This is a genomic window from Azospirillum sp. TSO35-2 (assembly GCF_003116095.1).
Taxonomy (GTDB): Bacteria; Pseudomonadota; Alphaproteobacteria; order Azospirillales; family Azospirillaceae; genus Azospirillum.
On record NZ_LGRA01000021.1, the window covers coordinates 1786987 to 1844657 of the forward strand.

Consider the following 57671-nt stretch of genomic DNA (forward strand, 5'->3'; position numbering starts at 1 on the left):
GATCGCGGCGACCATCGCCGCCGCGGTGGAGCAGCAGAGCGCCGCCACCCGCGAGATCGCCCGCAACATCGGCGAGGCGGCCGGCAGCACCCAGCATGTCCGCGGCAACATCGACAGCGTCGCCGAAGCGGCTCTGGAATCGGGGGATTCGGCCAACCGCGTGCTCTCCGCCTCCTCCATGGTGCAGGAGGAACTGCGGACGCTGGCCGGTCAGGTCGACACGCTGGTGGGCGAGATGCGCGCGGCCTGAGGATTCAGGGGTTGAACGGGTCAGGGAGGAAAATTCCTATAGCAGGATTAATCCCGTCATCCCCGTGAAGGCGGGGATGACGATTTTCCTAGTAACAGAATTTCGAACCTTCAAGCAGGTCACCCTGCCAGAAGGGTGCCGCCGCAGGACGGAACTACGGGCCGTCGGCCAGGGCGCGCAGGGCGTCGCGGTCGCAGCGGAAGCGGTTGGGCCGCAGTTCCTCCAGCAGGCCCTGGCGCTTCAGCTCGGCGACGACCCGGCTCGCCGTCTCGGTGGTGATGCCGAGCACGGCACCGACATCCTCGCGGCCGAAGAAATCGCACTCCCCCCGCTCGTCCACCAGGGTCAGGAACAGGCGGGCGACGCGGGCCCGGGCGCTGCCGGTGCCCAGTTCCACCAGGAAGGCATCGGCCCGCTCCACCGCGTGATGCCAGCGGCGCATCAGTTGCTGGTGCAGGTGCTGGGTCTGCTCGGACAGCCGCTGGATCACCGCGCGCGGGATGCGGCAGGTCAGCACCGGGTGGATGGCGATGGCGGTGTGGCGGTAGGGCGCCCCCAGCGCCGCCTCCAGCCCGGCGGTGTCGCCCGCCCGCAGCAGCCGGACGATGCGCTGGCCGCCGTTGGGCAGATACTGCACCAGCTTCACCAGCCCGCTGCGCACGGTGTAGAGCGCCGTGGGGTCGTCGCCGACATGGTAGAGCGCCGCCCCCGGCGCCACCGTCAGTTCATCGATCGGCAGATGGATCAGGTTGAAATCCGACTCCGTCAGGTCGGCGAACAGCGCCGATTCCCGGATGCCGCACCCCCGGCAATTGGCCAACCCCCGCCACGCCGCGTTGATGTCGGTCTTCTTCACGGTCATGTCCATGGTTGTGCGGCGCGCATCACGGATTGGGGCGGCAGGGGTTGAACACGAACGATCGTCGCGGCGGAGTGTGGCAGCTTTCCCGTTCACCGTCATCCCCGCCAAAGACCAGGATGGCGGGGAGGCCGGTCACGCCGCGCTCTCGGCCAGCGGCGGGGCGTCGTCGGGGAACTCCTCGCGCAGGGTGACGGCGCCGTTGGTGCGCTCCAGCACCAGCTTGCGGCCGTGGTGGGCGGCCAGCCCGGCGTGATGGCCGATGGTCAGCAACGTGGCGGACGGCAGTTCGGTTTCCACCAGGGTCAGCAACTCCTCCTCGGCGGCGGTGTCCAGGCTGTCGGTCGCGTCCTCCAGGAAGATCCAGTCCGGGCGGCGGATCAGCAGGCGGGCGAAGCCGAGCCGCTGGCGCTCCGGCACCGACAGCACCTCGTCCCAGCGGTCGGCGCTGTCGAGCCGGTCGACGAGGTTGGGCAGACCGACGCGCTCCAGCGCATCGGCCGCCTTGGCGTCGCCCACCGACGCCGCCGGCCCCGGATAGGCCAGGACGGCGCGCAGGCTGTCGTGCGGCAGGTAGGGCCGTTCCGGCATGAAGAAGACGCGGGTGTGGGCCGGCAGCGTGATGTGGCCGCGGCCCCAGGGCCAGGCACCGGCGACGGCACGGAACAGGCGGATGGTCGCCGCCGGGTCGCCGACGATCAGCACGCGGTCGCCCGGCCGGACCTCCAGGTCGAAGGGATGGAGCACCGGCCCACCGCTCGGCTCGTCGATGGCGACGCCGCGGAAGACCAGGCTGTGGTGTTCGTCCGACCGGTCGACCTGGATGTGCCCGTCCGGCACCTCGCAGACGTCGCGGTCCAGCCGCACCAGCGCCTCGTGCAGGTTCAGCACCCGTTCGACCGACGCCCGCCATTCGGCGGCGCGCGGCAGATTGTCGATCGGCCAGGACAGGGCGCCGACCGTCTGCTGGAAGGCCTGCGCCGTCTGCATCAGCACGCCCAGCGAGATGGCGCCGGCGATGTAGCGCGGGGCGGCGACCAGGATCGGGAAGGAGGCCGACATCACGGAATAGGTGGCGCTGAACACCATCATGTGGCTGAGCGCCCGGGTCTGGCCGTTCCAGCCGCGCATCACCCCGCCGAACAGGACGGCCAGATGGCCGCGTTCCGCCGATTCCCCGTGCAGCAGCGCGATGGTCTGCCCATTCTCGCGGATGCGGCCGAGCGCGAAGCGGAAGTCGGCCTCGAACCCCTGGCGGCGGTTGACGGCGTTGACCAGCGGCTGGCCGATCAGCATGGCGATGGTGGTGCCGACCGCGGCGTAGATCAGCGCCACGAACAGCAGATGGCCGGGCACCGACAGTTCCACGCCGAGCACGGTCAGTGTCAAATCGCCCGACAGCATCCACAGGATGTTGGTGAAGCTGACCAGCAGCAGCCCGCAATAGGTCAGCGAGTGGCCGAGGTCGATCGCCACCTCGGTCGTGATGCGGATGTCCTCGGCGATGCGGCCGTCGGGGTTGTCGTGCTCGCCTGGCAGATAGGCGATCTGGTGGTGGCGGCCGCGGCGCAGCCAGTCCTCCAGCAGCTTGCGGGTCAGCCAGTCGCGCCAGCCCATCTGCAGGCGCCGCTTCACCCGCAGATGCAGCACGACGATGACGATGTTGTAGAGGATGATCAGCCCGACCGCGCCGATCATGGTAACGAAACGGTCCATGGAGCGGTATTCGAGCGCGTCGAACAGACGCTCGCTCCACAGGTTGATCAGCACCGGGACGGACACCTGCCCGATCGTCAGCGCCACCAGTGCCACGGTCAGCAGCCAGACGGTCACCCGGTTCCGCCCGTGCCAGTAACCGCCGGCCAGTTGGAGGAAGCGGCGGGTGAAGCCCGGAGACCCCTGTCTGTCGCCCGCGTCCCCGCCGGCTTTCGCTCTGCTGTCGGTCATGCTGCTCATCACCGGACCTCCGCCCTCACCCCTGCCGTCCGTATGACGAACGAATAGAACGGTCTTTATCGAAAGTACAGGGTCGCGGGCGAAGGAATGGTTAAAGCTCCCCCGTTCTCACAACCTCGGCGAGGAAGCGGTAGCTGTCCTTGGGCGTGCGGACCAGCGTGTCGTAGTCGACCCGCACGATGCCGAAACGCTTCGACAGGCCATAGGCCCATTCGAAATTGTCGAGCAGGCTCCAGCACAGGTAGCCCTTGACGTTGCAGCCGTCGGCCAGCGCCTTGGCGACCGATTCCAGATGCTCGCGGAAATACAGCACCCGCTCGGCGTCGTGGATCTGGCCGTCCGGCGTCACCACGTCGTCATAGGCGCAGCCGTTCTCGGCGATGAAGACGGCGGGGTTGCCGTAGTCGGTGCGGAACTCGGTCAGCAGGTCATAGAGCCCCTCCGGCTGGACCGGCCAGGCCATGCCAGTCCAGCGCCGGCACTGCGCCTCGCCCCAGCCGACGTCGAAGGGCCGCCCCTCCTCGTGCTTCATCGTGTTGCGGGAGTAGTAGTTGATGCCCAGCAGGTCGATCGGGTAGCGGATCGCCTCCTCGTCACCGGGCTGCACGAATCCGGCCATCCTGTCGGCCAGCAGCGCCGGGATCTGCCCGCGCATCAGCCCGTCCAGCGCGACCCGGTTCCACACCGCGTCCCAGCGGGCGGCGGCGGCGACATCCTCCGGCCGGTCGCTGTCGGGAACGACGGGCTGCAGGTTCAGCACGGTGCCGAGCGTCAGGCCGGACCGCTCCGCCGCGATGGCGCGCAGCGCCGCCCCCTGCGCCAGGTTCTGGTGGTGCAGGGCGCGCAGGATGCCCTGTTCGCCCAGCTTGTGGCCGGGCGCGTGCTCGCCGACGCCATAGCCGAAGATGGCGACGACGTTCGGCTCGTTCAGCATCATCCAGCTCTTGACCCGGTCGGCCAGCCGGGCGGTGACGATGCGGGCGTAGTCGGCGAAGGGGCCGATGATCTCCCGCCCCTGCCAGCCGCCGGCATCCTCCAGCGGCTGCGGCAGGTCCCAATGGTAGAGGCAGGCCATCGGGGTGATCCCCGCCTCCAGCAGCGCATCGACCAGCCGGTCGTAGAAGTCCAGCCCGCGCGTCTCGACCGCCCCGGTCCCCGTCGGCAGGATGCGCGGCCAGGCGATGGAGAAGCGGTAGCTGTCGAAGCCCGCCGCCTTCATCAGCGCGATGTCTTCCGGATAGCGGTGGTAGTGGTCGCAGGTGACGGCGGCGCTGCTGCCGTCCTGGATCCGCCCCTGGGCGGTGAAGGTGTCCCAGACGCACGGCCCGCGCCCGTCGACGTCCAGCGCCCCCTCGATCTGGTAGGACGCGGTCGAGGCCCCCCAGCGGAAGTCGGGCGGGAAGGTCAGGGGCCGGCTGTCGTCCGGCAGGGACACGGGTTGGCTGAAGCTGTCCATCGGGGTTGTCCTCCCATGGGATGGTTCGTTTTCAACAGCATGCCGCAGCATCGGCCCGCGCGCCATGGGACAAGCGCAAGACCGGACACGGCGCGACGCGGTGGCGCAGCCCATGACACAGCCTTGCCGCAGCGCACACCCAGGGGCTGTTTGACCCCGGCCGAAAGGCGTAGCCTGTGGCGGCAAGACGGCGCACGGCCGCTCCACCCCAGCCGCTCGAAAAGACGCGCGGAGGAAACGCTCCATGGCGAACACGACAAAAATCGTCTTCATCGGCGCCGGCAGCGCCGCCTTCGGGCTCAGCCTGTTCCAGGACCTGTTCTCCACCACCGAGCTGGCCGGCAGCACGCTGACGCTGGTCGACACCAACCCGGACGCGCTGGCCCGCATGGCGGCGCTGGCCGGGGTGCTGAACCGCCGCGGCGACGCCGGCATCACCATCGAGACGACCACCGACCGCAAGGTGGCGCTGGACGGTGCCGGCTTCGTGCTGTGCGCCATCGCCATCGACCGCAACCGGCTGTGGAAGCTGGATTTCGAGGTGCCGAAGAAGCACGGCATCCGCCACACGCTGGGCGAGAACGGCGGCCCCGGCGGCCTGTTCTTCACCCTGCGCACCCTGCCGCTGATCGTCGACATCGTCCGCGACGTCGAGGCGATCTGCCCGGACGCGCTGTTCATCAACCTGTCCAACCCGGAAAGCCGCATCGTCCTCGGGCTGTCGCGCTGCACCAGCGTGCGGACGCTGGGGCTGTGCCACGGCATCTTCCTGGCGCGCTGGTTCATCTGCCAGATCCTGGGCATGGCCGAGAAGGAGGTCGATGTCTGGGGCGCCGGGCTGAACCATTTCCAGTGGCTGACCGCCATCCGCGAGAAGGCGACCGGCCGCGACCTCTACCCCCTCCTGCGCGAGCGGGAAGCGACGCACGACCCGTCCTTCACCCCGCTGGCCCGCCGGCTGTTCCACGCCTTCGGCCTGTGGGTCACCCCGAGCGACGACCACACCGGCGAGTTCCTGCCCTATGGCTGGGAGGCCGGCGAGCATGGCTTCGACTTCAAGCACGACGAGGAAGGGCGCGTCATCCTGCGCGACCTGATGGACGGGGTGATCGACGGCAGCAAGCCGATTCCCGACGACTGGACCCGGCCGTCCTGGGGCGAGCGGGCGGTGGCGGTGATCGCCGGCATGCTGCACAACCAGAAGCGCTTCATCGAATCCGGCATCGTCATCAACCGCGGCGTCATCCCCGGCCTGCCCGACGAGCTGGCGGTGGAGGTGCCGCTGGTGGCGGATGCCGCCGGCGTCCACCCGGTGTCGCTCGGCCGGCTGCCGGACGGCATCGTCAAGCTGCTGTCGGTGCAGGCCAGCGTGCAGCAACTGTCGGTGGAGGCGGCGCTGCGCGGGTCGAAGGAGCTGGCGTTGCAGGCGCTGCTGATCGACCCGGTGATCACCTCCAGCACGGCGGCCGTCGCCATCCTGGACGAGCTGTGGGAGGCGAACCGGCCCTACATCCGGCCGTGCTTGTAAGCCTCAGCGCCTGATCAGCCGGGCCGAGGCGAAGCCCAGCCCGGCGGTCAGGGCGCCGACGCCGAGGAACAGCGGGGCGAAGCCGGTGTGGTCGGCGATGAAGCCGTACAGCACCGGCCCGATCCCCTGCCCGATGAAGAAGGACGAGGCGAACAACGCCAGCGCCGAACCGCGGGCGGTCGGCGCCAGCTCCGTCGCCTGGGTCTGCATGGTGTTGTGCAGCATGTAGAAGCCGAAGCCGGCGACCAGGAAGGCGGCGCTGACCACCGGCCAGGGCACCGGCAAGGCGATGACCAGATAGGCCAGCCCCGCCGCCAGCCCGCCCGCCTTCATCATGCCCCATTGGCCGAGCGCCTTGATCAGCCGGCGCACCACCGCGCTGTAGGCGACGCCGCCGATGGCGAAGGCGGCGATGGTCAGCCCGGCCTGGAAGGCGCCGGCGGCGCCGTGCTCCATCAGCACCGGGGCGACGAAGGGGAAGACGCCGAAGATCAGCAGCCCCTCCGCCGCGACGGTGGCGAAGACGAACAGCGAGACCGGGTTGGTCAGCACGGTGGCGTAGCGCTGCTGCGCGTCGGCGACCGACAGGGGAGAGCGGGTCTCCCGCTCCCGCGCCAGCCCGACCAGGGCGGCCAGGCAGATCAGCGCGGTCAGCCCGGCCGACAACCCGAAGACGGTGCGCCAGCCGAACGCCTCCGCCAGCGCGCCCGACACGGCGGACCCCGACATCTGGCCCAGGATCACCGCCAGCAGGAAACGGCTGATGGCGATCTGCCGCTCCTCGTACGGCACCCGGTCGCCGATCAAGGCCATCGAGGCCGGGATGATGCCGCCGGCGAAGGCCCCGGCCAGGATGCGGCCGGCCATCACCGTGCCGTAGCTGGGGGCGATGGTCGACAGCGCCAGGCCGACGGTGAGCACGCTCAGGGCCAGCCGCACCAGCCGCGACTTGCCGATGGCGTCGCCAACCGGCCCCAGCACGATCTGCATCAGCGCGTAGGGCAGCGTGTAGGCCGAGGCCAGCAGCGCCGCCTGCCGCACCGTCACCCCGAGGTCGGCGGCGATCAGCGTCAGCATCGGGTCGGTGGTGCGCAGGGAGAAGGCGCTGGCGAAGCCGGCGAGGCCGAGCAGGAAAATCAGACGCATGGAAGGGCGGGATCCGAACAGCAACGGTGGCGGTTCAGGACCTTAACCGCTTCGCCGGCGCCGGACCCGCGCCACCTGCGCCGTGAGCGGGATGGCAGTCATGCGCCGGCCGCGGGGAGCCGGCGCCTGCCCCTCATCCCCGGTAATGCCCGCCGAAGCGGTTCGCCAGGAACGCCTCAAGCGGCACCTGCTCCTGCCGGATGAGGCCCGATTGTGGGATCGAGCCCTCGCGCAGCAGGTCGAGGATGGCGCAGATGCCGGCGGCGGTCGTCACCTGGATGGCGCTCCAGGTCCGGCCGGCGATCGCCTTGCTGTAGATCTTGGTCGCGAAGGTCTCCTGCCGCAACTCGCCGTCCTGCATGCCGGTGGCGGTGGCGACCACCAGCACGACGTCCTGCAGGGTCAGCGGCACCGCGGTTTCCAGCACGTCCTTCAGCAGGTGGCGCCGCTCGCCCAGCCGCAGATCGCGGATCAGCAGGCGGACGATGTCGCGGTGGCCGGGGTAGCGCACCGTCTTGTAGTCGAGGTTGCGCACCTTGCCGGCCAGGGATTCACACAGCGAGCCCAGCCCGCCGGAGGTATTGAACGCCTCGTAATCCACCCCGTCCAGGGCGAAGCGCTCGTCGCCTTCCAGCGGCATCACCTCGCGCGGGCGGCCGTCGACGATGGCCTCGCACGGGTTGCAGTATTCGTTGATCAGCCCGTCGGTGCTCCAGGTCAGGTTGTATTTCAGCGCGTTGGTCGGGTATTGCGGCAGGGCGCCGACCCGCAGATGCAGATTGTGCAGCTCGTCGAAGCGGCGGGCGAGGTCGTGGCCGACGATGGAGATGAAGCCGGGCGCCAGACCACATTGCGGGATCAGCGCGGTGTTGGCGGTCTCGGCCAACGCCTTGACCTTGCGGGTGGCGGCGACATCCTCGGTCAGGTCGAGGTAATGGGCACCGGCGGCCACCGCGGCGGCGGCGATGGTCGGGGTCAGGGTGAAGGGACAGGCGCTCAGCACCGCGTTCTGGCCGGCCAGCGCGACGCCCAGCGAGTGCGGATCCTCGACATCGACGCGCGTCACCCGCAGGCCGGCGCGTTCGGCGCGGAACAGCAGCGCCTCGTCGCGGTCGCCGATGGTGACGGCGAAATCGTCGCTCTGCGTCAGCAGCGTCGCGATCATCGAGCCGATCTTGCCGGCGCCCAGCACCAGAACCTTCATCGTTGCCATGCTTGTCCCTGCTCCCTGTTTGGCGAATTTGCTCGCATACAAAGGGTGTCGGGCGGAACGGCCGGGCAGAAGCGGGCAATGCGCCGGTCGTGCCGGAGTTTTCCGGCGGAATGACGGATATCCCGGCGAAACGACGGGCGCGCTTTATCCCTCGCGCCGGTCGGGGGGCGGAGCTATGGTCAGCGTCGGTTTCCACCCAGCCACGACCAATGACGATGACCGAACACCAGATCACCGCCCCGCACGCCGTTCTGCTGGTGGAGCCGCGCGACGGGTCCGAGCAGACCAGCGAGATGATCCGGGGCGAGCGGTTCCGGATTCTGGAGGAGCGCGCCGGCTGGCTGCGGGCGGAGAACGCCTTCGACGGCCATGTCGGCTGGCTGCCGCCCGGCACCCCGCACGCGGAGCCGGTGGCGCCGACCCACCGTGTCCGGGCGTTGCGCGCCGACCTGCACCCGGCGCCGACGCACCGGGCGCCGCCGGTCGGCACGCTGAGCTTCGGGTCGTGGGTGACGCTGGACGGCCGGGCCGAAAACGGCTGGGTCGGGGTGGCGGACGGGCTGTGGCTGTTCGCCGGCTGGCTGGAGCCGGTCGACGACGCCCCGGCGGCCGATCCTCTCGCCATCGCCTTGCGCTTCCTGGAGACGCCCTATGTCTGGGGCGGTCGCAGCGCCTTCGGCATCGATTGTTCGGGACTGGTGCTGACCGCGATGGCGGCGGCGGCCGGCGTCGTCTCCCACCACAGCAGCGGCATGCAGCGCAAGGACGAGCGGCTGGGGACGTGGCTGTCCGACGACGGCCGGGATGTCGCCTATGAACCCGGCGACATCGTGTTCTTCCCCGGCCATGTCGGGATGATGGTGGACGGGACGAACCTGCTGCACGCCACCGTCTTCACCATGTCAGTCGTGATCGAGCCGCTGGCCGAGGTCGCCAAACGCGCGGCGATCAACGGCGTCCGCCGCCCCGTCCTGCCGCGGGCGTAGCGCCTCGCCGATCAGCAGCAGGGTCGGCCCCTTGCCGGCGGCCACGCCCTGCGCCGCCATGGCGCCGAGCGTCGTCCGGTGGTGCCGCTCGTCGGGGCGGCAGCCGTTTTCCACCGCCAGCACCGGCGTGTCGGTGGGCAGGCCGGCGCCGGTCAGCCCCTGCCCGACCGCGCGGGCCTGCTCGCGGCCCATGTAGATCGCCAGCGTGCCCTGGGGATCGGCCAGCCGCGCCCAGTCGGGGTCGAAGCGCTCGCCGTCGCGGCCGTGCGCGGTAACGAAGGTGACGGCGCGCGAGACGCCGCGCCGGGTCAGCGACAGGCCGGTGGAGGCGGCGCAGCCCAGCGCCGCGGTGATGCCGGGGATGACGCGGACCGGAACGCCGAGGGCGTCGAGATGCTCGATCTCCTCCCCCGCCCGGCCGAACACCATCGGGTCGCCGCCCTTGAGACGGACGACGCGCTTGCCGCGCCGGGCGTGGAAAGCGATCAGCGCGTTGATCTCCTCCTGCGGCAGCGAATGGCGGCCGGAGCGCTTGCCGACGCAGATCCGCTCCGCCTTGGGGTGGGCGAGGTCGAGGATGCCGTCGCCGACCAGGGCGTCGTAGAGCACCACCTCGGCGGCGGCGAGCGCCTTGACCGCCGCGACGGTCAGCAGTTCGGGGTCGCCGGGGCCGGCGCCGACGAGGGTGACTTGCCCCCACCTATCCTCCCCCGCTGGGCGGGGGAGGGACTGCCGCAGCGTTCCCGGACAAGCACTTGTCCCCTCCCCCGCCCAGCGGGGGAGGGTCAGGGTGGGGGCAAGGCCGCCGATGCCTGCGAACTGCGGGAATGCGAGGCGCGCCAGCGCCGCAAAGCCATCACGCCACTTCGCGTTGGTGAGCATGACGCAGCACCTCCTTGAGTTCGGGGACGCAGGATCCGCAGTTGGTGCCGGCCTTCAGCGCGGCGCCGATCTCGGCCGGGCTGGTCAGGCGCTGGTCGCGGATCGCCGCCAGCAGGCGGGTGATGCCGACGCTGAAGCAGGCGCAGACGATCCGGCCCTCGTCGGCCTTCGCCCCCGGGGCCCGGCCGGCGAGCAGGCCGGCGCGGGTGATGTCGTCGAGATCGTCGGCCTCCAACAGCCCGGCGAGCCAACTGCGCGGCGGCAGGCGGCCGTCCGCGGTGACGAACAGGCAGGCTTCCAACCGGCCGCCATCCAACCACGCCTTGCGCAGGCTGCCGCGGGCCTCGTCGCGGAACTCCACCAGCGTGCCGGCGGGGTCGAGGCCGGACAGCCACGCGCCGTCCTCGACATCCGGGATCGCGCCGGTGCCGGCCATCTCGATCAGGTGGCCGCCCTTGACAGCGCGCCGCGCCCAATAGCCGCCATGGGCCGGCTCGACCGGGCGGCGGGCCAGCAGGAAGGCGGTCCAGTCGGGGCGGTAGGGGCAGACGGTCGCCGGCATCCGCTTCAGGTCGGGCTGGCCGGACTGCGGGTCGACCGCCTCGTCGTCGATCAGCCGGCCGATGACGCAGGCTTCGGTGAAGCGGTCGGTCCAGTGCATCGGCAGGAAGATGGTGCCTGCGCCCTGGGCGTCGGTGACGCGGACGCGGGCCAGCGCCTCGCCGGCGATGGTGGTGATGCGGGCGAGACCGCCGTCGGCAAGGCCGCGCGCCGCGGCGTCGGCCGGGTGGATGTCCAGGCAGGGTTCCGGCGCGTGGGCGGACAGCCGCGGCGACAGGCCGGTGCGGGTCATGGTGTGCCACTGGTCGCGCAGCCGGCCGGTGTTCAGCAGCAGGGCGCCGTCGGGAACCGTGCGTGGCAGCGGCTTGGTGGTGACCGGCAGCAGGCGGGCACGGCCGTCGTCGGTGAAGAAGCGGCCGTCGCCGAACAGGCGCTGCTGCGGCTCGGCCCCGCGGCGCCAGGGCCAGGGGAAGGGGGCCAGCGCTTCGTAGCCGGCCTCGTCCAGCTCGGACAGGGCGCCGATGTCGAAGGCGCGGGCGCCGTCATTCTCGAAGCCCGACAGGGCGGCGTGCTCGCGGAAGATCGCCGCGGCGCTGTCGTAGGGGAAGGCGTCGGCGAAGCCCATGCGGCGGGCGACCTGGGTGACGATCCACCAGTCGGGCCGCGCCTCGCCCTCCCCCGCCCGGATGGCGCGCTGGCGCGAGATGGTGCGGTCGGAGTTGGTGACGGTGCCGTCCTTCTCGCTCCAGCCCATCGCCGGCAGGCGGATGTGGGCGAAGCGGCCGGTGTCGGTGTCGCGGATGCAGTCGGAGACCACCACCGTCTCGCATTTCGCCAGCGCGCGGCGAACGCGGCCGGCGTCGGGCATGCTGACCGCCGGGTTGGTCGCCATGATCCACACCGCCTTGACGGTGCCGCGCTCGATGGCGCGGAACAGGTCGACCGCCTTCAGCCCCGGCCGGGCGGTGACGCCGGGCGCGTTCCAGAAGCGGCGGACGCGGTCGACCTCCGCCACCGTGAAGCCCATATGGGCGGCCAACTGGTTGGCGAGCCCGCCGACCTCGCGCCCACCCATGGCGTTCGGCTGCCCGGTGACGGAGAAGGGGCCGCGGCCCGGGCGGCCGATGCGGCCGGTCAGAAAATGGACGTTCAGGATGCTGTTGACGGTGTCGCTGCCCTGGGACGACTGGTTGACGCCCTGGGAATAGACGGTCACCACCCGCTCGGTCGCCGCGAACTCGGCGTAGAAGGCGGCGACCTCGCGCTCATCCAGGCCGCAGCGGCGGGCGACGGTGGCGACGTCGGGCGCCTCGGCGCGGGCGGCGGCCAGCGCCGGTTCGGCCCCGTCGGCGTGGGCGGCGACGAAGCCGGCGTCGGTGTGGCCACGGCTGTCAAGATAAGCCAGCAGCCCGTTGAACAACACCGAATCGGTGCCGGCCTTCAGCGCCAGATGGCGGTCGGCGGCATCGACGCTGTCGGTGCGGCGCGGGTCGACCACGACGATGCGGACACCGCGGGACGCCCGCGCCGCCAGCAGCCGCTGGTTCAGCACCGGGTGGCACCAGGCGAGGTTGGAGCCGACCAGAACCACCAGATCGGCGCACTCGAAATCCTCATAGGTGCCGGGCACCGCGTCGGCGCCCAGGCCGCGCTTGTGCCCGACCACCGACGACGCCATGCACAGGCGGGAGTTGGTGTCGATGTTGCCGGCGCCGATGAAGCCCTTCATCAGCTTGTTGGCGACGTAGTAATCCTCGGTCAGCAATTGGCCGGAGACGTAGAAGGCGACCGAGTCCGGCCCATGTTTGGCGACGGTGTCGGCAAAGCGCTGCGCCACCGCGTCCAGCGCCTCGTCCCAGCCGACGCGGCGGTCGCCGATCTCCGGATGGAGCAAGCGCCCATCGGCGACCAGCGTGTCGGCCAGCGCCGCCCCCTTGGAACAGAGCCGCCCCCAGTTGGCCGGGTGGTCGGTGTCGCCGCGCACGGTGACGCCGCCATCCGCCGCGACGGTGGCGATCACGCCGCACCCGACCCCGCAATAGGGGCAGGTGGTCCGAACCTCCCGTTCGCCGCCGGAGGCAGGCTCCGGCCCATCAAACATGGCCGCACGCCTTGCGGCAGCCGCCGCGCGACAGCTTGGCCTCGCCGAGGGCAAGCGCGACGCTGCGCCCCTCCACCCGCACCGGGACGTGGCCGGTGCGGCCCTCGTCCGGCGCCACCGCCTCGCCGGTCGCCAGCTCGATCACCCAGTTGTGCAGCGGGCAGGTGACGCGGTGGCCATGGACGATGCCCTGGGACAGCGGCCCATTCTTGTGCGGACAGCTGTCCTCCAACGCGAAGACCTCGTCGGCCGCCGTGCGGAACAGGGCGATGTCGCCTTGGGGCGTGCGGACGACGCGCGAGCCCAGAACGGGGATGTCGTCGACGCTGCCGACCAGGGTCCACACGGTCTCAAGAGCGGTGGCTTCGGTGATGATGCTGTCCATGATCCGTTACCCCACTTCGGCGAGCAGATTGAATTCGTGACGGTCGACGCCCTTGGCGGCGCGCTCCGCCCACGGGTCGTCCTGCGAGAAGGTCTGCGAGAACAGGAAGCGCGCGTTGAGATCCCGGCGCCGCTCCGGATCCTCGACCAGCGCCGCCTTGATGTGGTCGAGCCCGACACGCTCCACCCACGGCGCGGTGCGCTCCAGATAGCGGGCCTCCTCGCGGTAGAGCTGCATGAAGGCGCCGGTGTATTCCAGCACCTCCTCCTCCGTCGCGACGCGGACCAGCAGGTCGCAGGCCCGGACATGCAGGCCGCCGTTGCCGCCGACATGCAGCTCATAGCCGCTGTCGATGCAGACCACGCCGAGATCCTTGATCGTCGCCTCGGCGCAGTTGCGCGGGCAGCCCGACACCGCCAGCTTGACCTTGTGCGGGGTCCAGGTGCCCCAGGTCATCCGCTCCAGCTTGACGCCCAGCCCGGTCGAATCCTGCGTGCCGAAGCGGCACCATTCCGACCCGACGCAGGTCTTCACCGTGCGCAGCCCCTTGGCGTAGGCGTGGCCGGAGACCATGCCGGCGGCGTTGAGATCGGCCCACACCGCCGGCAGATCCTCCTTCTTCACGCCGAACAGGTCGATGCGCTGGCCGCCGGTGACCTTCACCGTCGGGATGGCGAACTTGTCGACCACGTCGGCGATGGCGCGCAGCTCCGACGCCGTCGTCAGGCCGCCCCACATGCGCGGCACCACCGAATAGGTGCCGTCCTTCTGGATGTTGGCGTGGACGCGCTCGTTGATGTAGCGCGACTGGTAGTCGTCGGTGTACTCGCCCGGCCAGGCGCACAGCAGGTAATAGTTCAGGGCCGGCCGGCAGGAGGCGCAGCCGTCGGGCGTCGTCCATTCCATCGCCTGGAAGACGTCCGCCATCGACTTCAGCCCGCGGTCGACGATGGCCGCCCGCACCGCGTCGTGGCTGTGGTGGGTGCATTTGCACATCGGCTTGACCGTCGGCGCGGCGGTGAAGCCGTCGCCCAGCGTCACCGCCAGCAACCGTTCGACCGTGCCGGCGCAGCCGCCGCAGGAGGCCGACGCCTTGGTGTGCGCCTTCACCTCGTCCAGGCTGGTCAGGCCCTTGTCGGTGATCGCCTTGACGATGGTGCCCTTGCAGACGCCGTTGCAGCCGCAGATCTCGGCGCTGTCGGGCAGGGCGGCGATGGCGGCGTTGGGGTCGCCGGCGTCGGCGCCGCCGAAGCCCTGGCCGAAGATCATCGTCTCGCGCTCGGCCGACACGTCGGCGCCGTCCTTCAGCAGCGAGAAGTACCAGGCGCCGTCCTTGGTGTCGCCGTACAGCACGGCGCCCAGCAGCTTGCCGTCCTTCAGCACCAGCCGCTTGTAGACGCCGCGGGCGGCGTCGCGGAACACGATGTCCTCGGTCCCCTCGCCGCCCGAGAAATCGCCGGCGGAGAAGACGTCGACGCCGGTGACCTTCAGCTTGGTCGAGGTGACGGAGCCGGTGTAGGCGCCCCCCTCCCCGCCCGCCAGCCGGTCGGCCAGCACCTTCGCCATCTCGAACAGCGGGGCGACGAGGCCCCAGGTGACGCCGCGATGCTCGACGCACTCGCCGACCGCGAAGATCGACGGGTCGCTGGTGCGCATCTGGTCGTCGACGCGGATGCCGCGGCCGCAGTCGAGCCCGGCCAGCTTGCCCAGCGCCATGTTCGGGCGGATGCCGACCGCCATGACGACGATGTCGGCCGGCAGCTCGCGCCCGTCCTTCAGCCGCACCGCGGTCACCCGCTCATCGCCCAGGATTTCGGCGGTGTCGGCGCCGGTCAGCACCTCGATGCCGCGGCGTTCCAGCTCGCGCTGGAGCAGCGTGCCGGCCGACGGGTCGAGCTGGCGTTCCATCAGCGTCGGCATCAGGTGGATGACGGTGACGTCCATCCCCTTGACCCGCAGGCCGTTGGCCGCCTCCAGCCCGAGCAGGCCGCCGCCGATCACCACGGCGCGGCCACCCCTGGCCGCCGCCTCCAGCATCGCGTCGACGTCGGCCAGATCGCGGAAGCCGATGACGCCCGGCAGGGTCGCCCCCGGCACCGGGATGATGAAGGGCATGGAACCGGTGGCGAGCAGCAGCCGGTCGTAGGACACCACCCGGCCCGACTGCGAGACGACGGTCTTGGCCGCGCGGTCGATGCCCTCCACCGGTTCGCCGGTCAGCAGCGTGATGCCGTTGGCGTCGTACCACTCGCGGCTGTTCAGCACGATCTGGTCGAAGGTCTTCTCGCCCGCCAGCACCGGCGACAGCATGATGCGGTTGTAGTTGGGGTGCGGCTCGGCGCCGAAGACGGTGATCTCGTAGCGGCCGGGCGCCTTGGCCAGCAGCTCCTCGACCGTCTTCATGCCGGCCATGCCGTTGCCGACCACCACCAGCCGCTCCTTGGCCGGGCCGGCGATGCGCTGTTCCGCCTCGTTCCGGTCAACGACGGGCCCGTTGTTCGATGAGAGATGCATGTCCATGGCGTCTGCCTCGTCTCCAGTCCGGCCTGCCGCAAAGTCAGGCACGGGGCCAAAAAGAAAGGCGTCCGAACGGGCCGTGGCTCACCCCCCGCGAGAGCCTCGCGAAGGCGGGAAGCCGACCTGTTCGGACGCCGTTGTCCGGGCGGTTCGTCGTCGAACCAGGGCCAAAGCCGCGCTGCGTCGCACGGATCCGGCCGATGGGCGGGCGGCGGCTGCGTTGCCGTCACCCGCGTTGTCTGGCCGATCCTTCGCAATCCGCGTGCCAATCGCGCCGGCGGCGGGCGACGCCGGCAAAACGCAAGGGTTTCCGCGGAGTCCGGCACCGGGAGCCACCCGATACCTAGGTGCCTGTTTTTAGATCAGCCTTAGGTATTGCCTATGGCTTGGTCAGACCGCCTTGTGTGCGCCGCAAAAAGCAGCAGCGGCCGTGGGGCCACCCTGCGAAGGCTGATACCTTCCGCTTGGCCCCGCCCAAGGGAATCAAGCGTCCTGGCCGATTTCGCGGCAAATCCCATCCTTTGGCATGAGGCTTGCGAAGGACGGGACCAGAGACGCGCCAACGACGGTGCGTGCATCCCAAGCGTCCAATGATGGGCCAGCCCCGGCAGTGTTGCCGACCCGGTATCGACGGGCCTTTCCCAAGGCTTTCCTACGGTCGATCCCGCTGGACGCGTTCGACGGACAGGGTGCCTCCGCCGCCATTGCCCGAAAAACAGCCAGTCCGGGGTTTGCCCAAGAAATCGACACCGGTGTCGCCACCCGCACCGCTGGCCCTGATTTCAGAGATGGAGCATCCGACGTGGCCAACACCGTCTTTTCCCTGCGCAGCCTTCTCGCCTCCGCCGCCGCCGTGGTCGCGCTGACGGCCGGCGTCTCTGCCGTCGCCGCCCCGCTCGCCGTCGAGAAGGAGCAACTGAAGCTCGGCTTCATCAAGCTGACCGACATGGCCCCGCTGGCGATCGCCGCCGAAAAGGGCTTCTTCGAGGATGAAGGGCTGTCGGTGACGCTGGAGCCGCAGGCGAACTGGAAGGTCCTGCTGGACCGCGTCATCTCCGGCGAATTGGACGGCGCCCACATGCTGGCCGGCCAGCCGCTGGGCGCCACCATCGGCTTCGGCACCAAGGCGCACATCGTCACCGCCTTCTCGATGGACCTGAACGGCAACGGCATCACGCTGTCGAACGAGGTCTGGAAGAAGATGAAGGCCAATGTGCCCAACGGCGCCGACGGCAAGCCGGTCCACCCGATCAAGGCCGACGCGCTGAAGCCGGTGATCGCCCAGTACAAGGCGGAGGGCAAGCCCTTCAACATGGGCATGGTCTTCCCGGTCTCGACCCACAATTACGAACTGCGCTACTGGCTGGCGTCGGGCGGCATCAACCCCGGCTTCTACAGCCCGACCGACGTGTCGGGCCAGATCGGCGCCGACGCGCTGCTGTCGGTCACCCCGCCGCCGCAGATGCCGGCGACGCTGGAGGCCGGCACCATCTACGGCTACAGCGTCGGCGAGCCGTGGAACCAGCAGGCGGTGGTCAAGGGCATCGGCGTGCCGGTCATCACCGACACCGAGATCTGGAAGAACAACCCCGAGAAGGTGTTCGGCGTCACCGACGACTGGGCGAAGAAGAATCCCAAGACCCATCTGGCGGTCGTCAAGGCGCTGATCCGCGCCGCCCAGTGGCTGGACGAGAACAACAACGCCAACCGCGCCGAAGCGGTGAAGATCCTCGCCAAGTCCGACTATGTCGGCGCCGACGCCAAGGTGATCGCCAATTCGATGACCGGCACCTTCGAGTATGAGAAGGGCGACAAGCGCGACGTTCCCGACTTCAACGTCTTCTTCCGCTACAACGCCACCTACCCCTTCTATTCCGACGCCGTCTGGTACCTGACCCAGATGCGCCGCTGGGGCCAGATCGCCGAGGCCAAGCCCGACGCCTGGTACGCCAAGACCGCCGCCGACGTCTACAAGCCGGAGATCTACCTCCAGGCCGCCAAGCTGCTGGTCGAGGAAGGCAAGGCCAAGGAGGCCGACTTCCCCTGGACCAGCGACGGCTACAAGCCGGTCGACAACGGCTTCATCGACGGCATCCCCTATGACGGCCACAAGCCGAACGACTACCTCAACAAGCAGCCCATCGGCCTGAAGGGCGAGCAGAAGGTCGAGGGCGGTCAGGTGGTGGGCGGGTAAGCGCCCTCCCCGCCTCCGTCAAACTCCCTCCCCCGCCCAGCGGGGGAGGATCGGGGTGGGGGGCCGCAGCGAGGATCTCTTCGGCTGCGCCGACCCCCCTCATCCCAACCTTCTCCCCAGGGGGGAGAAGGGATCTTTCCAAGGGGAAGACCAGATCATGACCAGCCTGACCGACACCGCCGCCGCCGACCTCGCCCGCGCCCAACGCAAGGCCCGGCGCGCCCAGACCCTCAACCGGATCGCCGGCACGCTCGGCGTGATCGGCCTCGGCTGGCTGGCGCCGCTGCTGCGGCTTGCCGCCGGCGAGAACCCGCGCCAGCAGGGGATCGAGCTGTGGCGCCAGATGGGCATCCCGCTGACCGCCATCCTGCTGTTCCTCGCCGCCTGGGGCTGGGCCGCCCCGCAGGTCCACACCAGCCTGGGCGCCATCCCCGGCCCGGCCCAGGTGTGGGAGCAGGCGACCAACCTCTACGCCGACCACAAGGCCGAACGCGCCAAGGAAGCCGCCTATTACGAGCGCCAGGCCAAGCGCAACGCCGACAAGCTGGCGGCCAACCCGGCGGCCGAGGTCAGGACCCTGCCCTACGCCGGCAAGCCGACCTACCTCGACCAGATCGTCACCAGCCTGAAGACGGTGTTCACCGGCTTCCTGCTCGGCGCGCTGGTGGCAGTGCCGCTGGGCGTCGCCTGCGGCCTGTCGAGCACCGTCAACGCCGCGATCAACCCGCTGATCCAGATCTTCAAGCCGGTGTCGCCGCTGGCGTGGCTGCCGCTGGTCACCATGGTGGTCAGCGCCACGGTGTCGAGCGACAATCCGCTGTTCGAAAAGTCGTTCCTGACCTCGGCCATCACCGTCACTTTGTGCTCGCTGTGGCCGACGCTGATCAACACCGCGGTCGGCGTGTCGTCGATCGACAAGGACCTGATGAACGTCGGCAAGGTGCTGCAGCTCTCCGGCTTCACCATGGTGCGCCGCCTCGTGCTGCCGTCGGCCCTGCCCTACATCTTCACCGGGCTGCGCCTGTCGCTGGGCGTGGGCTGGATGGTGCTGATCGCCGCGGAGATGCTGGCGCAGAACCCCGGCCTCGGCAAATTCGTCTGGGACGAGTTCCAGAACGGCTCCGCCAACTCGCTGGCCAAGATCATGGTCGCCGTCTTCACCATCGGCCTGATCGGCTTCCTGCTCGACCGCGTGATGCTGGCCTTCCAGTCCGCCGTCAGCCACAGCCCCGCCCGCTGAGCCCCGGCCCTTCCAAGGAGATGACGACCATGGCGATCCTGGACCTGAAGGGCGTGTCGAAGTCCTACGGCGCGACACCGGTGCTGCGCGACATCGACCTGTCGATCGAGGAGGGCGAGTTCGTCGCCATCGTCGGCTTCTCCGGCTCCGGCAAGTCGACGCTGATCAACCTGATCGCCGGACTGGCGATGCCGGACGCCGGCGCGGTGCTGTACCGCGGCAAGCCGGTCACCGGGCCGGGGCCGGAACGCGGGCTGGTCTTCCAGAGCTACTCGCTGATGCCCTGGCTGAGCGTGAAGGAGAATGTCGCGCTGGCGGTCGACGCCGTCCACAAAGGCAAGGGCGGGACGGAGCGCGGCGTGCTGACCCGCCGGGCGGTGGAGACGGTCGGCCTCGGCCACGCCACCGACCGCCGGCCGAAGGAGCTGTCGGGCGGCATGCGCCAACGCGTCGGCTTCGCCCGCGCGCTCGCCATGAGCCCGGAAATGCTGCTGCTGGACGAGCCGCTGTCGGCGCTCGACGCGCTGACCCGCGCCAAGCTGCAGGACGAGATTGAGGCGATCTGGCGCAAGGATCGCAAGACCGTCATCCTCATCACCAACGACGTCGACGAAGCCATCCTGCTGGCCGACCGCATCATCCCGCTGACGCCGGGGCCGGGCGCCACGCTGGGGCCGGCCTTCACCGTCGACCTGCCCCGCCCGCGCGACCGCACCGCCGTCAACCATGACGAGGACTTCAAGCGGCTGCGCGCCGAGGTCACCGCCTACCTGATGGAGGTCGGCGTCGCCCGCGGCGCCGGCGGCGACGACGCGCTGCCCCTGCCCGACCTGCAGCCGATCACCGCCGCGCCGCCGCCCAAGGCCTACATCGCGGCGATGGGTGGCGACGGCGGCGCCAGCCGCTACCTGGAATTCACCCGCCTGACCAAGACCTTCGCCACGCCGAAGGGGCCGCTGACCGTGGTCGACGGCTTCGACCTGAAGATGCGCAAGGGCGAGTTCGTGTCGCTGATCGGCCATTCCGGCTGCGGCAAGTCGACGGTGCTGTCGATGGTCGCCGGCCTTGCCGACATCACCAGCGGCGGCATCGTGCTGGACGGCAAGGAGATCGACGGCGCCGGCCCCGACCGCGCCGTGGTGTTCCAGGCCCCCAGCCTGTTCCCCTGGTTGACCGCCTACGAGAACGTCATGCTGGGCGTCGAGCGCGTCTTCCCCCACGCGAACAAGGGCGAGCGCGCCGACATCGTCCGCTACTACCTCGCCCGCGTCGGGCTGGGCGATGCCATGGACAAGAAAGCGGCGGAGCTGTCGAACGGCATGAAGCAGCGCGTCGGCATCGCCCGCGCCTTCGCCCTGTCGCCCAAGCTGCTGCTGCTGGACGAACCGTTCGGAATGCTCGACAGCCTGACCCGCTGGGAGCTGCAGGAGGTGCTGATGGAGGTGTGGGCGCGCACCAAGGTCACCGCCGTCTGCGTCACCCACGACGTCGACGAGGCGCTGTTGCTGGCCGACCGCGTGGTGATGATGACCAACGGGCCGAACGCCAAGATCGGCCACATCCTGACGGTCGACATCCCGCACCCGCGCACCCGCCAGGCCCTGCTGGAGCACCCGCGCTATTACGACTACCGCGAGGAGCTGCTGAACTTCCTGGAGGGCGGCCACGCCGGCGCGCCCAAGAAGGCGGCGTAACCGCCGCCATTCCCCGGAAAGCCACCGAAGAAGCATCGACAAGCTGGCCCCATGGGGCCAGCTTGTTGCTTTTGGAGCGGACCTCAAGGAGGGGAAGAGACATGAAGCGCGTGACCCTGCCGGACGGCACCAGCGTTCCGGCCCTGGGCCAGGGCACCTGGATGATGGCGGAGCGGGCGGGCCACCGCGCCGCCGAGATCGCCGCGATCCAGGCCGGCATCGACCGCGGCCTGACCCTGATCGACACCGCCGAGATGTACGGCGACGGCGCCTCGGAAGAGCTGGTGGGCGAGGCGATCGCCGGCCGCCGCGACGGGCTGTTCATCGTCACCAAGGTGCTGCCCAGCAACGCCTCGCGCGTCGGCACCGTCAAGGCGTGCGAACGCAGCCTGAAGCGGCTGGGCATCGACCGCATCGACCTCTATCTGCTGCACTGGCGCGGCGGCGTGCCGCTGGCGGAGACGGTGGAGGCGTTCGAGACCTTGCGGAACGCCGGCAAGATTGCCCGCTGGGGCGTGTCGAACTTCGACGTCGACGATCTGGAGGAGCTGGGCGACGTCACCGACCTGCACGGCTGCGCCGTCAACCAGGTGCTCTACAACCCCGAACAGCGCGGCATCGAATACGACCTGCTGCCCTTCCAGCACACCGCGCGCATGCCGCTGATGGCCTATTCGCCGATCGGCCAGGGCGGCGCCCTGCTCACCTCCCCGGCCCTGCGGACGGTCGCCCAGCGCCACGACGCCACCCCGGCGCAGGTGGCGCTGGCCTGGAGCCTGCGCGAGGGCGGCGTCATCGCCATTCCGAAGGCCGGCAGCGTCGCCCACGCGATCGAGAACGCCGACTCCACCCGCCTGACCCTGACCGCCGAGGACATCGCCGCCATCGACGCCGCCTACCCGCCGCCCCGGCGCAAACAGCCGCTGGCGATGATCTGAGGGAAGGCCGTCAGGTGCCCAGCCGTTCCCGCACCTCGGCGCCGATCTGGAACGAGCGCAGGCGGGCGGCGTGGTCGAAGATCTGGCCGGCCAGGATCAGTTCGTCCGCCTGGGTCGCCGCGATGATCTCCGACAGCCGCGCCGCCACCTGATCGGGGGTGCCGACCGCGGCGACGCTGCCCAGCGCGCGCTCGACCATCGCCTTCTCGCCCGGGTGCTGCCAATAGGTCTCGATGTCGTCGATCGGCGGCGGCAGCTTGCCGGGGGTGCCGCGGCGCAGGTTGGCGAACTGCTGCTGGGCGGAGGACTGGATGCGCCGCGCCTCGGCCTCGCTGTCGGCGGCGAACAGGTTGACGGCGACCATGGCGTGCGGCTTGGCCAGCGTCGCCGACGGTTCGAACCGGGCGCGATAGATCGCCAGGGCCTCCATCAGCATGTCCGGCGCGAAGTGCGAGGCGAAGGCGAAGGGCAGGCCGAGCATCGCCGCCAGCTGCGCGCTGAACAGGCTCGAACCGAGCAGCCACAGCGGCACCTTCAACCCGGCCCCCGGCACCGCGCGGATGCGCTGGTTCGGCTCCGCCTCCTCGAAATACATCTGGAGTTCGACGACGTCCTGCGGGAAGCGGTCGCTGCTGTCGGCCATGTCGCGGCGCAGCGCCCGCGCCGTCATCATGTCGGTGCCCGGCGCCCGGCCCAGCCCGAGATCGATGCGGCCGGGATAGAGCGATTCCAGCGTGCCGAACTGCTCGGCGATCACCAGCGGGGCGTGGTTGGGCAGCATCACCCCGCCCGACCCGACCCGGATGGTCGAGGTGCCGGCGGCGACATGGCCGATCACCACCGCCGTGGCGGCGCTGGCGATGCCCGGCATGTTGTGGTGTTCCGCCAGCCAGTAGCGCTTGTAGCCCCAGCGCTCCGCATGCCGGGCGAGGTCCAGCGTGTTGGCGAAGGACTGGGCGGCGGTTGCCCCCTGGATGATCGGAGCGAGGTCGAGCACGGAAAAGGGGATCATGGCGCGGTCCGTTCACAGCGGCCGGCGGTGCGGCCAGTCGTAGGGACCCAAGGTATGGTCGCCGGGCAGCGATATCCACGCCGCGATCCCGCGCGGCTGCCTTGCGCCGCGAGAACTGGTGCGATGTCGCACCGGGGATCGACCTTCCCCCCTGGGCCTCGGCCCGACAGGCGGCGGTGCGCCGGTTTCCGTAAGGCCGCCAGATTCGGAATGGTCGTTGGGCAGCCGCGGTCACCTCGGCAGGGGTTCCGATGTTGATGCAAACCAGGCACCATTGCGCCAACACGCCATCAACATCAATCATTCCGGCTACGCAATGGATAAGCCTTTAAAAGGGGTGTGCTGGTTGACGGATGTTGATGCAAAGAGGCCGGCTCCACCAAGACTTGACGCCGTGATCGACCGCCCCCTATGAGGAAGGATCGTCGGTTGTCGGAGGGGGGATCATGCGCGGCGAGGATATGAAGGCGTTCCGGGAACGGCGCGGATTGACGCAGCCGGATTTTGCGCTCTGGTTGAACGAGCGTCTGAAGCGTCGCTACGACCGCTCCAAGATCAGCCGCTGGGAGAGCAACAGCGAAAAAATCCCTGAGCAGGTCGCGCGCTTTCTCCTTCAGGAGGTGGCTGGCCCGGAAATCGAGCATGGCCCGGCGCTGACGCTTGTCTTCGCCAACCGAAAGGGCGGTGTGGGAAAAACGGTGTCGAGCGTCAACGTCGCAGCCGGTCTGGCGCAGCGCGGCTATTCGGTCTTGTTCGTCGACTCCGACCCGCAAGCGAACGCCACGATGCACTTCGGCCTCAACCCCATCCACCAGGACAAGATCAACCAGACGCTCTACACGCCGCTGCGCGCGGCGATGCTGGATACGCCAGGTGCGACCACGCTCGCCGAGAGCACGGTGCAAGTGGGCGAGGGCAGCCTTCACGTTGTTCCGTCGGGCATGCGCCTGGGCGACGCGGAAACCGAGTTGCTCGGCAAGCCGGGCAGCGACTTCACGCTGCGGGAAATCCTGACAGACGCGCGCCGGACTTACGACTTCATCGTCATCGACACCCCGCCCCATTTCGGCGCGCTCACCATCAACGCGCTCACCGCCGGCGACTGCATCGTCGTGCCTTGCCAGACGGAAGCTTTTTCGGTGACGGGCGTGGAGTTCCTGCTGAAGAACATCGACGCCATCCAGCGGCGTTCCAACCCACGCCTGTCCGTCGTCGGGCTCCTGCCGACGATGTACGATCACCGGCTCGTCCAGGACCGCGCCTCGCTTGAGGACATGCATCGGATCTTCGGCAAGATGCTGCGCATTTTCCCGCCCATGCCCCGGGCAACCATCTACGCCCAGGCCGCCGCCGCGGGACGCACCGTGGCCGAAGCCCTGCCGGACGCGCCGGGAATGACGGTGTACGAGGAGGTGGTTGCCGCCGTCGTGGAGAAGCGCAACCAGATGGTGGAGGCGACTCATGTCATCGCGTAAGTTCGGCCGTCAGGGGGTGACGGCGGTGCTCGCGTCCGCTGAAGAGGACCGTGTGGCGCAGACCTTCGGTCTCAACAGCCCGACGGACCGGCGCGTGGTGGAGGTGCCCCTCGACCGCATCATTCCCAATCCCAGCCAGCCGCGGCGGCATTTTGACGCCGAGGAACTGGAAGGTTTGGCCAATTCCATGCGCGAGAAGGGGCTGGTCCAGCCGGTCGGCATCAAGCCCCTTGATGACGGCCGCTTCCAGCTGGTCTACGGCGAGCGGCGCCTTCGCGCTGCCAAGATGATCGGGCTGGAGAAGATTCTGGCGGTCACCCTGACCGGTGACGACGACGAACTCGCTCTCCTGGAAAACGTCCAGCGCAGCGACCTCGACCCGTTCGAGGAGGCCGACGCCATCGAGCGCCTGCGGCGGAAGTTCGACTACTCCTACGCGGTCCTCGGCCGAATTCTTGGCAAGAGCAAGTCGGAGATTTCCCGCGCTCTCCTGCTGCTGAAGCTGCCGCGGGTCGTGCGCGACGAATACCACCTGCACAAGCCGACCAAAAAGCAGTTGTGGGCCATCGCGGAGATTGAAGACGTCGACGCGCAGATCAGGATGTGGGACGCGGCCAAGACGGCCATTGGCGGTCCGGCCTTGCTTCCGCCCCTTGCTCCGGTGAAGGGCAATGACGGGAACAACCTTGCCCCCACCACCCAGGGGGCGGTTCGGGGAGAAAATCCGGACGTTGCGCTCAGCGCTCTGCCGAAACGGCTCGCCCGACGCATTCAGCAGGCGCATGAGGTCCTGGGCGCCCTTCGCCTTGAGCCGAGACGGCTGTGGAACAGCGACTTGGAGATGCTCATACAAATGCGGGATGACCTCAACGCGGTGATCGAAAGCGCGAGCAAGAGTTAGCGTTCCACTGTGGAACGCGACCTTTCTTCCGTCGCGTTCCACGGCTGAGCCTGACGCTCTTGCGTCCTTCGGCAATGGCCGGCACCAGCGTCGGCGTGACTCTGCCGTTCCACAGTGGAACGGCGTCCGCTTCGTTCCAGAAGCGACACGGTCCGGTAGTCTGCCTTGTTGAAGACGAGGGCGGTCCGTTGAGCTCTTAGAGCCGGTTTCCAGAACCCTCACTCGATATCACCCCTCCGGAAACCTGCTGATCTGGCGTCGGTCCGGCCGGTGAGCGGCCGGCGCGGGGGAGGGGGCCTCGCCCACCGCCTTCATCGTGAGACCGGGCTTTGCCCGCTCCCGAAGCTTGGCTTGCAAGGCGCCGTCGCCAAGCTCCATCAGCACCGACACGTGGCTCGGCTGCGACTCCTCCTCCAGGAATGCCGCCGGGCAACCGCGGAATTCCGAGCAGCCGGGCCACGTACTCTTGCGATCTGCCGATGAGCACCGTCGCCTGCTGCTGTGCCAGCCCCTTCTCCTCGATCAGCCGATCCAGGGAGCGTGCAATGTCTATGGAGTGCAGGTCGACACGCCGGGCATTTTTGATCAGCACCAGTGCCTGGGTGTCATCGGTGTCGGGAACCATCGTTGGGATGGTGTCGCGGCCAAGCTGGCGGAATGCCCAAAAACCACCTTTTCCCGGCGATGATCATGAAGCGGCCGAGGGCGCGACGGCGGCCGTCTCGGCGTTGCGGCGCGGCTGCCATGCCGGCCGGGTCCCCGGTGTCGCGTACTCTTGCGATGAAGCCTCCCAAGAGTACGCAGGGTTGCCCTCATCGCAAGAGTGCGAACTGGCGCTCCGGCACCGGCGGGCGCGAGGGGTGCAGGACGAGGCCGACGTCGTCGACGCTGACCTTGGCATCCGGGTAGACGGCGAGGGCGGCTTTCAAGGCGTCCTGGAAGCGCGGCTTGAACTGGAAGACGTTCTTGTAGCCGGCGCCGAACTGGCCATGCAGCGCGGTCCAGGTCACCGGCGTCGGCGTGCCCAGCACGTGCAGGCGGTAGGCGAGCCAGATATAGATGTCGATCGCCATGGATTTGTTGGAGATCAGCTTGATCGCCGGCTCCCACACCGGCACCGGATGCTCGCGCAAGGCCTTGAAGAAGCTGTCGGACAGGCGAACCGTGTCCACCCACAGGCGCAGCTGCTGGTCATCGTCGGTGTCGTAGAGCTGGATGCCGCCTTTGACGATGGTGTCCTTGGCGAATTCCGCCTTCTTGCCCTGGCGTTCCCAGATGAAGGTCAGGTTGCAGGCGCTGATGCGGTTGGCCTGCTCCTTGACGTCGCGATAGGATTTGCCGCCGGTCGACACATTCATCCGGCTCATCCAGTCGCGCATGGAGCCGCCCAGTTCGACCTCCGGGCTGCCGGTCTGGATCGCGCGGGTTTGCAGGTAAAGCAGGATGAGCCGTGCCCGCGACCCGTAGGGGACGCCAAACAGCCGGGTCACGCCGTCATTGTCCGGCAGCCGCCCAGGCTCGATGATCAGCTTGACCTTATGGCCGGGGCGTTCCCAATGCTGCTCGTCGGGCAAGGCCTTGTGCGGCAGGCTGGTCAGGCAGAAGCCGGCATAGGTGATGCCCAGCGCCTTGCTCTCGGTGGCCAGGGCCTCCGCCGCCAGATCGACGAACGGACGCTCCTGTTCCGGGACGAGACGGCGGGCGTCATCGGCGCCATGTGTCCTGATCAGTTCGTGAAGCGTGCCCAAGGGTCGTCCCTCCTACCAGAGCTGTCGAGAGTGTGACCGGTCGGGAAGCTGGCCGCAACGCGTACTCTTGAGAGCATGCCTAGTAGGAAACCTATTTGAGACTCTATTAGTTGATTCATCGCAAGAGTACGGGGGAAAAACCGAGTCGGGCCGATTCGCCGATCGCAAGAGTGCGTATGGGCATCGCAACAATACGCGGGACAAGGGCGATGGCAGATCGCGCCACAGCCGGCCCGCATCGCAAGAGTACGCAGCCCGGCCGCGAATCGGCAACCGGCCCGGTGTGGCCCAGGGCATCCATCGCAAGAGTACGCGCCTGCCGCCCCGTCTTTGACCCGGCCGCCGCCGTGTTGCGGGGTGGCGAGCCGGAGATCGGCCTTTGGCGCCCGTGGTCGGGGCCCTGGTGGCTGGTGTGGATCCCGCGACGGGCGGGCGGGTACGCGAAGTCCTCGTCCCTCTGAAAAACATGTTGAGCGTTACACTGAAGATCAGTATACTGTTCATCAGCATACTGATTAAAGACGGTGGGGCGGTGGCATGACGGGGGACGCGGAAGGCCGGCGGGGATTGCACGGTGTGCCGTTCGTGCTACGACACGCGTCGCACGATCCATCGGGAATGAGGACCTTCATGTTGCACGGCGATCTGCATCTCAAACCCGGCCACATGATCCGCCGTGCGCAGCAGATCGCGGTGTCGATCTTCCTCGACGAATGCAAGGAGTTCGACATCACGCCGACGCAGTACGCGGTCCTGGCGGTGCTGCGGGAGAAATCGGACCTCGACCAGATCACCCTGGCGTCGCGGGCGGCACTGGACCGCTCCACCATCGGCGGCCTGGTCGAACGGCTGGAGGAAAAGGGCTGGATCCGCCGGACGGCCGGGGTGGAGGATCGGCGCCAGAAGCTGGTGTCCCTCACCGACGTCGGGCGGGCCATGCTGGAAACGGTGGAGCCGTCGGTCGACCGGGTGCAGGAACGCCTGCTGGAACCGTTGAGCAGCGACGAACGCGCTGTCTTCATGGCGCTGCTGGAGCGGCTGGTGGACGAGAACAACGAAAGCAGCCGCGCCCCGTTCAAGAAGTAGACGCGCCTCTTTGCGCAAGATGACCCGATGATTGATTGACGCGTTCGCCAAGGTCCCGGCGCGCTTTGTTCTGCCCTCATAGTTTCATTTGATAATTTCCAGGTTCCGAACACACCGGCCGCCGCTTGCCAGCGGCGCCGTCCGCCCACCCACGTCCTGATTTTGCCAGACCCGGAGGACTCTCCATGCTTGAACTCGGCCGCCTCGAAGATTTGCCGGAGGATTACCGTGCCGCCCTGACCGCGCAGAACCTGGTCCCGTTGTGGCCCAGCCTGCGGGCGGTCCTGCCACCCGGCAAGCCGGCGCGGCGGACCCAGCCGATCGCCTGGTCGTATCAGGAACTGCGCCCGCTGCTGCTCCGCGCCGGCGATCTGACGCCGATGGAAAAGGCCGAGCGGCGCGTGCTGGTCATGGCCAACCCCGGCCATGGCCTGGAAAAGATGCAGGCGACCTCGACCATCTATCTCGGCATGCAGCTTCTGCTTCCCGGCGAATGGGCGCCGGCCCACCGCCACACCCCGAACGCCGTGCGGATGATCGTCGAGGGCGAGGGCGCCTACACCACGGTGGACGGCGAGAAATGCCCGATGAGCCGCGGCGACCTGATCCTCACCCCGACCGGCCTGTGGCACGAGCATGGCCATGACGGTGACAAGCCGGTGGTCTGGCTCGACGTGCTGGACCTGCCGATGGTCTATTACATGGAAGCGTCCTACGTCACCGAAGGCAACGCCCAGTCGGTCAACGGCGAAGCGACCGAACGCGCCTACCAGCGCGGCGGCGTGGTTCCGGCCCCCGTCTTCAACCGGGTCGGACAGCCCTTCCCGATGCTGCGCTACCCCTGGGCCGACGTCCGCAAGGCGCTGCTGGCCCTGGCGGAGAGCCAGCCCGGCATCGACGCGGTGCAGGTCGCCTACGTCAACCCGGAGACCGGCGCCGACTGCCAGAAACTTCTCGGCTTCTCGGCGTTGATGCTGCGTCCGGGCCAGCGGCTCGACCTGCCGGCCCGGTCCACCGCCATGGTCTTCCACCTGATCGAAGGCGCTGCCGACGTCACCCTGGACGGCAACCACCTTGCCCTGGCCGAGGCCGACACCTGCTGCGTGCCCGGCTACGAGCCGGTGAGCCTGCGCAACCCGTCCGCCGACCGACCCGCCTTCCTCTTCATCGCCGACGACGCGCCGCTTCAGAAGAAGCTCGGCCTCTACGAAGTCCGCACCTGATTGAAAGAAAAGAGACCAGACATGTCCGACGCCAAATACCTCTGGACGCCCCCGCCGATCGCCTCGTTGCCGGTGCGGGGCAGCGACGCGCGCTTCCCGGTGACGCGGATCTTCTGCGTTGGCCGGAACTATCACGCCCACGCCGTCGAAATGAACCGCCCGGTCGACAAGGCGTCGTCCAAGCCCTTCTACTTTCTGAAGGATCCGTCGACCCTGGTGCCCTCCGGCGCGACCGTGCCGTACCCGGCCGGAACCACCAATTACCACTATGAGATGGAGTTGGTCGTCGCCATCGGTGCCGCGGGCTTCCGTGTCGGCGAAGCCGATGCCGGGCGCCTGATCTACGGCTATTGCGCCGGGCTCGACATGACCCGCCGGGACCTGCAGCTGGTGGCGCGCGAGCAGGGGCGGCCCTGGGACCTGGGCAAGAACTTCGAAAACTCCACGGTGTGCGGCGCGATCATCCCGCAGGGTGATCTCGGCGTGCTGAAGACCGGCGCGATAAGCCTCCAGGTCAACGGTGGGCAAAAGCAAGGCGCCGATCTCAGCCAGTTGATCTGGGATATCCCCGAGTTGCTCGCCGATCTCTCGCAATTTTATCATCTGCAACCCGGTGACCTGATCTTCACCGGAACGCCGGAGGGGGTTGGTCCGGTCAAGCCCGGCGACCGCCTCACCGGGCACGTCGAGAGGGTCGGCGACATCGCCCTCACCATCGGCGACGCCGAATAACGCCCCAACATCCCTCCGTTTCGAAAATCCGAGGAAGAGATGACTGAAGAACTTCCCGTGCTCGTCGCCGGCGGCGGCATCGGCGGCCTGGCGGCGGCCCTGGCCCTGGTGCGCCGCGGCTTCAAGGTCCAGGTGTTCGAGCAGGCCCCCGAGATCGGCGAGATCGGCGCCGGCATCCAGCTCGGCCCCAACGCCTTCCATGCGTTCGACGCGCTGGGTGTCGGCGACAAGGCCCGCAGCCGCGCCGTCTTCACCGACTGTATGGTGATGCACGACGCCATCGACGAATATCAGGTCGGCAAGATCCCGACCGGCGAGGCGTTCCGCCAGCGTTTCGGCAACCCCTACGCCGTCATCCACCGGGTCGATGTGCATCTGTCGCTGCTGGAGGGCGCCCAAGAGACCGGCCGGGTCGAATTCCGCACCAACACCCGGATCGAACAGGTCGAGCAGGACGATGCCGGCGTCACCGTCTATGACCAGAACGGTAACGCCTACAGGGGCGTGGCCCTGATCGGGGCGGACGGCGTGCGGTCGGTGGTGCGCCAGCACTATGTCAATGATCCGCCGCGCGTCACCGGCCACGTCGTCTACCGTTCGGTGATCGACAAGGCCGACTTCCCCGACGAGCTGAAATGGAACGCGGCCAGCATCTGGGTCGGCCCCAACTGCCATCTGGTGCATTACCCGCTGCGCGGCGGTGAGCAGTACAACGTCGTCGTCACCTTCCACAGCCGCGAGAAGGAGGAGTGGGGCGTCACCGAGGGCAGCCCGGAGGAGGTCCGCAGCTATTTCCAGGACATCTGCCCGAAGGCCCGCCAGTTGATCGACCTGCCCAAGCAGTGGAAGCGCTGGGCCACCGCCGACCGCGAACCGATCCCGCAATGGACCTTCGGCCGCGCCACGCTGCTGGGCGACGCCGCCCACCCGACGACGCAGTACATGGCCCAGGGCGCCTGCATGGCGCTGGAGGATGCGGTGACGCTGGGCGAGGCCCTGCGGGTCACCGGCAACGACTGGCCCAAGGCGCTGGACCTGTACCAGCGGTCGCGCATCACCCGCACTGCGCGCATCGTGCTGTCCGGCCGCGAGATGGGGCGCATCTACCACGCCAAGGGCGTCGAGCGTCTGGTCCGCAACGCGCTGTGGAAGGGGCGCCCGACCGAGCGTTTCTACGACGCGATGGAATGGCTGTACGGCTGGAACGTCGGCAATTGCCTGGCGCAGGACTGACGGGGGAATGGCGGTGATGCAGCTCTACAACTTCTTTCGCAGCGGAACGTCGCATCGCTTGCGCATCGCGCTGAACCTGAAGGGGCTCGATGTCGAGTATGTCGCGGTCGACCTGCGCACCGAGGAGCATCTCGGCGCTGCCTTCCGGGCGATCAACCCGCAGGGGCTGGTGCCGGCGCTGGTCGTCGGCCCCGACAAGGCCGCCGCTGCGCTGATCCAGTCCCCGGCGATCATCGAATGGCTGGAGGAGCGCTACCCGACGCCGCCCCTGCTTCCCGCCGATCCCGAGGCGCGGGCGCGGGTGCGGGCGCTGGCCGCGCTGGTCGGCTGCGACATTCACCCGCTCAACAACCGCCGCGTCCTGGAGTATCTGCGCAAGTCGCTGGGCTGCGGCGAGGCGGCGGTGCTCGCCTGGTGCGTCACCTGGATCGACGCCGGGTTCCAGGCGCTGGAGACGATGCTGGCCGCCGACGGGCGGCGGGGCGCCTTCTGCGTCGGCGACGCGCCCACCATCGCCGATGTCTATCTCGTCCCGCAGATCGAGAGCGCGCGGCGGTTCAACGTCGACCTGACACCCTATCCGACCCTGGTGGCGATCGACCGCGCCTGCGCCGCGCTCGACGCCTTCCGCCGCGCCGCGCCGGCCAACCAGCCCGACGCCGCCTGAACCGCCAGACCAAACCGTCACACAAGACCGAAAAAAGGGAGGGAAGAATGCAACCGAGGACATCCATCGCGTGGCTGGCCGCCACGCTCGCCGCCTCCACCCTGTCGCTCGCCGCCCACGCCGCCGATCCGCTGAAGGTCGGGCTGGTCCTGCCGATGTCCGGCCCCTTCGCCTCCTACGGCAAGCAGATCGAGCATGGCGCCCGCCTCTATCTGCAGCAGTCGGGCGGAGCCATCGCCGGCCGGCCGGTGGAGCTGATCGTCAAGGACGACACCGGCGTCGCCCCGGAAATCAGCAAGCGCGCGGCGCAGGAGCTGGTGGTCAAGGACAAGGTGGATGTGCTGGGCGGCTTCGGCCTGACGCCCTCGGCCTTCGCCGCCGCGCCGATCGCCACCGAAGCGAAGAAGCCGATGATCGTCATGAACGCGGCGGCGTCGGCGATCACCACCAAGTCCAACTACGTCCTGCGCGTCTCGCACACGCTGCCGCAGCTCACCGCGCCGATCGCCGACTGGGCGGTGAAGAACGGCATCCGCAAGGTCTACACGCTGGTCGCCGATTTCGGCCCCGGCCACGACGCCGAGGCCCAGTTCAAGAAGACCTTCACCGCCGGCGGCGGCGAGATCGTCGGCGAGGTGCGCACCCCGGTGAAGAACCCGGACTTCGCGCCCTTCCTGCAAAAGATCAAGGACATCAAGCCGGACGCGGTGTTCCTGTTCGTGCCCCCCGGCGAACAGACGGTCGCCTTCATGAAGGGCTTCGTCGAGCGCGATCTGGCCAAGGCCGGCATCCGCATCGTCGCCACCGGCGACCTGACGGAGGAGGACATCCTCGATGCGGTCGGCGACAACGCGCTGGGGCTGATCACCTCGCTGCAATATTCGGAAGTCCACAATTCGCCGGAAAACGCCGCCTACACCCAGGCCTATTACGCCGCCTACCCGAAGGACCGCCCCAACTACATGTCGGTCAGCGGCTTCGACGGCATGCAACTGATCGCCCGCACGCTGGAGAAGACCGGCGGCGACGCCACCGGCGACAAATTCCTGGCGGCGGCCCGCGGCCTGAGCTGGACCAGCCCGCGCGGGGCCATCAGCATCGATCCGGACACCCGCGACATCGTCCAGACCATCCACATCCGCAAGGTCGAGCGGGTCGCCGGCAAGCTTCAGAACGTCGAGTTCGACGCCGTCGCCAACGTCCGCGATCCGGGCAAGCCGTAACCGCGCGCCACGGTCCCGGATGCCGCCCGTCCGGGACCATCTCGTCGTACCGCCCCTTGTCCCGTCGCCAAAGGAGCTTGCCATGACCGTCCTCTTCGACGGTGTCGCCTCGGGGATGTTGCTGTTTCTGATCAGCGTCGGTCTGTCGGTCACGCTCGGGCTGATGAATTTCGTCAATCTGGCCCATGGCGCCTTCGCCATGGTCGGCGGCTACCTGTGCGTCTCGCTGCTGAACCGGGTCGGCGTGCCGTTCCTGGCCGCGCTGCCGCTGGCCGCCGTCCTGACCGCCCTGGCCGGGGTGGTGCTGGAACGCACGCTGTACCGCCGGCTGTACACGGCGACCCACCTCGATCAGGTGCTGTTCTCGATCGGTCTGGTCTTCATGTCGATCGCGTCGGCGCAGTTCCTCTTCGGCGCGCAGCAGCAGCCGCTGACCCTGCCGGATTTCCTGCGTGGCCAGATCAGCCTGCCGGGGTTGGACATGGGCGCCTACCGCCTGTTCCTGATCCTGCTCAGCCTGGTCATCGCCTTCGGCCTGCAGCGTCTGGTCGGCGGCACCCGCTTCGGGGCGGAACTGCGAGCGTCGGTCGACAACCCACGGGCGGCGCGGGGCGTCGGCATCAACGTCGAGCGCGTCTTCACCCTGACCTTCGCGCTGGGCACGGCGCTGGCCGGGCTGGGCGGTGCGCTGGGCGTCGAGATGCTCGGCCTCGATCCCAGCTTTCCGGTCAAATACATCGTCTATTTCCTGATCGTCGTCGCGGTCGGCGGCAGCGGCAACATCACCGGATCGCTGGTCGCCTCGCTCATTCTCGGCGTGCTCGACGTCGCCGGAAAATACTACGTCCCGCAGATCGGGGCGTTCGTCATCTACGCCGTGATGGTGGTGATGCTGATCTTCCGCCCGCAAGGGTTGTTCGGGCGCCGCGCGGCGCGCTAGAGGACATGAGCATGAGTCTCGCAACCTTCGATCTTTCCCCGCTCCGGCGCGCCGACCGCTGGCACCCGGCGGAACTGGCCTTCTGGCTGCTGCCGGTCGCCGCCTATCTGGTCTTTCCCGACAATCTGGTCCTGCTGACCCAGATCGCCATCACCGCGCTGTTCTGCCTGTCGCTGGACCTGATCCTCGGCTATGCCGGCATCGTGTCGCTGGGACACGCCGCATTCTTCGGGTTCGGCGCCTACGCGGCCGGGCTGCTGGCCGCCAACGGCATCGGCGATCCGCTGGCCGGCCTGGCGGTCGCCGCGCTGGCCAGCGCGGCGCTCGGCTTCGTCACCAGCTTCCTGGTGCTGCGCGGCTCCGACCTGACCCGGCTGATGGTGACGCTGGGCATCGCGATGATGCTGTACGAGGTCGCCAACAAGCTGACCGACCTCACCGGCGGGGTCGACGGGCTGCAGGGCATCGAGATGACGCCGCTGCTCGGCCGGTTCAGCTTCGACCTCTACGGCAAGACCGCCTACTGGTACGCGGTCGCCGTCCTGTTCCTGCTGTTCTGGGCGGCGCGCAGGCTGGTGCACAGCCCCTTCGGGCTGAGCCTGAAGGGCATCCGCCTGAACGTGGCGCGCATGCCGGCGATCGGGGCGCCGGTCAACGCCCGGCTGTCCGCCATCTACACCATCGGCGCCGCCTATGCCGGGATCGCCGGGGCGCTGCTGGCCCAGACGACGCAGTTCGTCGCCCTCGACGTCCTGTCCTTCAACCGGTCGGCGGAGCTGATGCTGATCCTGGTTCTCGGCGGGTCGGGGTCGCTCTACGGCGCGGTGATCGGGACCATCGTCTTCATGTCGGCCCACCATGTGCTGTCCGACATGAACCCGGAATACTGGCAGTTCTGGCTGGGCGCCCTGCTGGTGCTGGTGGTGCTCTTCGCGCGGGACGGCGTGATGGGCAGCGTGCGGCGGCTGAGCCATGCGGCCGGTGGTCGCCGGAAGGGGGAACGGTGATGGATTACGCGCTGCAAACCCGCAATCTCGCCAAGAATTTCGGCGGCTTCACCGCCACCAACAACGTCAGCCTGAACATCGAGGCCGGCGCGCGCCACGCGCTGATCGGCCCGAACGGCGCCGGCAAGACCACGCTGATCAACCTGCTCACCGGCTTCCTGGAGCCGACGGCGGGCCGCGTCATCCTCCAGGGCGAGGATGTGACGCGGCTGGGACAGCACCAGCGGGTCAAGCGCGGTCTGGCGCGGACCTTCCAGATCAACCGCCTGTTCGCCGACCTGACCGTGCTGGAATCGGTGACCATGGCGGTCAACGAGCGGCTGGGGGTGGGCGCCCGCTTCTGGAAGCCGGTCGGCGCCCATCATCAGGCGGTCGACGAGGCGGTGGCATTGCTGGACAGCCTGCGCCTGCTCGACGTCGCCCACGCGACGACGCGCAGCCTCGCCTACGGCAAGCAGCGGCTGATCGAGATCGCGCTGGCTTTGGCGATGAAGCCCCGCGTCCTGCTGCTGGACGAGCCGGCGGCCGGCGTGCCGACCACCGAAAGCCGCGAGCTGTTCGAGTCCATCGCCGCCCTGCCGCGCGACGTGACCATCCTGCTGATCGAGCATGACATGGATCTGGTGTTCCGCTTCGCCGACCGCATCTCGGTCCTGGTCGGCGGCGCGCTGCTGACCCACGGCACGCCCGAGGTGATCGCCAGCGATCCGAAGGTCCGCGAAGTCTATCTGGGGGAGGCGATCTGTGCCTGAGCTTCTGACGCTGGAGAATGTCTGGGCCGGCTACGGCGACGCGGTCGTGCTGGAGGACATCTCCCTGACGCTGGGGGAGGGCGACAGCCTGTCCCTGCTCGGCCGCAACGGCATGGGCAAGACGACGCTGCTCTCCACCCTGATGGGGGCGGCCCGGCACCGGTCCGGAGCGATGCGCCTCGCCGGCCGCGATCTGGCCCGGGTGCCGGCCCACGCCCGCGCCCATCTCGGGCTCGGCTGGGTGCCGCAGGAGCGCGACATCTTCCCCTCCCTGACCGTGGAGGAGAACCTGACCGTGGTGGCGACCCGCGGCCCCTGGAGCCTGCAGCGGGTCTACGGGATGTTCCCCCGCCTGAACGAGCGGCGCGGCAACATGGGCAACCAGCTGTCGGGCGGCGAGCAGCAGATGCTGGCGATGGGGCGCGCGCTGATGCTGAACCCCAAGATCCTGCTGCTGGACGAACCGATGGAAGGGCTGGCGCCGCTGATCGTGCAGGAGCTGATGACGATCATCCAGCGCCTGACCGAGGACAGCGGCATGGCGATCATCCTGGTCGAACAGCACGCCCGCCAGATCCTGCCGCTGACCCGTCAGGCGCTGGTGCTGGAACGCGGCAAGGCCGTCTATCGCGGCGACAGCGAAACCCTGCTCGACGACCGCGCGCTGCTGGACGGCTGGCTCGGCGTCGTGGCGCACTGATCGACAGGAAGACCGTCATGAAAGCGATCGACATCATCCACGCCGAACACCGCGCGCTGGGCGCCGTGCTCCAGGCGTTCGGCTTCATCCTCGACGAGGTGCGCGACGGCCGGTTGAAGCCCGATTTCGCCCTGCTGGAGGCGATGATCGAATACATCACCGAGGTCCCCGACAAGCTGCATCACCCCAAGGAGGACGACGTCCTGTTCGTCGCCCTGCGGGCGCGCATCCCGCAGGCGGGCGCGCTGATCGACAAGCTCCAGCGCGATCATGCCGAGGGCGCCCAGCACATTCTGGAACTGCGCGACGCGCTGCGCCGCTACCGGGAGGAGGGGGAGGGCGGCTTCCAGGCCTTCGAGACGACGGTCCGCGCCTATGTCGCCACGTCCTGGGCGCATGTCGGGTTGGAGGAGCGCGAACTGCTGCCGCTGGCCCGCAAGGGGCTGAGCCGGGAGGATTGGGCCGGCATCGACGCCGCGTTCGAAGCCAACAAGGATCCATGGTCCGGCCCGGCCGGGGAGTTTCGCTCGCTGTTCTCCCGCATCGTGTCGATGGTTCCCGCACCCTACGGCCTCGGCCCGTCCGCCGGCCCCGCCGGGCTCTGACGCACGACGCGGGGTGGCAGGGACCCGGGAGAGGACCCACGCCGGGGCCGGCGCATCCGCGCCGCGCCGGGGCGAGCCTGGCGCTCTACAGGTCCCGGTCGAGCGGGAAGATCGGGCGGCGTGCGCGCCGGAAGGGCAGCTTGGTCAGGTCGGGCGTGCACAGCGCGCCGCTGTCGGCGACGATGACCTCGCCGGCGATGGGCTCGAACGACGCGCGGAAATGCTGCATCGACTTGACCGTGACCGACCGGCAGCGCTCCGGCGTGATGCCGAACGCGCGGAACTGGCCGAGATCAAGCATCTGCGCGGCGTTTGAAACGACGAGCACGTCGATGCCGCCGATGCGGATGACCGCCGAGGGGCCGAAGCTGCCCTTCAGCCCGGCCATCATCGGTCCCTCCCCGACATAGTCGCCGGCAAACAGGCCGAGCAGCGTGGCCGTGACGTCGAGCGGGCCGCCACCGAAGCGGGGATCGGTCTTGCCGCCGAGCCGGAGCCGGACCGTTTCGCCCGGCTCGCGGCCCGAAAGCTCCGCCACGGCCTCGGGGTCCACCAGCCCGCCGAGGCAGGCATCCTCGACCTCCGCCGCGAGCAGCGCCGCCAGCAGGCGGGTGGAATCGCCATAGGCTCCGCCGCCCGGATTGTCCGCGTAGTCGGCGATGACGAGCGGACCCTGCGTCGCCTGGTAACTCCGTGCCCGTGCCGCGGCGTCTTCGACGGACAGATAGTGGTTCACCACCTCGTTGCGCCGGTTCCAGATGTCGTCGGCGATCTCGCGGATGAAGGCGCGGTGCAGGGCGACATCGCCCTGGCAGGTGACGAGCACCGTCGGCCCGACCTCGGCGATGTCCGCGTTGCCGAATCCACCGTTGACCGACACGGCGAAGACGTCGGGTTCCTGTTCATAGGCGACGGCCCGGGCGAGCCGCCCGACCATCGGTCCCGTGTCGGTGCGTCCGCCGGTCGCCTCCTCCAGCATCGGCCGGTGCTCGCGCAGCGTCACCGGGCGGATCTCGCCCGTCATGGCGCGGGCGAGGATGGAGGCCGCCTGGACTCCGCGCTCGCGCATGTCGACATGCGGGTAGGTCTTGTAGCCGATGACGATCTGCGCGTGGGCAACCATCGCCTCGGTGACGTTGGCGTGTGGGTCCAGCGTGATGCCGATGGGGATGTCCGGCCCGACGATGGCGCGGATGCGCGTGAGCAGTTCGCCCTCGCCATCCTCCCGATGTTCGGCGACCATCGCCCCGTGCAACCCGAGGAGGATGCCGTCGATCCTGCCGCGGTTCCGGGCGACGGCGGCGAGGATGACTCCCGCGATGTGTTCATAGGCCTCCTCGGTGACTGGACCGGCGGGCGTCGCCCCCGTGCTGATGGGGTGGATGACGGTCCAACCGTCGCGGCGGGCGATGTCGAGGAAGCCGCCGAGCGGCGTGTTGGCGGCGCCGCGCTCGGCGAAGGCCACATCGCCTTCGTACCAGTAGCGGTCGCGAAACGCCTTCAGGTCCGTCTTGCGGCAGGAGAAGGTGTTGCTTTCATGCTGGAACTCGGCGGTGAGCACCGTGAAGGGCATCGCGATCTCTCCGGGGATGGGTTCAGTCGAGCGGATGGTGGCAGGCGACCGCATGCCGGCCCGTGGTCAGAAGGACCGGCTTCTCGGCGTAGCAGCGGCCGCTGGCGAACGAACAGCGGGTGGCGAAGGCGCAGCCCGGCGGACGTTCGAACGCGCTGGGGATTTCCCCGGTCAGCCGGGTCACGGCCCGGCGCCGCTCCGGATCGGGCAGGAAGGCGCTTTCCATCAGCGTGCGCGTGTAGGGATGGCGGTGCGGGGCGTCGGTGGACGGCAGGATCTCCACGGCCGCCCCCAGATACATGACGACGATCCGGTCGCAGAAGTAGCGCACCAGCCCGAGGTCGTGGGAGATGAAGAGGTAGGTGAGGCCGAGCCGGCTCTTGAGATCGGCCAGAAGCGCGATGATCTGCGCCTGGATCGACACGTCCAGCGAGGCGGTCGGTTCGTCCAGCACGATGAGGTTGGGTTCCAGGGCGAGCGCCCGGGCAATGCCGACGCGCTGCTTCTGGCCGCCGGAAAGCTGGTGCGGGTAGTGTTCGGCAAGCTGCGGATCGAGCCCGGCCATCTCCAGAAGACGGGCGGCCCTCTCCTTGCCTTCGGCGGGGGTGTGCCGGATGCCGTGCACCTGGAAGGGCTCCATCACCGCGTCGCGGATGGAAAAGCGCGGGTTGATCGAGGAATAGGGGTCTTGGAAGACCATCTGCATGTGGCGCCGCTGCCGGCGCAGCGCCGCCGGCTTCAGCCCGGCAAGGTCGTTGCCTTCAAAATACACGTGGCCGATGCTCGGCTTCAGCAAATGCAGGGCAAGCCGGGCGAGCGTGGACTTGCCGCAGCCGGACTCCCCCACCACGCCGGTGACCTTGCCGCGCGGGATGTCGAGGGTGACGCCATCGACGGCGCGCATGGTCCGCTTTCGACCGAAGAAGCCGTTCTGCGCGCTGAAGTCGCGGCTGACCCCATCGAAGCGCAGGATCGGGGCGGACATCGGATCAGACATGGCCGACCTCCAGCGGATGATGGCAGAAGACGATGCTTCCGCCGACGCCCTGGATCGATCCGGCCGGCACCTCCGTTCGGCAATCCGGTGCGGCGGCGGTGCAGCGCGGATGGTACCGGCAGCCCTTCGGGTAGGCGAAGGCGGTCGGCACCATGCCGGGGATGCCGACCAGGGTCCCTGGCGCCTGCCCCTCCCGCGGGATGCAGCCGATCAGGGCCTTGGTGTAGGGGTGGCGCGGCCGGGCGAAGATGTCGTGGACGGGTCCCGTCTCGGCACCCCGCCCGGCGTAGAGGACGCTGACCCTGTGGCAGGCCTGCGCCACCACGCCCATGTCGTGGGTGATGAGGAGGAGGGCGAGGCCGCGCTCCGCCACGAGATCGCAGAGGATCTGGATGATCTGGGCCTGGATGGTGACGTCGAGCGCGGTGGTCGGCTCGTCGGCGATGATGAGGTCCGGATCGCCGGCCAGCGCCATGGCGATGACGATGCGCTGCTTCATGCCGCCGGAGAGCTGGTGCGGATACTGGCCGTGAATGGCGACGGCCTCGGGGATGCGCAATTGGTGCATGAGGTCGAGACTGCGGGCGCGGGCCGCCGCCGCCGACAGCCCGGCATGGAGGCGCGAGGCCTGGTCGATCTGCGCGCCGACCGTCAGGATCGGATCGAGCGACGTCATGGGGTTCTGGGAAATGAGCGCGATGCGTTGGCCGCGCAGGTCGCGATAGGCGGGCTCCGGCAGGGTGGTGAGGTCGATGCCGTCGAAGCGCACGCGTCCCGCGGTGATCCGTCCGCCGATCAGCGGCAGCAGGCCCATCAGCGTCATCGCCGTCAACGACTTGCCCGACCCCGATTCACCCACCAGCCCCAGCACCTCACCGCGGTCGAGCGAAAAGCTCACCCGGTCGAGGAGCGGCACCATGCCGATGGAGACGGACAGGTCGTCGACCGCAAGAAGGCTCATCTCAGCGCTCCTTCAGCCGGTTGCGGATGGCGAGCGCGTCGATGAGCGCGTCGCCGAACAGGTTGATGGCGATGACCGTCACCGCGATGGCGAGGCCGGGAAAGAGGATGACCCAGGGCGCCAGATAGATCTGGGCGACGCCGGAACTCATCAGCGCCCCCCAGCTCGGCAGCGGCGGTTGCGCGCCGAGGCCGAAGAAGCCGAGCGTCGCCTCCAGGATGATGGCGTCGCCGACCGCCAGCATCCCGGCCACGATGACCGGCGTCAGCGCGTTGGGGATGAGGTGGCGGGCGAGCACATGCATATGCCCGGATCCGATGCTGACCGCCGCCTCGACATAGGTCTCCCGCTTCAGGGCGATGATCTGGCTGCGGGTGAGCCGGGCGAACTGGGCGAGATAGCCGATGGTGATGGCGATGCCCGCGCTCGACAGGCCGGGACCGAGAATGGCGATCAGCACCAGGGCGATGAGGATCTCCGGAAACGACCAGGTCACGTCGGCGACGGCCATCAGCACCCGGTCGACCCAGCCGCCGAGATAGCCGGCGACCGCGCCGAGCACGAGGCCGATCATCACCGACAGGGAGATCGAGGTGACCGCGACGCCCAACGACACGCGGGCGCCGTAGATGATGCGGGAGAGGAGGTCGCGGCCGAATTCGTCGGTGCCGAGGAGATGGGCCGCCGACGGCTCCATCACGGCGCCGGCGAGGTTCTGCGCCGCGTAGGGATAGGGCGCCAGCCACGGCGCGGCGATCGCCGCCGTCACGGCCAGCGCGAGGATCGCGGCCGACGGGGCGCCGCGCGGGCTGGCGATGGCGGAGCGGAGGGCGGTCAGGGCGGCCATGTCAGCGCATCCCGTCGCGGATGCGGGGGTCCATCGCCGCCTGGGCCAGATCGCCGACCAGGGTGCCGAGCATGACGGCGATGCCCAGCATCAGGAGGCAGCCCTGGATGATCGGATAGTCGCGCTGGTTGAGGGCGGAGATGAGGAGCGAGCCGAGGCCGGGCCGGGCGAAGACGTACTCGATGGTCACGGCTCCGCCGACCACCCAGCCGATCTTCAGGCCGAGAATGGTGACGACCGGCAGCAGCGCGTGGCGCAGCACATGGCCCAGATAGATCTGGCGTTTGCTCAGCCCCTTGGCGTGCAGCATGAAGACGAAGTCCTGCCGCGCGGTTTCCAGCATGGCGGCGCGGGTGACGCGGGCGATCAGGGCGACGCCGCCCAGCCCGACGGTGAGCACGGGCAGCACCAGCGCGTCGGCGCTGCGGGCCCCGGACACCGGAAACCAGCCGAGTTCCACCGCGAAGACCAGGATCATGAGGAGGCCGAGCCAGAAGTTGGGAACGGTGGCCCCCATCAGGATGATGGTCATGACCGAGCGGTCGAACCAACTGTCCCGGAAGAAGGTGGCGAGGGCGCCGATCGCGATGCCGACGCTGGCCGAGAAGGCGAGCGCCAGACCGCCGAGCGCCAGGCTGTGCGGCAGGTTGGCGAGGATGAGGCTGACGACCGGCTGCTTGAGGATGATGGCGTCGCCGAGATCGCCGTGGAAGACCCGGTCCAGCCACACGCCGTACTGCACGACGAGCGGCCGGTCCAGACCGAATTTCGCGGTCAGTTCGGCCCGCCGTTCGGGCGACGAGCCGATCTGCAGCATGTTGTCGATGGGGTCGCCCGGCACCAGATGGACGATGGCGAAGACCACCGCCGACATGACGAGGAAGACCGGGATGAGGAGCAGGAGGCGCCTGATGAAATAGCCGAACATCCGGGTTGATCCTTGCGGCGTCTACTTGGTCACTTCGGCGTCCAGAATGGTCTGGCTGGTCAGGCGGGTGCCCCGCACCACCTCCGGCAGCTTAAGTTTCCGGGTGGAATAGGCGAAGATGTTGGCCGGCTCGTAGATCGGGGCGAAGGCGTATTGCGACAGAATGTATTCGTGATACGCCTTGAAATTCGCGACGCGCTCGTCCCAGGTCCTGGCCTTGGTCATGGCGAGGTCGTTCAGCTCCTCCGCCTTCGGGTCGTTCAGCATCGACACGTTCGGGTAGCCGAGGCGCTTGCCCGAGAAGAACCAGTCGATGATGTCGGCGTTCGTCCAGGAGTAGGAGCGCACCGCCAACTGGTGCTCGGTCTTCTTCTTGTACTGGGCGTTGATCGAGGAGGGATCGAAGACGGTGATGTCCGCCTGGATGCCGACGTCCTTCAACTGGGCCTGAACGGCTTCGGTGATGCGCTTGAACTCGGTGCCGTTGGAGGTCCACAGCTTCACCTGCAGCTTCTGGCCGTTCTTCACCCGGACGCCGTCCGGTCCGACCGTCCATCCCGCCTCGTCGAGGAGCTTCTTTGAGCGATCAGGGTCGTAGGCGATCGCGACCTTCGGGTCGATCCTGGATTCCTGCAGGGACGAAATCAGGAAGCTGTTCGCCGGGGCGCCGACGCCGCCGTAGAGCGTCTGCCAGATGGCCTTCTGGTTGACGGCGTAGGCCGCCGCCGCCCGCACCTTGATGTCGGTGAAGGGCTCCACGGTGACGTTGATCGGCATGTAGACGATCTCGGTGCCGGGAATCATCATCACCTTGATCGACTTCTCCGCCTTGAGGCGGGGCAGGAAGTCGGTCGGCACCGTGTAGAGCAGGTCCACGCCGCCGGTCTGGAGTTCGAGGAAGGCGGTGGAATCCTCGGCGATCTCGCGCACGGTGATCGTCTTGATCTTGGCCGGACCGCGGTTGACCGACAGGTCCGATCCCCAGGTGTACGCGTCGTTGCGCACCAGAACGGTGCTCTGGCCGACGGTGAAGGACTGCATCTTGTAGGGGCCGGTGCCGACGGCCGCGGTCACGCCGAACTTGTCGCCGAGTTCGTCATAGGCCTTGGGGGCGGGGATGCCCATGAAGGAGGAGGCGAGGTTGAACAGCAGATTGGGGTCCGGCGCCTTCATCAGGAAGCGCACCGTCAGGTCGTCGACCACCTCCACCTTGTCGATGTTGGCGACCATGTAGGCGTTTTCGGTTCCAGCGAACTTGGGGATCCACCATTCGATGGTCTTGGCGTTGAAGGGCTCGCCGTCGTGGAACGTCACGCCCGGCTTCAGTTTGAAGGTCCACTGCATGCCGTCGGGCGTCTGCTCCCACGAGGTCGCCAGCGCGCCGTGGAAGCTCTGGTCGGTGTCCTGCAGGAGGAGCCGGTCGAAGATCAGCGAATTGGCGCTGTTGAGCCGGGTGCCGGTGATGGGGTTGTAGGAGGGGGCGCCGACTTCGCGCGCCGTGACGGCGAAGGTGGCCTCCTGTGCAAGAAGCGCCGAACAGGAGCAGGCAAGCGCGGAAACGGTGAGCAATGCTAGTCTCGTAAGCGTCTGCATGGAGCTTTCCCCCAATCGATGTGCCGTGTGGTTTCTCCGGTGGATCACGTTTCGGGCCCGTCGGCATCGCCCACATGGCCGGTAAAGCGGGCGTAGAGCTGGGAAACCCTGGTCATGCGGGCTTCCACGTCGGGCCCGATCTCGATGGAAATCGCGTTCATCATCAGGTTGATGAGGCTTGCCATCTGGGCGGTGGAATCCCAGAAGAGGTTGAACTCGGTCGGCACCACGAACATGTCGGTCGCCAGCGCCGCCCCCCAATCGCAGAACGCGTCGGTGACGAGGGTGACCGGGATGTCCCGCTCGCGCGCCGCACGGGCCAGCAGCTTGGCAAGCCGCGAATAGCGCCGGGCCTCGAATAGGACCAGCGCGCTGCCGGTCGTGTCGGTCTCCAGCAGCTCGGCGAAGTGACCGCCGTCGAGGTCCAGCAGTTGCACGCCGTCGCGCAGGTATTGCAGCTGATGGGTGAACATGTGCGCCATGCCGCGCTCGGTCTGGAAGCCGGCGGCGAAGACCCGCCGCGCCGTGGCCAACCGCTTGACCACCGGTCGCCACTGGTCCGATTGGGCCAGTTCATAGACCGCCACGAGCCCGGCCATCTCGAGCTGGAGCGATTGCCCCAGGGCGTCTTCCCCGGCGAGCGAGCGCGCCTGGAACGCCTTCAGCCGGTCGGAGATCAACCAGGGCCGGTCGCCGATGTCCTGTTTCAGCTGGCTTTTCAGGTCCTTGAAGCTGGCGTAGCCGAGCGAGCGGCAGAAGCGGCCGACCGTCGGCTCGCTCACCCCCACCTTGGCGGCCAGCGTCGCGGCCGTCTCGAAGGGAACGCTGCCGGTGCGGGCCAGCATGTAGCTCGCCAAGGCCCGGTCGGCTTTCGATCCGGTCGTCAGGCAGGCGCGCAGCCTGTCCCGTATGGTTCCTTCCATCCGCGGGCCTCCTTTCGGACTGAGGCTGATAGTTTTCTTTCATAACGTCAAACGATTTTTATTTACTTGCAAATGACCGGCGATGCGGTGATCTAGTCAGGCAGAGAGACCGCGCCGTCCGCCGCTATCCTCCGGTGGAACGCGGCCGGTGGAACGCGGATGGATGGACGTCAACCCGGGTGGGACGGCATGGCGACGTATGATTTTGCGGTGATCGGTGCGGGCATCTCCGGCGCGTCGGTGGCCTTCGAGCTTCAAAGCCAGGCGCGCGTGGTTCTGATCGAAGCCGAGAGCCAGCCGGGATACCATTCGACGGGCCGGTCGGCGGCGCTCTACACGCCGAACTTCGGCCCGGCCATCGTCCGGCGCATCAACGCCGCCGGTCGCGCGTTCTTCGAAGCGCCGCCGGAGGGCTTTGCCGAGGCACCGCTGCTGTCGCCGCGGGGGGCGCTCACGCTGTTCAAACCGGGCGACGAGGCGGAGCTTGCCGCCTTTCTGACCAACGGGACCGCGCGCGATCCCATCCACCCGATTCCGGTCGCCGAGGCGCTGCGCCTCGCCCCCCTGGTCCGCCCCGAGATGGTCGCCGCCGCCGCCTTCGAACCGGGCGTGACCGACATGGACGTGGCGGCGATCCACCAGGGTTTCCTGCGCGGTTTTCGGCATCGCGGCGGTGACATCCGGCGCGCCCAGCCCGTCACCGCGCTGACGCGCGACGGCCTGGGCTGGCGGGTGACGGCCGGCGGCGAGGAAATCGCGGTGGCGACGGTGGTGAACGCCGCCGGGGCCTGGGGCGACGCCGTCGCCGCCATGGCCGGCGCCCGCCCGGTCGGCCTCGTGCCCAAGCGCCGCACCGCGCTGGTCATCGATGGCCCCGAGGGCCTCGATCTTCACGGGATGCCGCTGGTCGAATTCGCGGGCGATGCGCCCTACCTCAAGCCCGACGGCGGCCGGGTCATGGCCTCGCTCGCCGACGAAACCCCGGTCGAGCCACAGGACATCCAGCCCGACGACCTGGACGTCGCCACACTCGTCGAGTGGCTGGAGACCCACACCTGGACCGTCGTTCGCAAGGCGCCGCGCACATGGGCGGGACTCCGCAGCTTCGTCGCCGACGCCACTCCGGTCGTCGGCTTCGATCCCGAGCTGACGGGATTCTTCTGGCTGATCGGGCAGGGCGGCTACGGCATCATGATGGCGCCGACGCTCGCCCGCATCGCCGCGGCGCTGGCCACCGGCGGGAACGTCCCTGCCGATGCCGCGGCGGCGGGCGTCGATGCCGCCGACCTATCACCCGCCCGGTGCCGGCGCTGACCGGCCGGCGGCCGCGGCGTCATTCGTCCGGCTGCGACGGGATGCCGTGCTTGCGCAGTTTGGCATAGAGGTTGGTGCGTGACAGGCCGAGGCTCCGGGCGGCCTCGAGCTTGTTGCCCCGGCTATCCTCCAGCGCGTCGAGGATGAGCGACCGTTCCAGCTCGTCCATGGCCGCGGCCAGCGAGCGTTTCCGGTCCGGCGGGGCGGGGCGGTGGATCGCGGCACCCGGAAGGATGTCGGCGAAGTCCTCGGCCATGATCCGCTCCCCTTCGGTGCGCACATAGACCTGCTCGATGACGTTGGCCAGTTCCCGAACATTGCCGGGCCAACCATACTGCCGCAGCGTATCGAGCGCCGCCGGCGCCAGCTCGCGCATCGGCTGGTCGAGGCTGAGGGCGATCTTTTCCGAAAAGAGGGAGGCGAGGATTTCCAGGTCGTCCTTGCGGTCACGCAACGCCGGCAGCTGGATCGGAAAGACATTGAGACGGTAATAGAGGTCCGACCGGAAGGCCCCGCTCCGCACCATGTCGGCCAGCGGCCGGCTGGTCGCCGCGATGATGCGGACGTCGACCTTGATGACCTGATTGGACCCGAGTGGCTCGACCTCGCGTTCCTGCAACGCGCGCAGCAGCTTGGCCTGCAGCGGCAGCGGCATGTCGCCGATCTCGTCGAGAAACAGCGTCCCACCATGGGCGAGCTGGAATTTTCCGGGCCGCGGGTGGCGCCCAGCGCCGGTGTACGCCCCCGGCGCGACGCCGAAGAACTCCGCCTCCAGAAGATTTTCGGGAATGGCGGCGGTGTTGACGGCGACGAAGGGGCGATGGATCCGGTCCGAGGACGCATGGATCGACTGCGCCACCAGCTCCTTGCCGGTCCCGGTTTCACCCAGCAGCAGGACCGCCGACCGGATCTGGCCCGCCCGGCGCACCAGCCGCTTCACCTGGAGCATGGCCGGGCTGAAGCCGATCAGGTTCTCGACCGTGTAGTGCGACGCCCGGCTGGCCGCCAACTCCTGCTCCACGCGGGTCAGGCGCGATTGCAGCGTGTTGAAGCGGTCGGCGATGGGCCGAAGATAGGTCAGGCTGTTCTTCAGGGCGAAGGCGAGGGCGCCGATGACCTCGCCCCGCTCATCGCGCAGGGGCAGGCGGCTGACCAGCAGCGTGTGTTCGCCATAGCGCATGATGTCGAGCGGCAGCGACCGGCCGGTTTCCACCACCTCGCGCATCCGGCTGTGCGGGATGACCCGCTCCACCGGCAGACCGATCACGTCGGCGGTCGATCGCAACCCGAGTTGCGCCATCAGCTTGTCGCTGAACCAGACATGCTTGTCGTTGGACCAGACGATCCGCGCGTCCTGGTCGACCAGGATGGCGCCGTCGATCATCTCGTCGATCATCACCATCAGCGCGCGCGCCGCAGCGAAGTGTCCGGCTCGTTCCGTCGGCATGCCACACCCATCCGCATCGCAGATTGTCAATATAGCGGACACTGTTTGTCAGAAAAGTGAACACAGCAAAAGCGCCGATTTCCAATGATGGTCCGGCGCATCAGGCGGCCGGCTGTCCGCAACCACTGACTCGATCCGCTCCGGCTTGGGCATCGCCCCAATGAAACCCCGTCTTCTCAATCGCTTGTCCCTTTGGCACACGGGTTGCTTTCGAGTCTTCCGGAAAGCGTCCTCTGCGAACAATCCGCTTTGCGAGCCGATCTGCGGCGGCACGACAAGGGGCGGTGGGGCAAGGGCATCCGGTCACGCGAAGGAGGGTATGCACGCGCCATGACAAACCAGCGCATCGCAGTCATCGGCGGCGGACTGATGGGACACGGGATCGCACAGGCGTTCGCCGCCGCCGGACACCGCGTCGCCATCCAAGAGCCCGATGCCGACCGCCGGGCCGCGATCCTCGACCATGTCCGCCGCAATCTGCAGCTTTTGGGAGAGGACACCGCGGTCGCCGATCTGATCCACCCGCAGGAAATCCTGGCGGATGCCGTCGCCGGCGCCGACCTGGTGATCGAGGCGGTGCCGGAGGATCTCGCCCTCAAGCAACGCGTCGTCGCGGCGATCGAGGCCGCGGCTCCGCCACACGCGCTTCTGGCCAGCAACACGTCGGTGATCCCGATCACCCGGATCATGGAACCGCTTGCGGACAAGACCCGTGCCCTGGGCACCCATTGGTGGAACCCACCCTATCTGATCCCGCTGGTCGAGGTCATCCAGACCCGCGACACCGGCGATGCGGCGATCGCCGCGATGATCGGCCTGCTGACGTCCATCGGCAAGACGCCGGTGCATGTCCGCAAGGACGTCCCCGGCTTCATCGGCAACCGCCTGCAGCACGCGCTGTGGCGCGAGGCGATCGCCCTGGTCCAGAACGGGGTGTGCGATGCCGAAACGGTCGATGCCGTGGTCAAGGCAAGCTTCGGCCGACGCCTCGCCGTCCTGGGGCCGCTGGAGAATGCCGATCTCGTCGGCACCGACCTGACCCTCGCCGTCCATGAGCATGTGCTGCCCGATCTCGACCGCAGCCCCGGTCCGCTGCCCCTGCTGCGCGATCTGGTCGCCTCGGGGCGGCTCGGCATGAAAACCGGTGCCGGGTTCCGGACCTGGACCGCAGCGCAGCGGGAGGAGGTCGCCGCCACCCTCGCCACCCATCTTCAACGCCTGGATGGCGTCGAACGCCGATAGCCGCCACCGCGTGGCGACGCTCAATCCCCAATCGTCCGCAGCCTTCCCGGCCGGACCCGCACAGGAGGGCCTTGCATGGCCGCACCACAGAAGAAAGTCATCATCAGCTGCGCGCTGACGGGATCGATCCACACGCCGACCATGTCCGACGCCCTGCCGGTCACGCCGGACGAGATCGTCGAGCAGGGCGTCGGCGCGGCCGAGGCCGGGGCGGCGATCCTGCACCTGCACGCCCGCGATCCCCGCACCGGACAGCCGACGCCGGACCCGGCGGTGTTCATGCAGTTCCTGCCGCGGTTGAAACAGTCCACCGAGGCGGTGCTGAACATCACCACCGGCGGCTCGCTGAACATGACGGTGCAGGAACGGCTCGCCGCCCCGCTGCAGGCGCGGCCGGAGATGTGCTCCCTCAACATGGGATCGATGAATTTCGGCATCTTCCCCCTGGCCGACCGCTACAGGAACTGGAAGCACGACTGGGAAGAACCCTATCTGCGCGGCACCGACGACTTCATCTTCCGCAACACCTTCCGCGACATCGCCTATATCCTGGAACATCTGGGCGAGGGCTGCGGCACGCGGTTCGAGTTCGAATGCTACGATGTCGGCCATCTGTACAATCTGGCGCATTTCCTCGATCGCGGGCTGGTGAAGACGCCGCTGTTCATCCAGACGATCTTCGGGATCCTGGGCGGCATCGGCGCGGAGGAGCGCAACCTCGTCTTCATGCGCGAAACCGCCGACCGTCTGTTTGGCAAGGATTACGAATGGTCGGTGCTGGCCGCCGGCCGCCACCAGATCCCGTTCACGACGATGGCCGCCGTCATGGGCGGCAACGTCCGCGTCGGGCTCGAGGACAGCCTCTATCTCGCCAAGGGCCGGCTCGCGCGGAACAGCGCCGAGCAGGTGGCGAAGATCCGCCGCATCCTGGAGGAGCTGTCGCTGGAGGTCGCCACCCCCGCCGAGGCGCGCGCCATGCTCCACCTCAAGGGCGCCGACCAGATGGGGTTCTGAGCTGTACCATTTCCGGATCGAGGAACGAAAAATGCAGAACAGAAACGCCGTCGTCACCGGCTCCACCAGCGGCATCGGGCTGGCGACCGTGCGGGAATTGGCCGGGCGGGGCTGCCATGTGATGGTCAACGGCTTCGGCGACCGCGCCGAGATCGACCGGTCCTGCGCCGAGATCGCGGAGCGGAGCGGGACCCGCATCGTCTATTCGGGCGCCGACCTCAGCCGGCCCGAAGAGGCCCGCGCCATGATGGCGGAGGCCGCGGCGCTGCTGGGGCCGATCGACATCCTGGTGAACAACGCCGGCGTCCAGCATGTGGCCGCCCTGCACGAGTTTCCCGACGACCAATGGGACCTGCTGCTGGCGGTCAACCTGAGCGCCGCCTTCCACACCATCAAGGCGGCGGTGCCGGCGATGCGGGAGCGGCGCTGGGGACGCATCGTCAACACGGCGTCCGTTCTGGGCATGGTGGGTGCCCCGCACAAGCCCGCCTACGTCGCCGCCAAGCATGGTCTCATCGGCCTGACCAAGTCGGTGTCGATCGAACTCGCCCCCCACGGCATCACCTGCAACGCGGTGTGTCCCGGCACGGTGCTGACCCCCATCATCGAACGGCAGATCGCCCAGCAGGCGCAGGTCACCGGCCTGCCCGAGGATCAGGTCCTGAAGGCGGTGTTCCTGGAGAAGATGCCGACCGGCCGGCTGATCGGTCCGGAGGAGGTCGCCGCCGCCATCGCCTTCCTCTGCTCCGACGCCGCGGCGTCGATCACCGGGGCGGTCCTTCCCGTGGATGGCGGCTACACCAGCCACTGAGCGTTCGGCCTGCCATCCTCCGGGCGGCGCCGTCGCGGGCGACCGTCCCAAACACCAAGAACTGTCAGATTTGGGAGTGAAACATGCGCAAGTTCCTTCTCGCCGGCGCCGCTTTCGCCGCGCTGGCCTCGGGCCCGGCAACCACCCAGGCCTGGGCCCAGATGTCCGACAACGTCATCAAGATCGGCATGCTGTCCGACCGCTCCGGCATCTACGCCGACATCAACGGTGAAGGATCGGCCGTGGCCGCAAGGATGGCCGCCGAGGAGTTCGGCAACGCCATCAACGGCACGGCGATCGAGATCATCGTCGGCGACCACCAGAACAAGGCGGACATCGCCGCCAACCTGGCACGCCAATGGATCGACACCGAAAAGGTTGATGTGATCGCCGACGTGCCGAATTCGGCCGCCGCCCTGGCCGTCCAGGCGATCACCCGGGAGAAGAAGCGTCTTTTCCTGATGTCCGGCCCCGGTTCGACCGAGCTGACGGGCAAGGAGTGCAGCCCCTACGGCTTCCAGTGGACCTGGGACAACCACGCCGTGGCCTCCGCCACCGCCCGCGCGCTGGTCGAGCAGGGCCGGAAGAGCTGGTTCTTCATCACCGCCGATTACGCCTTCGGCCATTCGCTGGAAGCCGAAGCGGCCAACACGGTCAAGCAGCTCGGCGGCACCATCAAGGGCAGCGTGCGTCATCCGCTGGGCGCGTCCGACTTCTCCTCCTACCTGTTGCAGGCGCAGGCCTCGGGTGCGGATGTGGTGGCCTTCGCCAACGCCGGCGGCGACACCATCAACGGCGTCAAGCAGGCCGCCGAGTTCGGGCTTCCCCAGGGCGGGCAGACGCTGGCCGGCCTGCTGCTGAACATCAACGACATCCAGGCGCTCGGCCTTGAAACCTCGCAGGGCCTGATGCTGGCCAACTCCTTCTACTGGGACATGAACGACGAAACCCGCGCCTGGTCGAAGAAGTTCGAGGAACGGACCGGCCGCAAGCCGTCGATGAACCAGGCCGGCGTGTATTCGGCGGTCCGGCATTACCTGAAGGCCGTGCAGGCGGTCGGCACCGACGATGCCGACAAGGTGGCCGCAAAGATGCGCGGCACCCCGGTCACCGACATGATGATGCAGGGGGCGAAGGTCATCGGCAACGGCCGCGTCCTCGACGACATGTATCTGGCGCAGGTGAAGACGCCGGCGGAGTCCCGATACGCCTGGGATTACTTCAAGATCATCAAGACGATTCCCGGGGCGCAGGCCTACATCGACCCGAAGGACAGCGGCTGCCCGCTCGTCAGGTGAGCTGGATGGGGAGCGGGCGCGCTCCCCGTCCCACCCGGTCGCGACGACGCTCCGACAGGCCGACGATCACAGCAGCTTGTCGAGTGTGATCGGGAAGTCCCGCACCCGCCGTCCGGTCGCGTTGTGGATCGCGTTGGCGACGGCGGCTCCCGTGCCGGTGATGCCGATCTCGCCGATGCCGCGGGCCCCCATCGGGGCGTGCGGGTCCGGAATGTCGGTCCAGATGACGTCGATCTCCGGCACGTCCAGATGCACGGGCAGGTGATAGTCGGAAAGGTTGCGGGTCATGATCCGGCCGTTCCGCTCGTCGAACTGCGTTTCCTCCATCAGAGCCAGACCCAGCCCCATGATGATGCCGCCGCGGAACTGGCTTGCCGCGGTCTTCGGGTTGATGATGCGGCCGCAGTCGAAGGAGCCCAGGAAGCGGCTGACCCGGGTCTCGCCGGTGACGGCGTTGACGCGCACCTCGCAGAACATCGCGCCGTAGGAGTGCATCGACCAGTGCATCGTCTCCAGCGGCATCGGCGCGCTGCTTTCCACGGCCAGTTCGCTGCGTCCCGACCGCGCCAGGATCGAGGCGTAGCTCTCGAAGCGGTCGGGCTCGTCCCGCTTGCGCAGGCCGGCGTCGGCGCTCTCCACCTCGTCGACACCGAGACCGGCCAACGGTGAGTCGTTGCCGGCGAGCTTCAGCAGTTCGCCCACCAGCTCCTGGTGGGCCATCATCACCGAGAGCCCGACCGAGGCCGTCTGCTGCGACCCGCCGGCGAGGATGACGCCGGGCAGCGAGGAGTCGCCGTAGCGGACGCTCACCGCCTCCAGCGGCAGGCCGAGCCGGTCGGCGGCGACCTGCGTGTGGGTGGTCGCGGTGCCCATGCCCATCTCATGCGCCGCGGCGTCGATGCGGGCGCGGCCGGCGGCGTCCAGCGTGATGCGCGCGGCACCGCCCGGCATCCGGTGATAGGGATAGGTCGCGGTGGCGCAGCCCATGCCGACGAGCCATTCCCCCTCCCGCCGCGACCGCGGCACCGGGTTTCTACGGTCCCAGCCGAAGCGCTCGGCACCGGCCCGATAGGCCGCCACGATGTTGCGCGAGGAGAAGGGACGGCCGGAGATCGGATCCTTGTCCGGCTCGTTGAGGATCCGCAGCTCGATCGGGTCCATGCCGAGCCGCTCGGCCAGCTCGTCGATCGCGCATTCCAGCGCGACGGTGCCGACCGCCTCGCCGGGCGCGCGCATGAAGGTGTTGGCGACCATGTCGAGGTAGCAGGTCTGCACCTCCAGCGCGATGGTCTCGGCCGCGTAGGCGCTCTGGGTCGGCAGGATGAAGGGCTCCGGCATCGGGCTGTGACGGGTCTTCGGCGTCACGCCGCGGTGAATGATCGCCGTCAGGCGCCCATCCGCGTCGGCACCGAGCGCCACCCGCTGTTCGGTCGGGCTGCGGCCGCCGACGGCGCGGTAGACACCCTCCCGCGACAGGACGATGCGGACCGGGCGACCCGCCAGCCGCGCCGCCGCCGCCGCGAGGATTTGGTGCGGCCACAACCCCTTGCCGCCGAAACCGCCGCCGACGAAGGGCGAGCCGACATGGACCTGGGCCTCTTCCAGGCCGAAGATCTGTGCCAGCGACCAGGCGGTGTGCGCGACCGCCTGCGTGGCATCATGGACGAACAGCTCGTCGCCCCGCCAGACCAGCGTCGCGGCGTGCAGTTCCAGGGCGTTGTGGTTGTGGCGCGGCGTGCGGTAGACCGCCTCGACCTTGTTGGGGGCGGCGGCGAAGGCGGCGTCGGCATCGCCGACCACGGCGCGCAGCGGCTCGCCCATGAAGGTCCCGACCTCGCACCCGTCGGCCGTCGGCAGCGAGGTTGCCGCCGGCTCCTCCGCATAGGTGACCCGGATCAGCGAGCGGGCGTGGTCGGCCTGTTCCTGGCTGTCGGCGAGCACCAGGGCGACCGGCTGGCCATTCCAGCGCACCCGGTCGTCCTGCATGATCGGCGAATCGTCGCCCGCCGCCGCCTTGTCCCCGGTGAGGAAACGCGGCGGCGGGTTGAGGCGCGGCGCGTTGCGGTGGGTCATCACCAGCACCACGCCCGGCGCCGCCTCGGCCAGTGCGGTGTCGATCGCGGCGATGCGCCCCCTGGCGATGGTGCTGTAGGCGAGCGCCGCGTAGACCATGCCATCCAGCGCGACCTCCGCCGCGAAGGGGGCCGCGCCCCGCACCTTCAGCGGACCGTCGACCCGGCTGACCGGCTTGCCGATATGGCCGTGTTGACGCCGGATCAGCGGGTCGGGCCGCCCCCCCGGCAGGAGGGCGCCGGGCGCCAGCTCGACCGCCTTCTTCACCACCGCTTGCGCGATGCCCTGCACCGCTTCCTTGCCCTTGTCGACGATGCTCATGCCCCGCCTCCCGCCAACCCGTTTTCCGCCAGCTCACCGAGCACGGCGACGATGGTGCGTTGCGCCAGCTCGACCTTGAAGGCGTTGTCCCGCAACGGCTCGGCGGCGGCGAGTTCGGCCGCCGCCGCCGCCCGGAAAACCGCTTCGGTCGCGGGCTGGCCGCGCAGCGCCCGCTCCGCCGCCAACGGGCGCCAGGGCTTGGGCGCGACACCGCCGAGCGCCAGCCGGACGTCGGTCACGGTCCCGTTCTCGACGGCCAGCGCCGCGGCGACCGAGACCAGGGCGAAGGCGTAGCTCGACCGGTCGCGGACCTTCCGGTAGGCCGAGCGCGCCGCCAGCGGAAGGGCCGGCAGCTCCACCGCCGTGATGAGGTCGCCGGGCTGGAGCACCGTGTCCCGGTCGGGCTCGTCGCCGGGCAGCCGGTGCAGATCCGCGAAAGGCAGGCGGCGCTCGCCTTGGGCGGTGTTCAGATGCACGGTCGCGTCGAGGGCGGCCAGCGCCACGCACATGTCCGACGGGTGGGTCGCGACGCAGGACGGCGAGGCCCCGAGGATCGCGTGCATGCGGTTGAAGCCGTCGATGGCATCGCAGCCCTGGCCGGGCTCCCGCTTGTTGCAGCGCGATCCGGCCTGATCGTAGAAATAGGCGCAGCGCGTGCGCTGAAGGATGTTGCCCGCCACGGTCGCCATGTTGCGGATCTGCGGCGAGGCACCGGCGACGATCGCGCGCGCCAGCATCGGGTAGCGGCTGCGGACCAGCCGATGCTCGGCAAGGGCGGTGTTGCGCACGGCGGCGCCGATCAGCAGGCCACCGCCGTCGGTCTCGGTGATCTCGTTCGACAGGCCGGTGACGTCCACCAGCGCTGTCGGCCGTTCGACGGTCTCGCGCATCAGGTCGACGAGGTTGGTGCCGCCGCCGAGGTATCGGACGCCCGGATGCCGGCTGTCGGCGAGCCGGACCGCGGTCTGCGCGTCGGTCGCCCGCACATAGGTGAAGGGTGTCATTCGGCGGCCCCAGGGTGTGTTTCGGCCGGGTAGGTCGTGGCGATGGCGTCCATGATGCCGTTGTGGGCGCCGCAGCGGCACAGGTTGCCGCTCATCCGCTCGCGCAGTTCGTCCCGGCTGCACGGGATCGCCGCTGCGGCGAGGTCGACGGTGAGGTGGCTGGGCACCCCGCGCCGCAACTCCTCGATCATGGCGACGGCGGAACAGATCTGGCCGGGCGTGCAGTAGCCGCACTGGAAGCCGTCATGCTCGATGAAGGCCTGCTGCAACGGATGCAGCGCGCCGTCGGCGCCGAGGCCCTCGATCGTGGTGACGGACCGGCCCTCATACTGCACCGCGAGCGCGAGGCAGGAGAGGATGCGCTGGCCGTCCACCAGCACCGTGCAGGCGCCGCAGGCACCCTGGTCGCAGCCTTTCTTGGTGCCGGACAGGTGGAGCCCGTCCCGAAGCAGGTCGAGCAGGGAAACGCGTGGATCATCCGGCAACTCCACGGCGGTCCCGTTCACGGTGATACCCATCTGGTCCTCCCGGCCAACCCGGGCCGGCGGATGGTGGACAGCCGGCCCATGACGCGGGTTAACAGACGATCACCGCTTTTGTGCCGGGCGCTCCGGCATCGGAGTGACGCCGATGCCGTCGTGCCGCCGGCCTGGGAGGAGGATCAACAGGCCCTAGTTCTTCAGCTTGTAGCCCGTGCGGAAAATCCACCACACCACGGCAAGGCAGATCGCCAGCAACAGCGCGGTCATGGCGAGGCTCAGAACGACGGGCACGTCGGCGGCGCCGTAAAAGCTCCAGCGAAAGCCGCTGACCAGGTAGACGATCGGGTTGAACAGGGCGATCTTCTGCCAGAACGGCGGCAGCATGCCGATCGAATAGAAGCTTCCACCCAGAAAGGCCAGCGGCGTAACGATCAGCATCGGTACGATCTGCAGCTTTTCCCACCCGTTCGCCCAGATGCCGAGGATGAAGCCGAGCAGGCTGAAGGCCACCGACGTCAGCACCAGGAAGGCGACCATCCAGAACGGGTGGCCGATGGAGAAATCGACGAACAGCCGCGCCGTCAGCAGGATCAGGGTACCAAGGATGACGGACTTGGTCGCCGCCGCCCCGACATAGCCGATCACCGTCTCGAAGGCGGAGATGGGGGCCGACAGCACCTCGTAGATCGTGCCGGAATAGCGCGGCATGTAGATGCCGAAGGACGCGTTCGACACGCTCTCCGTCAGCACCGACATCATGACGAGACCGGGGACCAGAAACGCGCCGTAGCTGACCCCCTCCACCGACGCGAAGCGTCCGCCGATGGCCGTCCCGAAGACAATGAAGTACAGCGACGTGGAGATCACCGGGCCGGCGATGCTCTGGAACAGGGTGCGCCAGGTGCGGGCCAGTTCGAAGACATAGATGGCCTTGATCGCATGAAGGTTCATGCCCGTTCCCTCACCAAGCTGACGAAGATCTCCTCCAGGGAGCTCTCCTCGGTGCGCAGATTCGTGTAATTGATGCCGTGGTCGCCCAGCTTCCGGAGCAGCCCGGCGATGCCGGTGCGCTCCTGCTGCGTGTCGAAGCGGTAGACCAGTTCCCGCCCGCCGGCCGACAGGGTCAGGGGATAGTCCGCCAGTTCGGCCGGGATGGCGTTCAGCGGGTTCTGCAACTGCAGGGTCAGCAGCCGCTTGCCCAGCTTTTCCATCAGCGCGGCCTTTTCTTCCACCAGGATGATCCGCCCGCCGGAGATCACGCCGATGCTGTCGGCCATCTCCTCGGCCTCCTCGATGTAATGGGTGGTCAGGATGATGGTGACGCCGCTGTCGCGCAGGCGCCCGATCATCTCCCACATGCCGCGGCGAAGCTCCACATCCACACCGGCGGTCGGCTCGTCGAGGAACAGGATGCTCGGCTCGTGCGACAGCGCCTTGGCGATCAGCACGCGCCGCTTCATGCCGCCGGACAGCGCCATGACCTTGGTGTCCTTCTTGTCCCACAGGGACAGGTCTTTCAGGATCCTCTCGATGAGCGCGGGGTTGGACGGCTTGCCGAACAGGCCCCGGCTGAAGCTGACGGTTGCCCAGACGCTCTCGAACGCCTCGGTCGTCAGTTCCTGTGGGACAAGGC

General features: G+C 68.6%; 48 protein-coding genes and 1 pseudogene (1 of these 49 running past the window's edge). 25 read left to right on the forward strand and 24 right to left on the reverse strand.

Annotation, left to right across the window (positions count from 1 at the left end; translation table 11 throughout):
• Positions 1-250: pseudogene (locus TSO352_RS24210) on the forward strand (methyl-accepting chemotaxis protein); the annotation flags it as partial.
• Positions 251-404: 154 nt separating this feature from the next.
• On the opposite strand, the gene TSO352_RS24215 reads toward TSO352_RS24210, so the two are convergent.
• The 3 genes from TSO352_RS24215 to TSO352_RS24225 all read right to left on the reverse strand — a co-directional run bounded on the left by TSO352_RS24215 (position 405) and on the right by TSO352_RS24225 (position 4521).
• Complete coding sequence (locus TSO352_RS24215) at positions 405-1112, reverse strand: Crp/Fnr family transcriptional regulator (protein WP_247872374.1); 708 nt, start codon at positions 1110-1112, stop codon at positions 405-407.
• A 132-nt stretch (positions 1113-1244) separates the two neighbouring features.
• Complete coding sequence (locus TSO352_RS24220; protein WP_109109713.1) at positions 1245-3065, reverse strand: ABC transporter ATP-binding protein/permease; 1821 nt, start codon at positions 3063-3065, stop codon at positions 1245-1247.
• Positions 3066-3156: 91 nt separating this feature from the next.
• Positions 3157-4521: a GH1 family beta-glucosidase gene (locus TSO352_RS24225; protein WP_109109714.1), complete on the reverse strand. Its 1365-nt coding sequence runs from the start codon at positions 4519-4521 to the stop codon at positions 3157-3159.
• Between the two features lie 244 nt (positions 4522-4765).
• Between TSO352_RS24225 and TSO352_RS24230 the strand changes: the two genes are divergently transcribed.
• Positions 4766-6049 (forward strand): alpha-glucosidase/alpha-galactosidase, encoded by a 1284-nt coding sequence (locus TSO352_RS24230; protein ID WP_109109715.1) that lies wholly within the window; start codon positions 4766-4768, stop codon positions 6047-6049.
• A gap of 3 nt (positions 6050-6052) precedes the next feature.
• On the opposite strand, the gene TSO352_RS24235 is transcribed toward TSO352_RS24230, so the two are convergent.
• Positions 6053-7195, reverse strand: a complete 1143-nt coding sequence (locus tag TSO352_RS24235; RefSeq protein WP_109109716.1) for an MFS transporter — start codon at positions 7193-7195, stop codon at positions 6053-6055.
• A gap of 133 nt (positions 7196-7328) precedes the next feature.
• The gene (locus TSO352_RS24240; RefSeq protein ID WP_109109717.1) at positions 7329-8408 is read right to left on the reverse strand and encodes a saccharopine dehydrogenase NADP-binding domain-containing protein; all 1080 of its coding nucleotides are present in this window, start codon (positions 8406-8408) and stop codon (positions 7329-7331) included.
• Between the two features lie 215 nt (positions 8409-8623).
• Here TSO352_RS24240 and TSO352_RS24245 point away from each other — a divergent pair, with 215 nt between their 5' ends.
• Positions 8624-9394: an NlpC/P60 family protein gene (locus TSO352_RS24245; protein WP_109110848.1), complete on the forward strand. Its 771-nt coding sequence runs from the start codon at positions 8624-8626 to the stop codon at positions 9392-9394.
• Here the strand turns inward: TSO352_RS24245 and cobA are convergent.
• Genes cobA through nirB form a run of 4 tightly spaced genes read right to left on the reverse strand, consistent with a single transcriptional unit; the run spans position 9311 to position 15843 of the window.
• Positions 9311-10276: a uroporphyrinogen-III C-methyltransferase gene (cobA, locus tag TSO352_RS24250; protein WP_247872376.1), complete on the reverse strand. Its 966-nt coding sequence runs from the start codon at positions 10274-10276 to the stop codon at positions 9311-9313. The two genes, TSO352_RS24245 and cobA, sit on opposite strands and share 84 nt — an antisense overlap.
• Positions 10251-12938 (reverse strand): nitrate reductase, encoded by a 2688-nt coding sequence (locus TSO352_RS24260; RefSeq protein WP_109109718.1) that lies wholly within the window; start codon positions 12936-12938, stop codon positions 10251-10253. Before TSO352_RS24260 ends, cobA begins: the two co-directional genes overlap by 26 nt.
• The gene (gene nirD, locus TSO352_RS24265; protein WP_109109719.1) at positions 12931-13323 is read right to left on the reverse strand and encodes a nitrite reductase small subunit NirD; all 393 of its coding nucleotides are present in this window, start codon (positions 13321-13323) and stop codon (positions 12931-12933) included. The genes TSO352_RS24260 and nirD overlap by 8 nt, the downstream gene beginning before the upstream one ends.
• A 6-nt stretch (positions 13324-13329) precedes the next feature.
• Positions 13330-15843 carry a nitrite reductase large subunit NirB gene (gene nirB / locus TSO352_RS24270; protein WP_109109720.1) on the reverse strand — a complete coding sequence of 838 codons (2514 nt, stop codon included), beginning with the start codon at positions 15841-15843 and terminating at the stop codon, positions 13330-13332.
• A 799-nt stretch (positions 15844-16642) separates the two neighbouring features.
• Here nirB and TSO352_RS24275 point away from each other — a divergent pair.
• The 4 genes from TSO352_RS24275 (at position 16643) to TSO352_RS24290 (ending at position 21906) form a co-directional block, all read left to right on the forward strand.
• Positions 16643-18034, forward strand: coding sequence for a CmpA/NrtA family ABC transporter substrate-binding protein (locus tag TSO352_RS24275; protein WP_109109721.1), 1392 nt, complete (start codon positions 16643-16645; stop codon positions 18032-18034).
• A 157-nt stretch (positions 18035-18191) separates the two neighbouring features.
• Positions 18192-19274, forward strand: coding sequence for an ABC transporter permease (locus TSO352_RS24280; protein WP_109109722.1), 1083 nt, complete (start codon positions 18192-18194; stop codon positions 19272-19274).
• Between the two features lie 29 nt (positions 19275-19303).
• On the forward strand, positions 19304-20968 hold the full coding sequence (locus tag TSO352_RS24285; protein WP_109109723.1) for a nitrate ABC transporter ATP-binding protein: 1665 nt from the start codon (positions 19304-19306) through the stop codon (positions 20966-20968).
• Positions 20969-21069: 101 nt separating this feature from the next.
• Entirely contained in the window at positions 21070-21906 is an 837-nt protein-coding gene (locus TSO352_RS24290) for an aldo/keto reductase (protein WP_109109724.1), read from the forward strand.
• A gap of 10 nt (positions 21907-21916) precedes the next feature.
• Here the strand turns inward: TSO352_RS24290 and TSO352_RS24295 are convergent, their stop codons facing one another.
• Positions 21917-22918 (reverse strand): LLM class flavin-dependent oxidoreductase, encoded by a 1002-nt coding sequence (locus tag TSO352_RS24295; RefSeq protein WP_109109725.1) that lies wholly within the window; start codon positions 22916-22918, stop codon positions 21917-21919.
• 446 nt (positions 22919-23364) lie between these two features.
• Here TSO352_RS24295 and TSO352_RS24300 point away from each other — a divergent pair, with 446 nt between their 5' ends.
• Both TSO352_RS24300 and TSO352_RS24305 read left to right on the forward strand, forming a co-directional pair.
• A complete protein-coding gene (locus TSO352_RS24300; protein WP_109109726.1) occupies positions 23365-24393 on the forward strand; it encodes an AAA family ATPase in 1029 nt (342 codons plus the stop codon).
• Entirely contained in the window at positions 24380-25294 is a 915-nt protein-coding gene (locus TSO352_RS24305; RefSeq protein WP_109109727.1) for a ParB/RepB/Spo0J family partition protein, read from the forward strand. The genes TSO352_RS24300 and TSO352_RS24305 overlap by 14 nt, the downstream gene beginning before the upstream one ends.
• Before the next feature lie 812 nt (positions 25295-26106).
• Here TSO352_RS24305 and TSO352_RS24310 read toward each other — a convergent pair.
• Positions 26107-27042, reverse strand: a complete 936-nt coding sequence (locus TSO352_RS24310; RefSeq protein ID WP_109109728.1) for a replication protein RepA — start codon at positions 27040-27042, stop codon at positions 26107-26109.
• 630 nt (positions 27043-27672) lie between these two features.
• Between TSO352_RS24310 and TSO352_RS24315 the strand changes: the two genes are divergently transcribed.
• From TSO352_RS24315 to TSO352_RS24365, 11 genes are all read left to right on the forward strand, one after another.
• Entirely contained in the window at positions 27673-28128 is a 456-nt protein-coding gene (locus TSO352_RS24315) for a MarR family transcriptional regulator (RefSeq protein WP_158284623.1), read from the forward strand.
• Positions 28129-28313: 185 nt separating this feature from the next.
• On the forward strand, positions 28314-29351 hold the full coding sequence (locus TSO352_RS24320; protein ID WP_109109730.1) for a cupin domain-containing protein: 1038 nt from the start codon (positions 28314-28316) through the stop codon (positions 29349-29351).
• 21 nt (positions 29352-29372) lie between these two features.
• A complete protein-coding gene (locus TSO352_RS24325) occupies positions 29373-30083 on the forward strand; it encodes a fumarylacetoacetate hydrolase family protein (RefSeq protein WP_109109731.1) in 711 nt (236 codons plus the stop codon).
• Positions 30084-30122: 39 nt separating this feature from the next.
• Complete coding sequence (locus tag TSO352_RS24330; protein WP_109109732.1) at positions 30123-31316, forward strand: 3-hydroxybenzoate 6-monooxygenase; 1194 nt, start codon at positions 30123-30125, stop codon at positions 31314-31316.
• Between the two features lie 7 nt (positions 31317-31323).
• The gene (gene maiA, locus TSO352_RS24335; RefSeq protein WP_348770664.1) at positions 31324-31983 is read left to right on the forward strand and encodes a maleylacetoacetate isomerase; all 660 of its coding nucleotides are present in this window, start codon (positions 31324-31326) and stop codon (positions 31981-31983) included.
• Positions 31984-32030: 47 nt separating this feature from the next.
• Entirely contained in the window at positions 32031-33206 is a 1176-nt protein-coding gene (locus tag TSO352_RS24340; protein ID WP_109109733.1) for an ABC transporter substrate-binding protein, read from the forward strand.
• Between the two features lie 82 nt (positions 33207-33288).
• The gene (locus TSO352_RS24345) at positions 33289-34146 is read left to right on the forward strand and encodes a branched-chain amino acid ABC transporter permease (RefSeq protein ID WP_109109734.1); all 858 of its coding nucleotides are present in this window, start codon (positions 33289-33291) and stop codon (positions 34144-34146) included.
• Positions 34147-34157: 11 nt separating this feature from the next.
• Positions 34158-35153, forward strand: coding sequence for a branched-chain amino acid ABC transporter permease (locus tag TSO352_RS24350; protein ID WP_199231706.1), 996 nt, complete (start codon positions 34158-34160; stop codon positions 35151-35153).
• Positions 35153-35905: an ABC transporter ATP-binding protein gene (locus TSO352_RS24355; RefSeq protein WP_109109736.1), complete on the forward strand. Its 753-nt coding sequence runs from the start codon at positions 35153-35155 to the stop codon at positions 35903-35905. Before TSO352_RS24350 ends, TSO352_RS24355 begins: the two co-directional genes overlap by 1 nt.
• Positions 35898-36605: an ABC transporter ATP-binding protein gene (locus TSO352_RS24360; protein WP_109109737.1), complete on the forward strand. Its 708-nt coding sequence runs from the start codon at positions 35898-35900 to the stop codon at positions 36603-36605. The genes TSO352_RS24355 and TSO352_RS24360 overlap by 8 nt, the downstream gene beginning before the upstream one ends.
• A 17-nt stretch (positions 36606-36622) precedes the next feature.
• Positions 36623-37210 carry a hemerythrin domain-containing protein gene (locus TSO352_RS24365; RefSeq protein ID WP_109109738.1) on the forward strand — a complete coding sequence of 196 codons (588 nt, stop codon included), beginning with the start codon at positions 36623-36625 and terminating at the stop codon, positions 37208-37210.
• A gap of 85 nt (positions 37211-37295) precedes the next feature.
• Here TSO352_RS24365 and TSO352_RS24370 read toward each other — a convergent pair whose 3' ends face one another.
• The 7 genes from TSO352_RS24370 to TSO352_RS24400 form a co-directional block, all read right to left on the reverse strand.
• Positions 37296-38783, reverse strand: coding sequence for a M81 family metallopeptidase (locus TSO352_RS24370; protein ID WP_109109739.1), 1488 nt, complete (start codon positions 38781-38783; stop codon positions 37296-37298).
• Positions 38784-38805: 22 nt separating this feature from the next.
• Entirely contained in the window at positions 38806-39780 is a 975-nt protein-coding gene (locus TSO352_RS24375; RefSeq protein WP_199231707.1) for an oligopeptide/dipeptide ABC transporter ATP-binding protein, read from the reverse strand.
• On the reverse strand, positions 39773-40741 hold the full coding sequence (locus TSO352_RS24380; RefSeq protein WP_109109741.1) for an ABC transporter ATP-binding protein: 969 nt from the start codon (positions 40739-40741) through the stop codon (positions 39773-39775). Before TSO352_RS24380 ends, TSO352_RS24375 begins: the two co-directional genes overlap by 8 nt.
• Before the next feature lies 1 nt (position 40742).
• The gene (locus TSO352_RS24385; RefSeq protein ID WP_109109742.1) at positions 40743-41588 is read right to left on the reverse strand and encodes an ABC transporter permease; all 846 of its coding nucleotides are present in this window, start codon (positions 41586-41588) and stop codon (positions 40743-40745) included.
• A 1-nt stretch (position 41589) separates the two neighbouring features.
• Positions 41590-42516, reverse strand: coding sequence for an ABC transporter permease (locus TSO352_RS24390; RefSeq protein ID WP_109109743.1), 927 nt, complete (start codon positions 42514-42516; stop codon positions 41590-41592).
• A 21-nt stretch (positions 42517-42537) separates the two neighbouring features.
• Positions 42538-44085, reverse strand: coding sequence for an ABC transporter substrate-binding protein (locus TSO352_RS24395; RefSeq protein WP_199231708.1), 1548 nt, complete (start codon positions 44083-44085; stop codon positions 42538-42540).
• 68 nt (positions 44086-44153) lie between these two features.
• On the reverse strand, positions 44154-45032 hold the full coding sequence (locus TSO352_RS24400) for a MurR/RpiR family transcriptional regulator (protein ID WP_109109745.1): 879 nt from the start codon (positions 45030-45032) through the stop codon (positions 44154-44156).
• 189 nt (positions 45033-45221) lie between these two features.
• Between TSO352_RS24400 and TSO352_RS24405 the strand changes: the two genes are divergently transcribed.
• On the forward strand, positions 45222-46346 hold the full coding sequence (locus TSO352_RS24405; RefSeq protein ID WP_109109746.1) for an FAD-binding oxidoreductase: 1125 nt from the start codon (positions 45222-45224) through the stop codon (positions 46344-46346).
• A 19-nt stretch (positions 46347-46365) separates the two neighbouring features.
• Here TSO352_RS24405 and TSO352_RS24410 read toward each other — a convergent pair whose 3' ends face one another.
• Positions 46366-47793 (reverse strand): sigma 54-interacting transcriptional regulator, encoded by a 1428-nt coding sequence (locus TSO352_RS24410; protein WP_199231709.1) that lies wholly within the window; start codon positions 47791-47793, stop codon positions 46366-46368.
• Positions 47794-48042: 249 nt separating this feature from the next.
• On the opposite strand from TSO352_RS24410, the gene TSO352_RS24415 reads away from it, so the two are divergent.
• The 4 genes from TSO352_RS24415 (at position 48043) to TSO352_RS24430 (ending at position 52158) form a co-directional block, all read left to right on the forward strand.
• Positions 48043-49035: a 3-hydroxyacyl-CoA dehydrogenase family protein gene (locus tag TSO352_RS24415; RefSeq protein WP_247872377.1), complete on the forward strand. Its 993-nt coding sequence runs from the start codon at positions 48043-48045 to the stop codon at positions 49033-49035.
• Between the two features lie 75 nt (positions 49036-49110).
• Positions 49111-50049 (forward strand): 3-keto-5-aminohexanoate cleavage protein, encoded by a 939-nt coding sequence (locus tag TSO352_RS24420; RefSeq protein ID WP_109109748.1) that lies wholly within the window; start codon positions 49111-49113, stop codon positions 50047-50049.
• Positions 50050-50080: 31 nt separating this feature from the next.
• On the forward strand, positions 50081-50860 hold the full coding sequence (locus TSO352_RS24425; protein WP_109109749.1) for a 3-hydroxybutyrate dehydrogenase: 780 nt from the start codon (positions 50081-50083) through the stop codon (positions 50858-50860).
• Positions 50861-50943: 83 nt separating this feature from the next.
• The gene (locus TSO352_RS24430; protein ID WP_109109750.1) at positions 50944-52158 is read left to right on the forward strand and encodes an ABC transporter substrate-binding protein; all 1215 of its coding nucleotides are present in this window, start codon (positions 50944-50946) and stop codon (positions 52156-52158) included.
• A gap of 66 nt (positions 52159-52224) precedes the next feature.
• Here TSO352_RS24430 and TSO352_RS24435 read toward each other — a convergent pair whose 3' ends face one another.
• From TSO352_RS24435 to TSO352_RS24455, 5 genes are all read right to left on the reverse strand, one after another.
• The gene (locus TSO352_RS24435) at positions 52225-54552 is read right to left on the reverse strand and encodes a xanthine dehydrogenase family protein molybdopterin-binding subunit (RefSeq protein WP_109109751.1); all 2328 of its coding nucleotides are present in this window, start codon (positions 54550-54552) and stop codon (positions 52225-52227) included.
• Positions 54549-55556 carry a xanthine dehydrogenase family protein subunit M gene (locus tag TSO352_RS24440; RefSeq protein ID WP_109109752.1) on the reverse strand — a complete coding sequence of 336 codons (1008 nt, stop codon included), beginning with the start codon at positions 55554-55556 and terminating at the stop codon, positions 54549-54551. Before TSO352_RS24440 ends, TSO352_RS24435 begins: the two co-directional genes overlap by 4 nt.
• Positions 55553-56074, reverse strand: coding sequence for a 2Fe-2S iron-sulfur cluster-binding protein (locus TSO352_RS24445; RefSeq protein ID WP_109109753.1), 522 nt, complete (start codon positions 56072-56074; stop codon positions 55553-55555). Before TSO352_RS24445 ends, TSO352_RS24440 begins: the two co-directional genes overlap by 4 nt.
• Positions 56075-56227: 153 nt before the next feature.
• On the reverse strand, positions 56228-56989 hold the full coding sequence (locus TSO352_RS24450; RefSeq protein WP_109109754.1) for an ABC transporter permease: 762 nt from the start codon (positions 56987-56989) through the stop codon (positions 56228-56230).
• Positions 56986-57671 carry the 3' portion of an ABC transporter ATP-binding protein gene (locus TSO352_RS24455; protein WP_109109755.1) on the reverse strand. 241 nt of this gene lie beyond the right edge of the window, so the window shows 686 of its 927 coding nt (coding positions 242-927); the start codon falls outside the window, past its right edge; its stop codon occupies positions 56986-56988. Before TSO352_RS24455 ends, TSO352_RS24450 begins: the two co-directional genes overlap by 4 nt.

Bases quoted from the DNA above. Each gene is read 5' to 3' on its own strand.
- TSO352_RS24215 (WP_247872374.1), bottom strand. From the start codon at position 1,112: ATGACCGTGAAGAAGACCGACATCAACGCGGCGTGGCGGGGGTTGGCC.
- TSO352_RS24220 (WP_109109713.1), bottom strand. From the start codon at position 3,065: ATGAGCAGCATGACCGACAGCAGAGCGAAAGCCGGCGGGGACGCGGGC.
- TSO352_RS24225 (WP_109109714.1), bottom strand. From the start codon at position 4,521: ATGGACAGCTTCAGCCAACCCGTGTCCCTGCCGGACGACAGCCGGCCC.
- TSO352_RS24230 (WP_109109715.1), top strand. From the start codon at position 4,766: ATGGCGAACACGACAAAAATCGTCTTCATCGGCGCCGGCAGCGCCGCC.
- TSO352_RS24235 (WP_109109716.1), bottom strand. From the start codon at position 7,195: ATGCGTCTGATTTTCCTGCTCGGCCTCGCCGGCTTCGCCAGCGCCTTC.
- TSO352_RS24240 (WP_109109717.1), bottom strand. From the start codon at position 8,408: ATGGCAACGATGAAGGTTCTGGTGCTGGGCGCCGGCAAGATCGGCTCG.
- TSO352_RS24245 (WP_109110848.1), top strand. From the start codon at position 8,624: ATGACCGAACACCAGATCACCGCCCCGCACGCCGTTCTGCTGGTGGAG.
- cobA (WP_247872376.1), bottom strand. From the start codon at position 10,276: ATGCTCACCAACGCGAAGTGGCGTGATGGCTTTGCGGCGCTGGCGCGC.
- TSO352_RS24260 (WP_109109718.1), bottom strand. From the start codon at position 12,938: ATGTTTGATGGGCCGGAGCCTGCCTCCGGCGGCGAACGGGAGGTTCGG.
- nirD (WP_109109719.1), bottom strand. From the start codon at position 13,323: ATGGACAGCATCATCACCGAAGCCACCGCTCTTGAGACCGTGTGGACC.
- nirB (WP_109109720.1), bottom strand. From the start codon at position 15,843: ATGGACATGCATCTCTCATCGAACAACGGGCCCGTCGTTGACCGGAAC.
- TSO352_RS24280 (WP_109109722.1), top strand. From the start codon at position 18,192: ATGACCAGCCTGACCGACACCGCCGCCGCCGACCTCGCCCGCGCCCAA.
- TSO352_RS24285 (WP_109109723.1), top strand. From the start codon at position 19,304: ATGGCGATCCTGGACCTGAAGGGCGTGTCGAAGTCCTACGGCGCGACA.
- TSO352_RS24290 (WP_109109724.1), top strand. From the start codon at position 21,070: ATGAAGCGCGTGACCCTGCCGGACGGCACCAGCGTTCCGGCCCTGGGC.
- TSO352_RS24295 (WP_109109725.1), bottom strand. From the start codon at position 22,918: ATGATCCCCTTTTCCGTGCTCGACCTCGCTCCGATCATCCAGGGGGCA.
- TSO352_RS24300 (WP_109109726.1), top strand. From the start codon at position 23,365: ATGCGCGGCGAGGATATGAAGGCGTTCCGGGAACGGCGCGGATTGACG.
- TSO352_RS24305 (WP_109109727.1), top strand. From the start codon at position 24,380: ATGTCATCGCGTAAGTTCGGCCGTCAGGGGGTGACGGCGGTGCTCGCG.
- TSO352_RS24315 (WP_158284623.1), top strand. From the start codon at position 27,673: ATGTTGCACGGCGATCTGCATCTCAAACCCGGCCACATGATCCGCCGT.
- TSO352_RS24320 (WP_109109730.1), top strand. From the start codon at position 28,314: ATGCTTGAACTCGGCCGCCTCGAAGATTTGCCGGAGGATTACCGTGCC.
- TSO352_RS24325 (WP_109109731.1), top strand. From the start codon at position 29,373: ATGTCCGACGCCAAATACCTCTGGACGCCCCCGCCGATCGCCTCGTTG.
- TSO352_RS24330 (WP_109109732.1), top strand. From the start codon at position 30,123: ATGACTGAAGAACTTCCCGTGCTCGTCGCCGGCGGCGGCATCGGCGGC.
- maiA (WP_348770664.1), top strand. From the start codon at position 31,324: ATGGCGGTGATGCAGCTCTACAACTTCTTTCGCAGCGGAACGTCGCAT.
- TSO352_RS24340 (WP_109109733.1), top strand. From the start codon at position 32,031: ATGCAACCGAGGACATCCATCGCGTGGCTGGCCGCCACGCTCGCCGCC.
- TSO352_RS24345 (WP_109109734.1), top strand. From the start codon at position 33,289: ATGACCGTCCTCTTCGACGGTGTCGCCTCGGGGATGTTGCTGTTTCTG.
- TSO352_RS24350 (WP_199231706.1), top strand. From the start codon at position 34,158: ATGAGTCTCGCAACCTTCGATCTTTCCCCGCTCCGGCGCGCCGACCGC.
- TSO352_RS24355 (WP_109109736.1), top strand. From the start codon at position 35,153: ATGGATTACGCGCTGCAAACCCGCAATCTCGCCAAGAATTTCGGCGGC.
- TSO352_RS24365 (WP_109109738.1), top strand. From the start codon at position 36,623: ATGAAAGCGATCGACATCATCCACGCCGAACACCGCGCGCTGGGCGCC.
- TSO352_RS24370 (WP_109109739.1), bottom strand. From the start codon at position 38,783: ATGCCCTTCACGGTGCTCACCGCCGAGTTCCAGCATGAAAGCAACACC.
- TSO352_RS24375 (WP_199231707.1), bottom strand. From the start codon at position 39,780: ATGTCTGATCCGATGTCCGCCCCGATCCTGCGCTTCGATGGGGTCAGC.
- TSO352_RS24380 (WP_109109741.1), bottom strand. From the start codon at position 40,741: ATGAGCCTTCTTGCGGTCGACGACCTGTCCGTCTCCATCGGCATGGTG.
- TSO352_RS24385 (WP_109109742.1), bottom strand. From the start codon at position 41,588: ATGGCCGCCCTGACCGCCCTCCGCTCCGCCATCGCCAGCCCGCGCGGC.
- TSO352_RS24390 (WP_109109743.1), bottom strand. From the start codon at position 42,516: ATGTTCGGCTATTTCATCAGGCGCCTCCTGCTCCTCATCCCGGTCTTC.
- TSO352_RS24400 (WP_109109745.1), bottom strand. From the start codon at position 45,032: ATGGAAGGAACCATACGGGACAGGCTGCGCGCCTGCCTGACGACCGGA.
- TSO352_RS24405 (WP_109109746.1), top strand. From the start codon at position 45,222: ATGGCGACGTATGATTTTGCGGTGATCGGTGCGGGCATCTCCGGCGCG.
- TSO352_RS24410 (WP_199231709.1), bottom strand. From the start codon at position 47,793: ATGCCGACGGAACGAGCCGGACACTTCGCTGCGGCGCGCGCGCTGATG.
- TSO352_RS24420 (WP_109109748.1), top strand. From the start codon at position 49,111: ATGGCCGCACCACAGAAGAAAGTCATCATCAGCTGCGCGCTGACGGGA.
- TSO352_RS24425 (WP_109109749.1), top strand. From the start codon at position 50,081: ATGCAGAACAGAAACGCCGTCGTCACCGGCTCCACCAGCGGCATCGGG.
- TSO352_RS24430 (WP_109109750.1), top strand. From the start codon at position 50,944: ATGCGCAAGTTCCTTCTCGCCGGCGCCGCTTTCGCCGCGCTGGCCTCG.
- TSO352_RS24435 (WP_109109751.1), bottom strand. From the start codon at position 54,552: ATGAGCATCGTCGACAAGGGCAAGGAAGCGGTGCAGGGCATCGCGCAA.
- TSO352_RS24440 (WP_109109752.1), bottom strand. From the start codon at position 55,556: ATGACACCCTTCACCTATGTGCGGGCGACCGACGCGCAGACCGCGGTC.
- TSO352_RS24445 (WP_109109753.1), bottom strand. From the start codon at position 56,074: ATGGGTATCACCGTGAACGGGACCGCCGTGGAGTTGCCGGATGATCCA.
- TSO352_RS24450 (WP_109109754.1), bottom strand. From the start codon at position 56,989: ATGAACCTTCATGCGATCAAGGCCATCTATGTCTTCGAACTGGCCCGC.